The organism is Oceanibaculum indicum P24 (genome assembly GCF_000299935.1).
GTDB classification, from domain to species: domain Bacteria; phylum Pseudomonadota; class Alphaproteobacteria; order Oceanibaculales; family Oceanibaculaceae; genus Oceanibaculum; species Oceanibaculum indicum.
The window spans coordinates 108,064-163,365 of record NZ_AMRL01000006.1; the positions used below are offsets into that span (position 1 = coordinate 108,064).

The 55,302-nt window shown below is 66.0% G+C and carries 54 protein-coding genes and 2 tRNA genes (2 of these 56 cut by a window edge); 29 read left to right on the forward strand and 27 right to left on the reverse strand.

From position 1 onward, the window contains the following. Together gcvPA and gcvPB are read left to right on the forward strand one after the other, a co-directional pair. Positions 1 to 1,141, forward strand: the 3' portion of a protein-coding gene (gene gcvPA / locus P24_RS07035; RefSeq protein WP_008944007.1) for an aminomethyl-transferring glycine dehydrogenase subunit GcvPA. Its footprint begins 200 nt before the window's first position; the window shows 1,141 of its 1,341 coding nt (coding positions 201-1,341); its start codon lies beyond the left edge, outside the window; the stop codon is at positions 1,139 to 1,141. Continuing rightward, the gene (gene gcvPB, locus P24_RS07040) at positions 1,138 to 2,694 is read left to right on the forward strand and encodes an aminomethyl-transferring glycine dehydrogenase subunit GcvPB (protein ID WP_008944008.1); all 1,557 of its coding nucleotides are present in this window, start codon (positions 1,138 to 1,140) and stop codon (positions 2,692 to 2,694) included. Before gcvPA ends, gcvPB begins: the two co-directional genes overlap by 4 nt. Before the next feature lie 214 nt (positions 2,695 to 2,908). Here gcvPB and P24_RS07045 read toward each other — a convergent pair whose 3' ends face one another. The 12 genes from P24_RS07045 to P24_RS07100 form a co-directional block, all read right to left on the reverse strand. Then, a complete protein-coding gene (locus tag P24_RS07045; protein ID WP_008944009.1) occupies positions 2,909 to 4,207 on the reverse strand; it encodes a bifunctional folylpolyglutamate synthase/dihydrofolate synthase in 1,299 nt (432 codons plus the stop codon). A gap of 41 nt (positions 4,208 to 4,248) precedes the next feature. Then, complete coding sequence (gene accD, locus P24_RS07050; protein WP_008944010.1) at positions 4,249 to 5,148, reverse strand: acetyl-CoA carboxylase, carboxyltransferase subunit beta; 900 nt, start codon at positions 5,146 to 5,148, stop codon at positions 4,249 to 4,251. Positions 5,149 to 5,162: 14 nt separating this feature from the next. After that, the gene (trpA, locus tag P24_RS07055) at positions 5,163 to 6,005 is read right to left on the reverse strand and encodes a tryptophan synthase subunit alpha (RefSeq protein ID WP_008944011.1); all 843 of its coding nucleotides are present in this window, start codon (positions 6,003 to 6,005) and stop codon (positions 5,163 to 5,165) included. Between the two features lie 13 nt (positions 6,006 to 6,018). Beyond that, positions 6,019 to 7,242 carry a tryptophan synthase subunit beta gene (gene trpB / locus P24_RS07060; RefSeq protein WP_008944012.1) on the reverse strand — a complete coding sequence of 408 codons (1,224 nt, stop codon included), beginning with the start codon at positions 7,240 to 7,242 and terminating at the stop codon, positions 6,019 to 6,021. Between the two features lie 79 nt (positions 7,243 to 7,321). Continuing rightward, positions 7,322 to 7,966 (reverse strand): phosphoribosylanthranilate isomerase, encoded by a 645-nt coding sequence (locus P24_RS07065; protein WP_008944013.1) that lies wholly within the window; start codon positions 7,964 to 7,966, stop codon positions 7,322 to 7,324. 1 nt (position 7,967) lies between these two features. Further along, a complete protein-coding gene (gene pyrF, locus P24_RS07070) occupies positions 7,968 to 8,699 on the reverse strand; it encodes an orotidine-5'-phosphate decarboxylase (RefSeq protein WP_008944014.1) in 732 nt (243 codons plus the stop codon). A gap of 14 nt (positions 8,700 to 8,713) precedes the next feature. Then, a complete protein-coding gene (gene lhpI / locus P24_RS07075; RefSeq protein ID WP_008944015.1) occupies positions 8,714 to 9,655 on the reverse strand; it encodes a bifunctional Delta(1)-pyrroline-2-carboxylate/Delta(1)-piperideine-2-carboxylate reductase in 942 nt (313 codons plus the stop codon). Positions 9,656 to 9,667: 12 nt separating this feature from the next. After that, positions 9,668 to 10,057 (reverse strand): LapA family protein, encoded by a 390-nt coding sequence (locus P24_RS07080; RefSeq protein WP_008944016.1) that lies wholly within the window; start codon positions 10,055 to 10,057, stop codon positions 9,668 to 9,670. Positions 10,058 to 10,102: 45 nt separating this feature from the next. Then, entirely contained in the window at positions 10,103 to 11,194 is a 1,092-nt protein-coding gene (locus P24_RS07085) for a pentapeptide repeat-containing protein (RefSeq protein ID WP_192813235.1), read from the reverse strand. A 122-nt stretch (positions 11,195 to 11,316) separates the two neighbouring features. Then, a complete protein-coding gene (locus P24_RS07090; RefSeq protein WP_183077983.1) occupies positions 11,317 to 11,787 on the reverse strand; it encodes a PAS domain-containing protein in 471 nt (156 codons plus the stop codon). Positions 11,788 to 11,835: 48 nt separating this feature from the next. Next, positions 11,836 to 13,077: an SAM-dependent methyltransferase gene (locus tag P24_RS07095; protein WP_008944019.1), complete on the reverse strand. Its 1,242-nt coding sequence runs from the start codon at positions 13,075 to 13,077 to the stop codon at positions 11,836 to 11,838. Positions 13,078 to 13,248: 171 nt separating this feature from the next. Beyond that, positions 13,249 to 13,782: a hypothetical protein gene (locus tag P24_RS07100; RefSeq protein ID WP_008944020.1), complete on the reverse strand. Its 534-nt coding sequence runs from the start codon at positions 13,780 to 13,782 to the stop codon at positions 13,249 to 13,251. A 208-nt stretch (positions 13,783 to 13,990) separates the two neighbouring features. Between P24_RS07100 and P24_RS07105 the strand changes: the two genes are divergently transcribed. Then, positions 13,991 to 15,004, forward strand: a complete 1,014-nt coding sequence (locus tag P24_RS07105) for a TAXI family TRAP transporter solute-binding subunit (RefSeq protein ID WP_008944021.1) — start codon at positions 13,991 to 13,993, stop codon at positions 15,002 to 15,004. 98 nt (positions 15,005 to 15,102) lie between these two features. Further along, positions 15,103 to 17,256 (forward strand): TRAP transporter permease, encoded by a 2,154-nt coding sequence (locus P24_RS07110; protein ID WP_008944022.1) that lies wholly within the window; start codon positions 15,103 to 15,105, stop codon positions 17,254 to 17,256. Positions 17,257 to 17,259: 3 nt separating this feature from the next. On the opposite strand, the gene P24_RS07115 is transcribed toward P24_RS07110, so the two are convergent. Further along, entirely contained in the window at positions 17,260 to 18,465 is a 1,206-nt protein-coding gene (locus P24_RS07115) for a DUF1207 domain-containing protein (RefSeq protein WP_192813236.1), read from the reverse strand. A gap of 141 nt (positions 18,466 to 18,606) precedes the next feature. Further along, positions 18,607 to 18,894 carry a glycine zipper domain-containing protein gene (locus P24_RS20665; protein ID WP_008944024.1) on the reverse strand — a complete coding sequence of 96 codons (288 nt, stop codon included), beginning with the start codon at positions 18,892 to 18,894 and terminating at the stop codon, positions 18,607 to 18,609. A gap of 186 nt (positions 18,895 to 19,080) precedes the next feature. Between P24_RS20665 and P24_RS07125 the strand changes: the two genes are divergently transcribed. Beyond that, positions 19,081 to 19,662 carry a hypothetical protein gene (locus P24_RS07125; RefSeq protein WP_008944025.1) on the forward strand — a complete coding sequence of 194 codons (582 nt, stop codon included), beginning with the start codon at positions 19,081 to 19,083 and terminating at the stop codon, positions 19,660 to 19,662. Positions 19,663 to 19,707: 45 nt separating this feature from the next. Here the strand turns inward: P24_RS07125 and P24_RS07130 are convergent. Both P24_RS07130 and P24_RS07135 read right to left on the reverse strand, forming a co-directional pair. After that, positions 19,708 to 19,783, reverse strand: a tRNA-Ala gene (locus P24_RS07130). A 148-nt stretch (positions 19,784 to 19,931) separates the two neighbouring features. Beyond that, positions 19,932 to 20,432, reverse strand: a complete 501-nt coding sequence (locus P24_RS07135) for an FYDLN acid domain-containing protein (protein WP_051013098.1) — start codon at positions 20,430 to 20,432, stop codon at positions 19,932 to 19,934. 222 nt (positions 20,433 to 20,654) lie between these two features. Between P24_RS07135 and aroA the strand changes: the two genes are divergently transcribed. The 4 genes from aroA to ihfB all read left to right on the forward strand — a co-directional run bounded on the left by aroA (position 20,655) and on the right by ihfB (position 25,061). After that, positions 20,655 to 21,998 (forward strand): 3-phosphoshikimate 1-carboxyvinyltransferase, encoded by a 1,344-nt coding sequence (gene aroA, locus P24_RS07140; protein ID WP_008944027.1) that lies wholly within the window; start codon positions 20,655 to 20,657, stop codon positions 21,996 to 21,998. Beyond that, a complete protein-coding gene (gene cmk, locus P24_RS07145; protein WP_008944028.1) occupies positions 21,995 to 22,648 on the forward strand; it encodes a (d)CMP kinase in 654 nt (217 codons plus the stop codon). The genes aroA and cmk overlap by 4 nt, the downstream gene beginning before the upstream one ends. Before the next feature lie 157 nt (positions 22,649 to 22,805). Continuing rightward, on the forward strand, positions 22,806 to 24,539 hold the full coding sequence (gene rpsA / locus P24_RS07150; RefSeq protein ID WP_008944029.1) for a 30S ribosomal protein S1: 1,734 nt from the start codon (positions 22,806 to 22,808) through the stop codon (positions 24,537 to 24,539). A gap of 240 nt (positions 24,540 to 24,779) precedes the next feature. Then, positions 24,780 to 25,061 carry an integration host factor subunit beta gene (ihfB, locus tag P24_RS07155; protein WP_008944030.1) on the forward strand — a complete coding sequence of 94 codons (282 nt, stop codon included), beginning with the start codon at positions 24,780 to 24,782 and terminating at the stop codon, positions 25,059 to 25,061. A 27-nt stretch (positions 25,062 to 25,088) separates the two neighbouring features. Here ihfB and P24_RS07160 read toward each other — a convergent pair whose 3' ends face one another. Further along, on the reverse strand, positions 25,089 to 25,448 hold the full coding sequence (locus P24_RS07160) for a hypothetical protein (protein WP_008944031.1): 360 nt from the start codon (positions 25,446 to 25,448) through the stop codon (positions 25,089 to 25,091). A 175-nt stretch (positions 25,449 to 25,623) separates the two neighbouring features. Here P24_RS07160 and P24_RS07165 point away from each other — a divergent pair, with 175 nt between their 5' ends. The 7 genes from P24_RS07165 (at position 25,624) to P24_RS07195 (ending at position 30,030) form a co-directional block, all read left to right on the forward strand. Beyond that, positions 25,624 to 26,079, forward strand: a complete 456-nt coding sequence (locus P24_RS07165) for a tellurite resistance TerB family protein (protein WP_008944032.1) — start codon at positions 25,624 to 25,626, stop codon at positions 26,077 to 26,079. Positions 26,080 to 26,147: 68 nt separating this feature from the next. Next, positions 26,148 to 26,483 (forward strand): ferredoxin FdxA, encoded by a 336-nt coding sequence (gene fdxA, locus P24_RS07170; protein WP_008944033.1) that lies wholly within the window; start codon positions 26,148 to 26,150, stop codon positions 26,481 to 26,483. A gap of 298 nt (positions 26,484 to 26,781) precedes the next feature. Then, a complete protein-coding gene (locus tag P24_RS07175; protein ID WP_008944034.1) occupies positions 26,782 to 27,279 on the forward strand; it encodes a CarD family transcriptional regulator in 498 nt (165 codons plus the stop codon). A 133-nt stretch (positions 27,280 to 27,412) separates the two neighbouring features. Continuing rightward, entirely contained in the window at positions 27,413 to 28,213 is an 801-nt protein-coding gene (locus P24_RS07180) for a metallophosphoesterase family protein (protein WP_008944035.1), read from the forward strand. A 128-nt stretch (positions 28,214 to 28,341) separates the two neighbouring features. Further along, positions 28,342 to 29,226, forward strand: coding sequence for an RNA polymerase factor sigma-32 (locus tag P24_RS07185; protein ID WP_008944036.1), 885 nt, complete (start codon positions 28,342 to 28,344; stop codon positions 29,224 to 29,226). A 151-nt stretch (positions 29,227 to 29,377) separates the two neighbouring features. Then, entirely contained in the window at positions 29,378 to 29,686 is a 309-nt protein-coding gene (locus P24_RS07190; protein ID WP_008944037.1) for an NIPSNAP family protein, read from the forward strand. Continuing rightward, a complete protein-coding gene (locus tag P24_RS07195) occupies positions 29,683 to 30,030 on the forward strand; it encodes an antibiotic biosynthesis monooxygenase family protein (RefSeq protein WP_008944038.1) in 348 nt (115 codons plus the stop codon). The genes P24_RS07190 and P24_RS07195 overlap by 4 nt, the downstream gene beginning before the upstream one ends. Before the next feature lie 3 nt (positions 30,031 to 30,033). On the opposite strand, the gene P24_RS07200 is transcribed toward P24_RS07195, so the two are convergent. Together P24_RS07200 and P24_RS07205 are read right to left on the reverse strand one after the other, a co-directional pair. After that, positions 30,034 to 31,530, reverse strand: coding sequence for a M48 family metalloprotease (locus P24_RS07200; RefSeq protein ID WP_008944039.1), 1,497 nt, complete (start codon positions 31,528 to 31,530; stop codon positions 30,034 to 30,036). Next, positions 31,527 to 32,312, reverse strand: a complete 786-nt coding sequence (locus tag P24_RS07205; RefSeq protein WP_008944040.1) for a thermonuclease family protein — start codon at positions 32,310 to 32,312, stop codon at positions 31,527 to 31,529. The genes P24_RS07200 and P24_RS07205 overlap by 4 nt, the downstream gene beginning before the upstream one ends. A 138-nt stretch (positions 32,313 to 32,450) precedes the next feature. Between P24_RS07205 and pip the strand changes: the two genes are divergently transcribed. Both pip and P24_RS07215 read left to right on the forward strand, forming a co-directional pair. Continuing rightward, positions 32,451 to 33,425: a prolyl aminopeptidase gene (pip, locus tag P24_RS07210; RefSeq protein ID WP_008944041.1), complete on the forward strand. Its 975-nt coding sequence runs from the start codon at positions 32,451 to 32,453 to the stop codon at positions 33,423 to 33,425. A 242-nt stretch (positions 33,426 to 33,667) separates the two neighbouring features. After that, positions 33,668 to 34,192 (forward strand): acyloxyacyl hydrolase, encoded by a 525-nt coding sequence (locus tag P24_RS07215; RefSeq protein ID WP_008944042.1) that lies wholly within the window; start codon positions 33,668 to 33,670, stop codon positions 34,190 to 34,192. A gap of 23 nt (positions 34,193 to 34,215) precedes the next feature. Here the strand turns inward: P24_RS07215 and asnB are convergent, their stop codons facing one another. Then, positions 34,216 to 36,153: an asparagine synthase (glutamine-hydrolyzing) gene (asnB, locus tag P24_RS07220; RefSeq protein ID WP_008944043.1), complete on the reverse strand. Its 1,938-nt coding sequence runs from the start codon at positions 36,151 to 36,153 to the stop codon at positions 34,216 to 34,218. Continuing rightward, positions 36,153 to 37,289 carry a glycosyltransferase family 4 protein gene (locus P24_RS07225; RefSeq protein WP_008944044.1) on the reverse strand — a complete coding sequence of 379 codons (1,137 nt, stop codon included), beginning with the start codon at positions 37,287 to 37,289 and terminating at the stop codon, positions 36,153 to 36,155. Before P24_RS07225 ends, asnB begins: the two co-directional genes overlap by 1 nt. Positions 37,290 to 37,427: 138 nt before the next feature. Between P24_RS07225 and P24_RS07230 the strand changes: the two genes are divergently transcribed. Both P24_RS07230 and P24_RS07235 read left to right on the forward strand, forming a co-directional pair. Continuing rightward, complete coding sequence (locus tag P24_RS07230; RefSeq protein WP_008944045.1) at positions 37,428 to 38,651, forward strand: O-antigen ligase family protein; 1,224 nt, start codon at positions 37,428 to 37,430, stop codon at positions 38,649 to 38,651. Then, the gene (locus tag P24_RS07235; RefSeq protein ID WP_008944046.1) at positions 38,641 to 39,570 is read left to right on the forward strand and encodes a glycosyltransferase family 2 protein; all 930 of its coding nucleotides are present in this window, start codon (positions 38,641 to 38,643) and stop codon (positions 39,568 to 39,570) included. Before P24_RS07230 ends, P24_RS07235 begins: the two co-directional genes overlap by 11 nt. A gap of 194 nt (positions 39,571 to 39,764) precedes the next feature. On the opposite strand, the gene P24_RS07240 is transcribed toward P24_RS07235, so the two are convergent. Beyond that, positions 39,765 to 40,736 (reverse strand): glycosyltransferase family 9 protein, encoded by a 972-nt coding sequence (locus P24_RS07240; protein ID WP_008944047.1) that lies wholly within the window; start codon positions 40,734 to 40,736, stop codon positions 39,765 to 39,767. 100 nt (positions 40,737 to 40,836) lie between these two features. Here P24_RS07240 and P24_RS07245 point away from each other — a divergent pair, with 100 nt between their 5' ends. The 4 genes from P24_RS07245 to P24_RS07260 all read left to right on the forward strand — a co-directional run bounded on the left by P24_RS07245 (position 40,837) and on the right by P24_RS07260 (position 43,357). Next, complete coding sequence (locus P24_RS07245; RefSeq protein WP_008944048.1) at positions 40,837 to 41,238, forward strand: DUF6165 family protein; 402 nt, start codon at positions 40,837 to 40,839, stop codon at positions 41,236 to 41,238. A 74-nt stretch (positions 41,239 to 41,312) separates the two neighbouring features. Continuing rightward, positions 41,313 to 41,389, forward strand: a tRNA-Arg gene (locus P24_RS07250). Positions 41,390 to 41,423: 34 nt separating this feature from the next. After that, a complete protein-coding gene (locus P24_RS07255) occupies positions 41,424 to 42,053 on the forward strand; it encodes an O-methyltransferase (protein ID WP_008944049.1) in 630 nt (209 codons plus the stop codon). Between the two features lie 92 nt (positions 42,054 to 42,145). Beyond that, positions 42,146 to 43,357 (forward strand): MFS transporter, encoded by a 1,212-nt coding sequence (locus P24_RS07260; RefSeq protein WP_008944050.1) that lies wholly within the window; start codon positions 42,146 to 42,148, stop codon positions 43,355 to 43,357. On the opposite strand, the gene P24_RS19145 is transcribed toward P24_RS07260, so the two are convergent. Continuing rightward, positions 43,347 to 44,612 carry a pentapeptide repeat-containing protein gene (locus P24_RS19145; protein ID WP_008944051.1) on the reverse strand — a complete coding sequence of 422 codons (1,266 nt, stop codon included), beginning with the start codon at positions 44,610 to 44,612 and terminating at the stop codon, positions 43,347 to 43,349. The genes P24_RS07260 and P24_RS19145 overlap by 11 nt on opposite strands. Positions 44,613 to 44,752: 140 nt before the next feature. On the opposite strand from P24_RS19145, the gene P24_RS07270 reads away from it, so the two are divergent. Beyond that, entirely contained in the window at positions 44,753 to 45,532 is a 780-nt protein-coding gene (locus P24_RS07270; RefSeq protein WP_008944052.1) for a rhomboid family intramembrane serine protease, read from the forward strand. 9 nt (positions 45,533 to 45,541) lie between these two features. Here P24_RS07270 and P24_RS07275 read toward each other — a convergent pair whose 3' ends face one another. Continuing rightward, entirely contained in the window at positions 45,542 to 46,771 is a 1,230-nt protein-coding gene (locus tag P24_RS07275; protein WP_008944053.1) for a CaiB/BaiF CoA transferase family protein, read from the reverse strand. 147 nt (positions 46,772 to 46,918) lie between these two features. On the opposite strand from P24_RS07275, the gene P24_RS07280 reads away from it, so the two are divergent. After that, positions 46,919 to 49,537 carry a 2-oxoglutarate dehydrogenase E1 component gene (locus P24_RS07280; protein ID WP_008944054.1) on the forward strand — a complete coding sequence of 873 codons (2,619 nt, stop codon included), beginning with the start codon at positions 46,919 to 46,921 and terminating at the stop codon, positions 49,535 to 49,537. Between the two features lie 5 nt (positions 49,538 to 49,542). On the opposite strand, the gene P24_RS07285 is transcribed toward P24_RS07280, so the two are convergent. Further along, positions 49,543 to 50,775 (reverse strand): CaiB/BaiF CoA transferase family protein, encoded by a 1,233-nt coding sequence (locus tag P24_RS07285; RefSeq protein WP_008944055.1) that lies wholly within the window; start codon positions 50,773 to 50,775, stop codon positions 49,543 to 49,545. Between the two features lie 251 nt (positions 50,776 to 51,026). Between P24_RS07285 and P24_RS07290 the strand changes: the two genes are divergently transcribed. The 3 genes from P24_RS07290 (at position 51,027) to P24_RS07300 (ending at position 54,183) form a co-directional block, all read left to right on the forward strand. After that, positions 51,027 to 52,067, forward strand: coding sequence for a C4-dicarboxylate TRAP transporter substrate-binding protein (locus tag P24_RS07290; RefSeq protein WP_008944056.1), 1,041 nt, complete (start codon positions 51,027 to 51,029; stop codon positions 52,065 to 52,067). 137 nt (positions 52,068 to 52,204) lie between these two features. Beyond that, complete coding sequence (locus P24_RS07295; RefSeq protein ID WP_008944057.1) at positions 52,205 to 52,876, forward strand: TRAP transporter small permease subunit; 672 nt, start codon at positions 52,205 to 52,207, stop codon at positions 52,874 to 52,876. Beyond that, a complete protein-coding gene (locus P24_RS07300; RefSeq protein ID WP_008944058.1) occupies positions 52,873 to 54,183 on the forward strand; it encodes a TRAP transporter large permease in 1,311 nt (436 codons plus the stop codon). Before P24_RS07295 ends, P24_RS07300 begins: the two co-directional genes overlap by 4 nt. A 55-nt stretch (positions 54,184 to 54,238) precedes the next feature. Here P24_RS07300 and P24_RS07305 read toward each other — a convergent pair whose 3' ends face one another. Further along, complete coding sequence (locus P24_RS07305) at positions 54,239 to 54,589, reverse strand: AtuA-related protein (protein WP_008944059.1); 351 nt, start codon at positions 54,587 to 54,589, stop codon at positions 54,239 to 54,241. Then, positions 54,586 to 55,302, reverse strand: the 3' portion of a protein-coding gene (locus tag P24_RS07310; protein ID WP_008944060.1) for an acyclic terpene utilization AtuA family protein. 600 nt of this gene lie beyond the right edge of the window; 717 of the gene's 1,317 nt are visible here — the last part of the coding sequence; its start codon lies off the right edge, out of view; the stop codon is at positions 54,586 to 54,588. Before P24_RS07310 ends, P24_RS07305 begins: the two co-directional genes overlap by 4 nt.

The following is a 55,302-nucleotide window of genomic DNA, read 5'->3' on the forward strand; positions in this document are numbered from 1 at the left end:
CAGCGTGCCGTTCTTCGTCGGTGGCGGGGCGTACAAGCATCATGTGCCCTCCTCGGTGGATCACCTGATCCAGCGCGGCGAGTTCATGACCTCCTACACGCCGTACCAGCCGGAAATCACCCAGGGCACGCTGCAGTACCTGTTCGAGTTCCAGACCCAGGTGGCGCTGATCACCGGCATGGATGTGGCCAACGCCTCCATGTATGACGGCTCGACCGCCGCCGCCGAGGCGGTGGTGATGGCGAACCGCGTGACCCGGCGCAACAAGGCGGTGCTGTCGGGCAATCTGCATCCGATGTACCGCGCGGTCATCGAGACTCACGCCAAGTTGCTGGATTTCGAGGCGGTCACCGGCCAGATCGATCCTAAGGGGGCTGACGATCTGATCGGCAAGATCGACGAAGCCACCTCCTGCGTTGTCGTGCAGAACCCGGATTTCTTCGGCAATCTGACCGACTTCACGAAGCTGGCCGAGGCCTGCCAGGCCAAGGGTGCTTTGCTGATCGTCGCGGTGACCGAGATCGTCTCGCTGGGCGCGGTGAAATCGCCGGGCGAGATGGGCGCGGACATCGTGGTGGCCGAGGGCCAGTCCATCGGCAATGCGCTGAATTTCGGCGGCCCCTATGTCGGCCTGTTCGCCACCAAGGAGAAATATGTCCGGCAGATGCCGGGCCGCCTCGCCGGTCAGACGGTGGACGCCACCGGAAGGCGCGGCTGGGTGCTGACCCTGTCTACCCGCGAGCAGCATATCCGCCGCGAGAAGGCGACCAGCAACATCTGCACGAACTCCGGCCTGTGCGCGCTGGCCTTCACCATCCACATGTCGCTGCTGGGCGAGGCGGGCTTTACCCGGCTGGCCGAGTTGAACCATGCGGCTGCGGTGACGCTGGCTGGCAAGCTGGCCGGCGTGAAGGGCGTGGAGGTGCTGACGGACAGCTTCTTCAACGAATTCACCGTGCGGCTGTCGAAGCCGGCGGCGCAGGTGGTCGAGGCGCTGGCGGCGAAACATATCCTGGCCGGCATCCCGGTCTCCCGCCTGATCCCCGGCCATGACGATCTGCTGGTGATCGCTGCCACCGAAGTGAACACGCAAGCCGATATGGACGCCCTGGCGAAGGGCCTCAGCGAGGTGCTGTCATGAGCGACTGGAGCAAGGCGCTGTCCTCCTTCGAGGGGGCGGCGGAGAACATGCCGACCATGACCGGCAATCTGGGCCTGCAGCTGGAAGAGCCGCTGATCTTCGAGCAGGGCGAGGATGGCCGCACCGGTGTCGATCTGCCGGACGTGCCGAAGGTGGAGAGCAAGCTGGGCGGGCTGGCGCGCAAGGGCGCTATCGGCCTGCCAGGCCTGTCGGAGCCGCAGGTGGTGCGGCACTACACCCGCCTCAGCCAGAAGAACTACGCCATCGATGCTGGGCTCTATCCGCTGGGTTCCTGCACGATGAAGCACAATCCCCGGCTGAATGAGAAGATGGCCCGCCTGCCGGGCTTCTCCGACGTGCATCCGCTGCAGCCGGTCTCTACTGTGCAGGGCGCGCTGGAGCTGATCGACACGCTGGCGCACTGGCTGAAGACGCTGACCGGCATGCCGGCCGTCGCCATGTCGCCGGCCGCCGGCGCGCATGGCGAGCTGTGCGGCATGATGGCGATCCGCGCTGCCATCGAGGCCAAGGGCGAGCGCCGCACCCGCGTGCTGGTGCCGGAATCGGCGCATGGCACCAACCCCGCCACGGCGGCGGCCTGCGGCTATACCGTCGATCCGATCCCCGCCAACGAGCGCGGCCGCGTCGATATCGAGGCCTTCAAGGCGAAGCTGGGGCCGGATGTCGCGGCGGTGATGATCACCAATCCGAACACCTGCGGGCTGTTCGAGAGCGAGATCATCGAAATTGCCGAGCTGATCCATTCGGTCGGCGGCTATTTCTACTGCGACGGCGCCAATTTCAACGCCATCGTCGGGCGCGTGCGCCCGGGCGACCTCGGCGTCGATGCCATGCACATCAACCTGCACAAGACCTTCTCCACCCCGCATGGCGGCGGCGGTCCAGGCGCCGGCCCGGTCGTGCTGTCCGAAGCGTTGGCGAAGTTCGTGCCGGTGCCCTATGTCGTACACGGCAAGGGCGGCTACAGCGTTGTCGAGAGCGAGGGTGCCGCGGAGGACGGCTTCGGCCGGCTGAAGGCCTTCCACGGCCAGATGGGCATGTTCGTGCGCGCGCTCACCTACATGATGAGCCACGGCGCGGACGGGCTGCGCCAGGTCGCCAACGACGCGGTGCTGAACGCCAATTACATCCTGGCCTGCTTGAAGGACGAGATGTCGCCGGCCTTCGATGGCCCCTGCATGCATGAGGCGCTGTTCGACGATACCTTCCTGAAGGGAACCGGCGTCACCACGCTCGACTTCGCCAAGGCGATGATCGACGAGGGCTATCACCCGATGACCATGTATTTCCCGCTGGTCGTCCACGGCGCCCTGCTGATCGAGCCGACCGAGACCGAAAGCAAGGAGGCGATCGATCAGTTCATCGCCGTGCTGGCCGGCCTCGCGAAGAAGGCGAAGCAGGGCGATCAGGCCGAGTGGTTCAAGGCCGCGCCGCGCTTCACCCCGCGCCGCCGGCTGGACGAGACGGCGGCCGCCCGCAAGCCGGTGCTGCGCTGGAAGCCCGAAGAACAGTCGAAGGACGCAGCGGACTGAGGTTCGCGGTTTCGGAAGATAGGGAAAAGGGCGCTCCGAGGGAGCGCCCTTTTTCTTTTGTGCGGATTATTCACCTTCCCGCTGTCATTGCCGGGCTTGACCCGGCAATCCAGGGGCCCCGTTCTGAGACGACACAGGCAGTGCACCGCCCCTGGACCCCCGGGTCAGGCCCGGGGGTGACAAGAGAAAGTTGCAGAGGCCAGCCCGTGAAAACCTACCCATTCTCCGCCAGCACATGGCCGGCGAGGTAGAGCGAGCCGCAGATCAGGATGCGCGCCGGCACGCCATCGGCGCGCAGGATGGCAGCGATGGCCTCCGCGACCGACCCTGCCGGCTCCGCCGCCAGCCCGGCCTGCTGCGCCAGGGCGGCACTCTGTGCGGCGCTCAGCGAATGCGCCTCGCCGGGGATCGCCACCGTCCGCACCGTACCGGCAAGTCCGGCGAAGGCATTGAGGAAATCCAGCGGCGTCTTGGTGTCCAGCATGCCGAAGACCAGATGCAGCGGCTTGTCCGCCCACAGCGCGCGGGCGGTCGCGGCCAGCATTCGGCCGGCATCGGCATTGTGCCCGCCATCCAGCCACAGCTCCCAGCCCGGCGGCAGTGCTTCCACCAGCGGACCGCGCGTCAGGTGCTGTATCCGGGCGGGCCAGCGGGCGGTGCGGAGCCCCTGTGCGATGTCCGCCGCGCTGACCGGCAGCCGGTCCATCGCGGCCTCCACCGTGGCGATGGCGGTGCCGGCATTGTCGATCTGGTGCAGGCCCGTCAGTACCGGCAGCGGCAGGCGGCGGGTGCCGTGCCCGCTGTCATAGACCAGCGCATCGCCTTCCTGCCGCGCCGTCCATTCGGTGCCGCCCCGGCTTGCCGGCGCGCCGATTTTCGTAGCGTAGGCATCCAGCACGCCGGGCACCTCCGCGAAGCGTTGCGGCGCATGGATGGCCGGCACGCCCGGCTTCATGATCGCCGCCTTCTCGCCCGCGATGGCCTGGATCGTGTCGCCCAGATACTGCATGTGATCCATGGAGATCGAGGTGATGACGGTCGCCAGCGGGCGGTCCACCACATTGGTGGCGTCCAGCCGTCCGCCCAGCCCGGTCTCCAGGATCAGCACATCGGCGGGCGTGCGGGAGAAGGCGAGAAAGGCGGCTGCCGTGGTGATCTCGAACAGGGTGATCGGCGCATCGCCATTGGCGCGCTCGCACTCTTCCAGGATGGCGGCGAGCGGCGCATCTTCGATCTCCGCGCCGGCGACATAGAAGCGCTCATTGAAGCGCACCAGATGCGGCGAGCTGTAGGCATGGACCTTGTAGCCCGCCGCCTCGTAGATCGCGCGCAGATAGGCCAGCGTCGAGCCCTTGCCGTTGGTACCGGCGATATGGATGACCGGCGGCAGCGCGCGTTCGGGATGGCCGAGTGCTTCCAGCAGCCGGTGCATCCGGTCCAGCGACAGGTCGATCAGCTTCGGATGCAGCTTCTGCAGCCGCTCCAGGATCGTCTCGGGGGCCGCCGGCGCCAAACCTGTTGCCACCTTGAGTCGCCCTTTCCTGATTGCGGAACTTACCGGCTGGCGCTTGCCTGAGCGGCGGGAGGTGCAATGCGCGGCGTCGGGCGCTTGTTGCGCAGCAGGCCCAGCACGCGGGTCAGCGTATCGCGCATCTCCTTGCGCGGCACCACCATGTCCACCATGCCATGTTCCTGCAGATACTCCGCGCGCTGGAAGCCGACGGGCAGCTGCTCGCGGATGGTCTCGGCGATGACGCGGGCACCGGCGAAGCCGATGACGGCGCCCGGCTCGGCAATGTGGATGTCGCCCAGCATGGCGAAGGAGGCGGTGACGCCGCCGGTCGTCGGGTCGGTCAGCAGCACGATGTAGGGTAGGCCCTTTTCCTTCACCATCTCCACCGCGATGATCGAGCGCGGCATCTGCATCAGCGACAGGATGCCTTCCTGCATGCGCGCCCCGCCGGAGGCCGGGATCGCCAGCAGGGCCGCATCCTCGGCCACGGCCAGCCGGCCGGCGGCGACCAGCGCCTCACCCACGGCGATGCCCATGGAACCGCCCATGAAGCTGAAATCGAAGGCGGCGATGACGGTCTTGTGCCCGCCGATGGTGCCGTGCGCGACGATGATGGCGTCCTGCCGGCCGGTCTTGGCCTGGGCTTCCTTCATGCGGTCGGAATAGCGCTTGCGGTCGCGGAACTTCAGCGGGTCCAGCGGCGGCTTCGGCAGGTCGATGGTCTTGTAGCTGCCCTCGTCGAACAGCATCTTCAGCCGCGTCACCACGTCGAGGCGCATGTGATGGCCGCAATGCGGGCACACACGGGAATTCTCGTCCAGTTCGCGCTGGAAGATCATCTGCCCGCAGCTGGGGCATTTCTCCCACAGATTGTCCGGCACCTCGGTCTTCTGCACCAGGGCGCGGATCTTCGGGCGAACGAAGTTATTCAGCCAATCCATCGGTCATTCCTGCCTTATGCAGCGGTGCGGGCCGCGCGCACGCCGCCCGCCAGTTTCGCGACGAAGCCCAGCGCCGCCTCGGCTAGTCCCGGCTTTGCCTTGCCGGCCTCGTCCAGATGGCCGGCGATGACGTCGACCAGCGCCGTGCCAACAACGGCGGCATCGGCAACGGCGGCTACCGCGCCGGCCTGCTCCGGCGTCCTGATGCCGAAACCAACGGCGACCGGCAGCTCGGTATGGCGCTTCAGCCGGGCGACCGCCTGGGCGACATGCTGGCTGTCCACGGCCTTCGTTCCGGTGACGCCGGTGAAGGAGACGTAATAGACGAAGCCCGATGTGTTGGACAGCACCTTGGGCAGGCGCTTGTCGTCGGTTGTCGGCGTCGCCAGCCGGATGAAGGCGATGCCGGCTTCCAGTGCCGGCAGGCACAGTTCGCTATCTTCCTCCGGCGGCAGATCGACGATGATCAGCCCGTCCACCCCGGCGCTCTTCGCATCCTTCAGGAAGCGCTCCACCCCATAGATATAGATCGGGTTGTAGTAGCCCATCAGGATGATCGGCGTGTCGTTGTCGCCGGACCGGAAGGCGCGCACCGCCTCAATGGTCTTCGCCAGCGTCATGCCGGCCTTCAACGCGCGCAGCGAGGCGGCCTGGATCGACGGGCCGTCGGCCATCGGGTCGGAGAAGGGCATGCCGATCTCGATCAGGTCGGCACCGGCGGCAGGCAGCCCCTTCAGGATCGCCAGCGCGGTTTCCGGATCGGGATCGCCGCCGGTGACGAAGGTGACAAGGCCGCCGCGGCCTTCCGCCTTCAGGGCGGCGAAGCGGCGGGTGATGCGGGACTCGGATGCGCTCATCAGGTCTTGTCCCTTACAGCTTGCCACGGGCTTTGAGGTGCTTCAGCACGGCGGCGAGGTCCTTGTCGCCGCGGCCGCACAGATTCATCACCAGCAGATGGTCCTTCGGCAGGGTCGGCGCCAGCTTGCCGACATAGGCCAGCGCGTGGCTCGGCTCCAGCGCCGGGATGATGCCTTCCATCTGCGCGCACAGCTTGAAGGCGTCCAGCGCCTCCTCGTCGGTCGCGCTGACATAGTTCACCCGGCCCATCTCATGCAGCCAGGAATGTTCCGGCCCGATGCCGGGATAGTCGAGGCCGGCGCTGATCGAGTGGGCGTCGGTGATCTGTCCGTCCTCGTTCTGCAGCAGGTAGGTGCGGTTGCCATGCAGCACGCCCGGACGACCGCCGGTCAGCGAGGCGGCGTGCTTGCCGCTCTCGATACCGTGGCCGGCGGCTTCCACCCCGTACATCTTCACCGACGAATCGTCGAGGAAGGGATGGAACAGGCCGATGGCGTTGGAGCCGCCGCCGATGCAGGCGACCAGACTGTCGGGCAGGCGCCCCTCGGCCTCCATCATCTGTTCGCGCGTCTCATGGCCGATCACCGACTGGAAGTCGCGTACCATGGCGGGGTAGGGGTGCGGGCCGGCGACCGTGCCGATGATGTAGAAATGCGTCTCCGCCTTGGCGACCCAGTAGCGCAGCGCCTCGTTCATCGCGTCCTTCAGCGTCGAGGTGCCCGACGTGACGGGCACCACCTCGGCGCCCAGCAGGCGCATGCGCTCGACGTTCGGCTGCTGGCGCTCGATATCCTCCGCACCCATGAAGACCTTGCACTTCATGCCGAACAGCGCGCAGACCGTGGCGGTGGCGACGCCATGCTGGCCGGCGCCGGTCTCGGCGATGATCTCGGTCTTGCCCATGCGCTTGGCGACCAGCGCCTGGCCCAGGCAGTTGTTGATCTTGTGCGCGCCGGTGTGGTTCAGCTCGTCGCGCTTGAAGTACAGCTTCGCCCCGCCGAAATGCGCGGTCAGCCGCTCCGCGAAATAGAGCGGCGAGGGTCGGCCGACATAATGCTTGAGGTAATAGTCGAACTCCGCCTTGAAGGCGGGGTCGGTCTTCGCCGCCTTGTAGGCCGCCTCGACCTCCAGGATCAGCGGCATCAGCGTCTCGGCGACGAAGCGCCCGCCGAAGATACCGAAATGCCCGGATTCGTCGGGACCGGCACGATAGGTGTTGGGGATGGGACTGGCCATCGTCGCTACGCCATTCGTCTGGGGTTCATGAGACGCCGCATAATGCAGACCTTGCCCCTCCGGCGCAAGGCGGGCGGCATCAAGCCGCCTTCGCCGCCTTCAGGAAGGCCCGGATCAGCGGAATCGACTTGCGGCCCGGCGCGTCCTCAACGCCGGAGGAGACATCGACGCCCGGCGCGCCGCTGGTGCGGATCGCCTCGGCCACATTGTCCGGGGTCAGCCCGCCGGCCAGCAGCCAGGGCTTGCCGAAATGCGCACCGGCCAGTAGCTGCCAGTCGAAGCGGAGCGCGTTGCCGCCGGGCAGCGCGTCCTTCATTTCCTTCGGCGGTTTCGCATCGAACATCAGCATGCCGGCCACCGGCTCGTAGGCGCTGGCCTTCGCCACATCCTCAGCACTGGCGACGGACAGCACCTTCATCACCGGCGTGCCGAAACGGCTGCGGATATCGGCCACGCGCTCTGGCGTCTCGTGCCCGTGCAGTTGCAGCAGGCCGGGGCGCATGGTGGCGACGATGGTTTCCAGCAGCGCATCATCGGCATCGACGGTCAGCGCTACGGTGCGCACGGCAGCCGGCACCGGCTTCGTCAGCTCGGTGGCCTGTTCGGGCGTCACGTTGCGCGGCGAGCGCGGATAGAAGACGAAGCCCAGGAAATCCGCCCCGCCTTCGATGGCGGCGGCGACGCTCTCCGGTGTCGAGAGGCCGCAGATCTTCACCAGCGTCATGTCAGGCGTCCGCGATCTCGGCGGCGATGCGGGCGACGGCCTCGGCGGGGTCGGCAGCACCGGTAATCGGTCGGCCAATGACCAGATAGTCGGCACCGGCGCGGATCGCGTCGGCGGGCGTCATGATGCGCTTCTGATCGCCGGTCTCGCTCCAGGAAGGGCGGATGCCGGGCACGATAAGCTTGAAGTCGCGGCCGCAGGCGGCGCGCACGGCGGTAATCTCGCGGGCCGAACAGACGATGCCGTCGAGGCCGCAATCCTGGGTGAGGCGCGCCAGCCGCACGACCTGGCTGACCGTCGGGCCATACTGGCCGACGGCGGTCAGGTCGGCATCGTCCAGGCTGGTCAGCACGGTGACGGCGATCACCAGCGGCTTCGCGATCCCGGCGGCATGCGCGGCGGAGGCGGCGGCGTCGCGCGCGGCCTCCATCATCGCCCGGCCGCCGCTGGCATGGACATTCAGCATGAAGGGCTGGCAGGTGCCGGTGGCGGCGCGCACCGCACCGGCGACCGTGTTCGGAATATCGTGATATTTCAGGTCGAGGAAGATCGGATGGCCGGCTTCAGCCACCTTGCGCACCCCGGCCGGGCCGTGCGCGTTGACGAACTCCAGTCCCAGCTTCACGCCGCCCAGGCTCGGCCCCAACCGGCCGGCAAGTCCGGCGGCATGGTCGAGGTCTGTGGTGTCGATCGCGCAGAAGACGCGCGAGAGGGCGGCGCTCGTGTCAGTCATGACGCGCTTATAGCCTATGCGCGGCTGTACGCCAATTGCGCTGCGGCAAGGTCTTCCAGTGCCGTGCCGACCGACTTGAAAAAGGTGATCTCCTGCGCTGACTGACGACCTTTCGCGGTACCACGCGTCAGGTCGTACAGGTCGCCCCGGATCGCATCGGGCGTCAGCGCGCCGGACTTCACCGCCAGCACGATGTCGCCGGCCTCCTTGAGGGCGCCCTCACGGGTATCGACGAACACGCTGGCGCGGCGGACCGCCTCGTCGTCGCTCTCGCGCATCTCCGGCGTGAAGGCGCCGACCAGGTCCAGATGCGCGCCCGGCTTCAGCCATGCGCCGTGCACCAGCGGCTGCTTCGACAGGGTGGCGCAGGAAATCAGGTCGGCCCAGCGCGCCACTTCTTCCAGATCGCCGGCCGCGGTTACGGCGCGGCCGGTCTCGGCGGCCATCTTGTCCGCCAGCGCCTGCGACTTCGTCTTGTCGCGCGCCCAGATGGCGATGCGGCGCAGCGAGGGGCGCACGGCCAGATGCGCGCGGATCAGCTGCGGCGCCAGCGCGCCGGCACCGACCATCAGCATCTTTTCCGAATCCTCACGGGCGAGATAGGAGGCGGCCAGCGCCGAGGCGGCGGCAGTGCGCCGCGCGGTCAGGGTCTGGCCATCGATCATCGCCAGTACCTCTCCGGTCTCGCCGGACAGCAGCAGGTACTGGCCCATGATGGCGGGCAGGCCCTTCTCGCCGTTCGACGGGAAGACGGTGACCATCTTGATGCCGATATAGCCGCCGGGCGTCCAGGCCGGCATCAGCAGCAGCGTCGCCTCGGCCTTGCCCGGCACCTCGACACCATGGTGGTGGCGCAGCGGCACGGTGCAGCCCTCGCGGAACATGGCGCGCAGCGCCTCGATCAGGGCGTCGTAGGGAAGCGCCCTGGCGGCGCTGTCGGCGTCGATGATCCGCATGGTCCTGTTGGGTCAGTGTGTGGTTGGCAGGGTGGGGGCGGTGTCCGAGGGCTTGCCGGTAGCGGGCAGGTTGGGCACGCCATCCGGATCGACGGCGAGGCGCTTGTCGCGGCGCAGCCGGTTCAGCTCCTGCTCCTGCTGGTCGGCGACACGGCGCAGGATGCGGATCTGGCGGCGGGTGCGCAGCACCTCGATCCACATGAAGCCGGCCCCGATCAGAAAGCCCAGGAACAGCATGGCGAGGATGGTGACGAACAGCGGCAGCGTCGCCGCATAGGGCAGCGGCCAGAGCGTGATCTCGACGGCTTCCCGGTTGGAGACGGCGAACAGCACCGCCAGCAGCAGGAAGGGCAGCGTGATCAGGGCGGTGAGTATCCGGGCGATGCGCGATTGCTGGGCCATGCCCGCAGTCCACACCGGCAGGCGGCTGCCGTCAAGGCTTCGGCATCAAGATTTGGCGGCGAGGTCGATCCCGAAATCGGGCAGCACGCTCTTCTGCTCGTCGTCGAGCACGGCCTCCGTCAGGTCAGCACCCTCCAGCACGGTGGCACGGCTGCGGCCGGTCGGCCTGCCATCGGCGCCGATCAGCGGGGCCGGCCCCAGCTTCGCCCCCGACAGGTCGGCACTGTGCAGCTTGGCACCGCGCAGGTTGGCGCCGGACAGATTGGCCCGGACCAGGCTGGCCTGGGAGAGGTCGGCGCCGGCCAGATCGGTCAGCACCAGCAGCGCGCCATTCAGCAGCGCGCCGCGCAGATTGGCCGCGCGCAGGCTGGCGCCCGACAGGTTGAAGCCGCGCAGATCGGCATCGGTGAGGTCGGCGCCATCCAGCTCCGCGCGTTCGCCGCGCTGGCCCTGGCTGCTTACCCAGCGGTCGTGGTCGAAGAGCTGGCGGTGCAGCTCAATGTCGAAGCCGTCCAGCGGCGGCGCGAAATTCGCACCTTCCGTATCGGCCCCGTCCAGCACGCCCTCAGTCAGCGTGACGCCGACCAGCCGGGCGCGCTGCAGGTTGGCCCCGTTGAGATGCGCGTTGCTGAGGTTGGCCCCGTTCAGCAGCGCCTCGCGCAGGTTGGCCGCGCCAAGGTCGGCGTCGGTCAGGTCAGTGTTGCGCATGTTGGCGCCGGCCAGGCTGGCATTGCGCAGCACGGTGCCGACCAGCATCGCGCCGGTCAGGTCAGCCTGATCCAGATTGGCGCCCGACAGATCGGCGCCCGAAAGGTTCGTAAGCCGCAGCATCGCGCCCTCGAAGCCTGGCGATGACATGGAGACGGTACCATGCGCGCCGCGCAGATCGGCCCCATTCAGATCGCTGCCCCGGAAGCTGGCGCCCGACAGGTTCGCGTCCACCAGCTTGGCCTTGCGGAGGGACGCCTCATCCAGCGTCGCGGCGGTCAGGTCAGCGCCGGTCAGGTCCGCCCCTTCCAGATTGGCACCGGTCAGGCGGATACCCTGAAGGCCGGCACCGGACAGCTGGCATTTCCGCAGATCCCGGCCGGACAGGTCGAGGCCGAACAGGCTGACATTGCTGAAATCGGCCGGCATGGCATCTTCCGCGCCGGCGAGCCAACGCCGGTGCGCTTCGAGTTCCGCGAAGATATGTTCGCGCGATCTGTAGGAATGCAGTGCCATTGCGATACAATATCACCGAAAGAATTAACCGTCGGTTAACTGCCCTGCGGCGGAAGATGCGCCGGCCGGTCATAGACCCGGTAGAAGCCGATCAGCAACATCCTGACCTCCTCCTGCTCGCCCAGCGGCAGGACAAGGCGATGGTAATAGCCGATCACATAATCATCGGGCTGGAACTTGTGGCATTGATAGACCGGCTTGCGGTCCGCGACGATGCGGTCATAGCTCTCGATGGCGGCGTCACGGAGCTGCGTAATGCCGGGCTCCTCGATATAGCGCCCGGTGAGGTCCGCGCCACGGATGGCGCAGACCTCGGTGCCGTAGAGGCGGAACCGGTAGCGGTTCCGCTCGCCTCTTTCCACATCTATCAGGATCAGGTTCGGCAGCAGGCCTGGAATTTCGACCGGGTCGATGTCAGTGCGGGCCGGCATGAGGCGGTTGCCGCGCTTGCCTTCCCAGTAGTCGTATAATTGCCGCAACCGCTCATGCTGTATGGCCTCCCGCACGACTGCCCCTTCTTTTCTGGCCTGACTTTTCTGGCCGGGGCTGCCGATTCAGGAGATGCGCATCCTCTGCTCCGGTCGCCGGCCGGCTTCGTTTGCCGCCTCGAATTCGTGGATATAGTCGCGCGTAATCGGCAAGGCATCCATCGATTTTGCGAGCTGAATCTGGAAGACCATCAGTTCCTTGCGCCGGAAGCCCAGCTCGCAGGCGGTGAGATAGAAATCCCACATGCGGCAGAAGCGCTCGTCATAGATTTCGCGCACCTTGTCGAGGTTGCCGTAGAAATTGCGGCGCCAGGCCAGCAGCGTCTCGGCATAATGCAGCCGCAGGACCTCGATATCGGTGATCAGCAGGTTGCATTCCTCGATTGGCCCGGTGATCTCCGAGATCGTCGGGATATAGGAGCCGGGGAAGATATATTTGCGCATCCAGGCATTCACCGGGCCCGGCTGGTCGAAGCGCCCGATGGAATGGACGACGGCCACCCCGTCCTCGGCCAGCAGTTCCTTCACCTTGGAGAAGAAGGCGCGGTAATGGTGCTTTCCGACATGCTCCAGCATGCCGACAGAGACGATGCGGTCGTAGGTTCCGGTCTCGTTGCGGTAGTCGCGCAGATGGAAGCCGACCCGGTCCGACAGCCCCTTGTCGCTGGCGCGCTGGTTGGAAACCTTGTGCTGTTCCTCCGACAGGGTGATGCCGGTGACCGACACCTTCGCCGCTTCCGCCAGCGTCAACCCCAGCCCGCCCCAGCCGGACCCGATGTCCAGCACCTTCTGGCCGGGCTGCAGCGAGAGCTTTGCCGCCAGATGCAGCTTCTTGCGGCGCTGCGCTGTTTCCAGATCGTCGGATGGATGGGCGAAATAGGCGCAGGAATATTGCTGGTCACTGTCCAGGAACAGGCTGAACAGCCTTCCATCCAGGTCGTAGTGATGCGCAACCCGCTGCTTTGCCCGCGGGATCGGGTTGTAGTCAGCGAAGCGGGCCAGGAAATTGCGGATGCGCGACAGCCAGCGCAGCACCCCGTCATCATAGGCGAGCCGCAGATTCTGCACGCCGATATCGACGAAGTCGTAGAGCGTGCCTTCCTCAATGACCAGCTTGCCGTCCATATAGGCTTCGCCGACAGCAAGCTGCGGGGCCAGCATCACCTTCCAGTGCATATGCGGGTCGGTGATCCGGATGGTGACCTTTGGCGCGTCCGTGGCCTTGTAGCGGCGGGTGCGTCCCTTGGCGTCGATGATCGTCAGGTCACCGACCTTGATTAGCCTCTCGAAGAGTGTGTTTGCCAGCATCGTTCGTGATCCTCACGTCAGCTTCTGGCTCATCCCTTCTATAAAGCGTAATAGACGCCCTTAAGGTTCCGCAAGTCTGGACAAGGCAACTCTTATGCAAGGCCGGTATTCATTTCCGGCCATGCATGGATGGGGCGGGCAAGTGGTGGTGGAAGTGTCCGCAGCCAGCCACTAATGCTTGGGGATGTCTAGCGGTTCGAAATTCCGCATTGGCGGCGTGCGGCGGACGATTTCCTCCAGCACGGCCTCCACCGCCTTCACGTCACGCTCCAGGCGTGCGTCGGGCTTCCGGTCCGGAGACTTCTCCGCATCGCGTTCCAGCAATTCGCCCAGAAGCTGGCGGTCCTCGTCGCAGCGTTCGTGCCCGCCGAGATAAATCAGGTCGCGGCGCAGCATCAGCCCGTAGAAGGCACGCGCAACCTCCATGGCAGCCCGGCTGACGCGGCGCTCCAGCCCGTCGATATGCTCCACCAGATGGCCGCGTTCGGTTGCCGACATCTGCAAATTGACCAGTTTGCTGCGCGTGAAGGCGGCCAGCACGAGGAAGGATTTCACCTCCTCGAAGAAGCCGCGATAGCGCGTGAAGGAATAGCGCGACACCTGCCGACGGGTGGCGGCGCAGCGGCGCAGCATCGCCTTCGCCTCCTGCTCGAAGGATTGCAGCAGTTCGACCGTCATCTGCTGTTCGGGGCTGGGTTTGGCCATTAGAGCGCTCGCATATTGGGCCATCCGATATATACTGCCCCGACCCGAAACCAACAGGACCCGTTTGACAGGATGGCGGAGCGCTTTAGATAAGGGGAATCGAAACAACCCGCAACTTTATCCGTGCGGCCCGGGCAACTGGGATGATCGGTAAGGCTGTAAGGGCGTTCCCATCCGGAACGGCATAAACAACAGGAGGCAACGTTTCATGAAGATCGGTTTGAAGACCCTGGCTGCGGTCGCGGCACTCGCGACTGTCACGGCTGCCCTGCCCGCTAAGGCGCAGGATGCCCGCTCTTACGTGCTCGCCACCGCGACCACGGGCGGCACCTACTATCCGGTCGGTGTGGCGCTGGCCACGCTGGTGAAGGTGAAGCTGGAGCCGAAGATGAAGATCGGCCTATCGGCAATCAGCTCCGCCGGCTCGGGCGAGAATGTGAAGATGCTGCGCGAAAAGCAGGCCGACTTTGCCATTCTGCAGGGCCTGTTCGGGCTGTATGCGAAGGAAGGCAGCGGTTCCATCGCGCAGGACGGCCCGCAGAAGAACATCCGCTCCATCACCATGCTGTGGCCGAATGTCGAGCATTATGTGCTGGCGGCGTCCGAGGTGAAGACCGGCACGGCGGCCGACCTGATGGGGCTGAAGGGCAAGAAATTCTCGATCGGCGCGCGCAACAGTGGCACCGAGCATTCCAACCGCTTCATCCTGAAGAATCTGGGTATCGACCCGGAGAGCCTTGACCTGGTGTTCCAGGGCTATGGCCCGACCGCCGATTCGCTGCAGAACGGTGCCATCGTCGGCGCCGGCATCCCGGGCGGCCCGCCGGTGTCCGTCATCACCCGCATCGCCGCCCAGATGGGCGACAAGGTGAAGGTGCTGCAGTTCACCGACGAAGAGATCAAGAAGGCGGATGCCGGTACCGGCCTCTACTACAAGTACACGATTCCGGCCGGCACCTACCCGGACCAGGACAAGGCCTGGACGACCATCGCCCAGCCGAACTTCCTGGGTGTGAATGACAGCGTTCCGGAAGCGGATGTCTATGAGATCACCAAGACGATCTATGAGAACCTGCCGTTCCTGAACAACATCCACGCGGCGACCAAGGCGATGTCGCTGGAAGAGGCCATGTCGGGCCTGCCGATGCCGCTGCATCCGGGTGCCGCGCGCTTCTACAAGGAAAAGGGGCTGACCGTTCCGGCGTCGCTGATGGCGAACTGATCCGGTCACACTGCCTTTGATGGTTACCGGCGCGGGGCGAGCGATCGTCCTGCGCCGGGCCATTTCCTGTCCTTGTCCTCCAGCAGCGGATTCCTGCCTTGAGCGAAGCCCGTCCCCAGTCCAGCCAGGCGCCCTCCGCCGACGAAAATGCCGGCGAGGTGCATTCCGCGCCCGAATTGCGGCCCGCCGATTCGCTGCCCGGCAAGGCGGCCTTCTGGGTCGGCATCGCGCTGGCGCTTGTGCATATCTGGATCAATACGCTCGGCACGATCTCCGAACTCTGGGCGTCCGTGCTGCATTTCGGCGGCTTCGGCCTGCTCTGCGCGCTGCTCTATCCGGCCTGGCAGGCAAAGTCCGGCGCTGGCCGTGCCATGGTGCTGGCGCTCGACGTGCTGCTTGGCCTCGCGGCACTATCGCTGTTCGCCTATCTGGTGCTGGGGGAGCCGACCTTCTACGCCCGTAACGGCGCCTTCTTCTGGTATGACTGGGTCTTCACGGCGATTGCGGTGCTGCTGGCGATCGAATTCACCCGGCGCACCACCGGCCTGATCATTCCCATCCTGATCATCCTTGCCTTCACCTATGTGACGCTGTGGGGCAACTGGTTCACCGGGGTGCTGTCCTTCAGCGGGCTCGGCTACGAGACGATGCTGTTCCGCAGCTTCTATTCCGATGACGGGATGTTCGGCGTCATCGCCACCATCTCCTACAGCTTCGTCTTCATGTTCATCCTGTTCGGCGCCTTCCTGGTGCGCTCGGGTGCAGGCGACTTCATCATCGATTTCGCGCGCGCGGTCGCCGGCAAGCTGATCGGCGGGCCCGGCTTCGTCGCTGTCATCGGCTCGGCGCTGATGGGCACGATCTCCGGATCGGCGGTTGCCAACACCGTCTCCACCGGCGTTATAACCATTCCGTTGATGAAGCGCGCCGGCTTTCCCGCAAAGTTCGCCGCCGGCGTCGAGGCGACGGCCTCGACGGGCGGCATGCTGATGCCGCCGATCATGGGGGCGGGCGCCTTCGTGATGGCCAGCTACACGCAGATTTCCTATCTCACCATCGCCGCCGTCTCGCTGCTGCCGGCGCTGCTCTATTTCTTCGGTGTCGCCTGTTTCGTGCGGGTCGAGGCGAAGAAGCAGAACATGACGACGACGGACACCGATGCGCCGCGCATTATGGAGGTGATGAAGCGCGGGGTGACTTTCTTCATCCCCATCGGCCTTTTGATCTACATGCTGATCGACGGCTTCACCCCGACCTATGCCGCCGGCTACGCCATCCTGGCTACCATCGTTGCCTCCTGGTTCACCAAGACCCACCGCATGGGGCCGAAGGAGATCCTGGAGGCGCTGGCCACCGGCTCGCGCAACATGATCATGACGGCGGTGCTGCTGGTCTCCATCGGCATCGTGGTGAACGCGGTGACGCTGACCGGTATCGGCAACACCTTCTCGCTGATGATCAGCAACTGGGCGGGCGGCAATATCCTGATCGCGCTGGTGCTGATCGCGCTCGCCAGCCTGGTGCTGGGCATGGGGCTGCCGGTGACGGCCTCCTACATCGTGCTGGCGACTTTGTCCGCGCCGGCGCTGTCCGACATGATCGTGCAGAGCGAGCTGGTGAATGCCTTCGTCGCCGGCAATGTGCCGGATGCCGCCAAGGCCATCTTCATGCTGGTGGCCCCCGACAAGCTCGACCTGCTGAACGGCCCGATGAGCAAGGATGCCGCCGAGGCTCTGGTCGCCGCCATCCCGCCGGAGATGATGGGCACGGTGAAGGAATCGACGCTGACGCCGGCCATCCTGACCACGGCGCTGCTGTCGGCGCACATGATCATCTACTGGCTGAGCCTCGATTCGAACGTGACGCCGCCGGTCTGCCTGACCGCCTTCGCCGCCGCTGCCATCGCCAAGAGCCCGCCGATGGCCACCGGCTTTACTGCCTGGAAGGTGGCGAAGACGCTGTACATCGTGCCGGTGCTGTTCGCCTATACGCCGTTCCTGAACGGCGACCCCATCCTGGCGCTGGAAATCTTCGGCTTCGCGCTGATCGGCATCTACGCGCTGATCGGCGCCATGGAGGGCTATCTGGAGGCGCCGGTCTCCTGGCCGATGCGTGCCGTGCTGTTCGCCATTGGCGTTACCATCCTGTGGCCCAACGACTGGACGGTGAACTTCATCGGCACCGGGCTGTTCCTGGCCTTTTTCGCCTGGAACCTGCGGTCGGACCGCAGGCTGAAGGCGGCGCAGGCGTAAGGATCAGTAGAAGATGTGCAGGCCGATGCCGGCATAGTCGAGCCGGCGGTCGTAGAACTGCCCGTTCGGATTGCGGCCGCTGTAATATTCCAGCAGCAGCATGACGCGCCGCCCGCCGACCACCGGGTTGGTGAACTCGATGCCGCCGCGCAGCGACAGGTCGGTGGACCAGTCATTCTCCTCGCGATTGTGCAGGTCGGCGGCAAAGACGGGACGGGCCAGCCCGTCGAAGAAGGTGACGTCCGGCGTGATCTCCAGCCCGTACTGCGCCGACCAGGGCTTCAGGTCCGACGGCTCCTTGTGGAACAGGAAGCCGCCGCCGCCATAGACCCGGTAAGTGTCGTCGAACTCGTAGGACAGCAGCAGGTCCACCGCCTCGTAGCTGAGATTGACCCGGTTGTTCTGGTTCACATCCTCGCGCAGCAGATATTCGTCGCCCAGATGCGAGCTCTGGTGATAGAGCCGCGCCATGGCGGAGAAATTGTCGTGGCGGTAGGTCACCGGGATGCCGACCCAGTAATCTGCGTTGATCAGATCCTTCGATTCGGAATCGAGGTCGAACAGCGCGAACACGCCAGCCTGGAAGCCCAGCTCCCAGTTGCCGCCATCGCCGGTCGGGCCGCGCAGCAGGCTGAAGGTCTCGCCGAAGCTCGTCGAGCCGGCATGTGTCACGTCCTCGTCATTGTCGTAATACTGGTAGGAGGCGGAGAAATGCGCCCAGCGCGGGTCGGCCAGCAACGCGTCGAACAGCGGCTTGCCGGGCGGCAGGGCCACCGTCTTTTCCGCCGAGGTTGCGCGCGGCGAGACCGGCGTGCCCTCCGCCGCAGGGCGCGACTGTGCAGCCCCACTGGCAATGGCCGGCGTTGGAGCCTGGGCCTCGCCAGCCCCTGTCCCGCCAGCCTCTGTCACGCGAACCGCGCGCACGCCCTTCAGCTTCTCGATGGCGCGGACGATCTCCGCGCTCGACTTGCCGGCGATGGCTTCACGGCGCAACGTCACCACACCGTCCTGTACGCTTACCGCCTCGGCGGGCAAGGCAAAGTCGCGTTCCAGCACCGCCGAGACATAGCCTGCCAGGAACACATCCTGGCGCGCCGGAAGGTCGGTCTGTGCCGATGCCGGCAGCGAGGGGCCAAGGAGGGCCGCCGCACCAAGCAGGCCGGAGAGGAGGAGGGGGCGGAAGAGCTTGCGGTCGGCGGGTGGATGCATGGAGCGCTCCATCACTAGGATTCAGAGGTCACGCAAGAAGGGCCGGCGCGGGGCCGACCCTTCGCGTCGAAGTCCTGTCCGCCGAGGCAGGGGGGATGGGGGGAGGCGGACGCTTCGACCAAGTGTAAACCTGTGCGGCGGTTAATCCACCTTCACATCGTCATCATCGGTCAGCGCACCGGCCGCGGCACCGCCGGCACCACCGATTACAGCGCCGGTCACCCAGCTGCCGGTCATCAGGCCGATAGCGCCACCGGCCGCGGCACCCATGGCACCGCCGGACAGCGCGCGCTGCTCCTGCTTGTTCATGCTGGAACAGGCCGACAGGGCCACCAGCGCCAGCGCCGCCATGGTGCCGGCAAGGGTCCGCCGCACCGCCGTGCCGCGCGTGGGTTCAGTCTTCTCGGTCCGAATGGGGGTCATGCTCATATCACCCTCCTCCTGTGAACTGGGGCCCACGCGATGGCTCTTCGGATGCGGGGGCGTCAGGAATGAAACGCGATGGTGGCGCGACGGTTCCCGAAAACTTCACACGGTCTGTCACGGGGGGCTCTATCGCGGCGTATCGCAAGCCGCTAAAGTTCCTGCCAAACGCGCAGCGCCAGGGAGGAAATCATGGCCGCCACCGATCCCAACCGCGTCATCCTGACCGGGGAGAATCCCTTCATCCGCCTCAGCCACAAGGATGGCGATGCGAACAGCACGGATGCCAGCTTCTGGCGTCTCTATTTCAGCCCAATGGGGCCGGGGCATGTGCTCTATCTGAAGAGCGAGCTGACCGAGGACCGCTGGGAAATCTATTCCGACAATATCGCGCTGGCGCGCTGGCTGCAGGATACCGTGCAGGGCATGCTGAACGCGGAGCTGAAGGACAAGTCTATCCCGGTGCAGGAGGCGGAGTTCGCGAAGCCGGAGGGCAATCCGCATCATTTCTGGACCGAGCGCGTGCTGAGTGCCGATGGCGAGATCGCGCTGACCTGGTACGAGACCGGCGATCCGCTGCTGATCCATACCCAGCCGAACGAGGTGCCGGGCCGGCAGTATGGCCTGTCCACCATCCTGATGCCGGCGCTGGGCGCCCGGCTGACCCTGAACGGGATGGAGGCCTCGGGCCGGCCCTGGCCGCGCGAGCGTGATGGGCGGCCCTTCAGCACCTGCGCGCTGGCCTTCTCCGAAAGCTGGACGGAGCCGCGCTGAACATAAGGAAAAGGGCCGGAGAAATACTCTCCGGCCCTTTCGAATTGGTGGAGCCAAGCGGGATCGAACCGCTGACCTCTACAATGCCATTGTAGCGCTCTCCCAGCTGAGCTATGGCCCCTCAAGGTGAGCCGGCGGCTGGGGCCGTCCGGCGCAGGCGGAAGTGTTTAAGCCCTTCGTGGCGACAACGCAAGCCTGTGTTTGCGATTTTTTTCGCCCCTCGCAGGCTTGCCCTGCCGGCAGGGGTGGCCCCCCGCCAGAAGACCTGCTCAGCGGTCCCGCGACTCCTCGTCTTCGTCGTCGTCGCTCTCCTCATCGGACTCGTCGAGGCTGTCATCCTCGTCCTCGTCCACGAGCAGCGCTTCGTCCTCATCCTCATCGTCAAGGTCGAGGTCGATATCCTCGTCCTCATCCTCGTCGTCGCTGGCCACCCGCTTCGGGCCGGTCACCACGACATCGTCGAGGGTGTCGTCGGCATCCTCTTCCTCGGCCAGGACGTCGTCATCATCCACATCCTCGACATCCTCGATGTCCTCGATGTCTTCCAGCGCGTCCGTATCCTCGTCCTTCACCGGGCGTGCCTTCGCCTTGGCCTTCGCCGGCACCGGCTTGGCGTCGGCGACGGTGCGGACCTTGCGGCTCTTCAGCGCGGTCTCGAAATCGAAGGTCGTGCCGCACTTCGGGCACACGATCGGATCGCGCTTCAGGTCGTAGAATTTCGCGCCGCAACTATGACAGGTGCGCTTAACGCCCCATTCGGGTTTGACCACGTGCCCCTCCGGTATCGTGAGCAGAAAATTCGGGTGCGACTTGCCACGGCGGGCAAGCCAAGTCAAAGCGAAATTGATGCGGCAGACGCGCGCGTCGTGCAAGTGCAAGATCGTCCATGGCAGGCAGGCAGGCTTGCGGGGTTGGGCGCGCGGGCGGGAATATGCTAGAGACACGCAAAATGTGAGCGCACCCGGCGCGCCGCCCTTTCCAGGAGGTTTCCCTTGCATCCGCTTGCGCATCCGCTCGTTTCCCGCCGTGCCGAAGCGCTTCGCGGCGCCGTTACCGCCCCCGGCGACAAGTCGATCTCGCACCGCGCGCTGATGTTCGGCGGGCTTGCCATCGGCGAGACGGCGATCCACGGCCTGCTGGAAGGCGAGGATGTGCTGAATACGGCGAAGGCGATGCGCGCCTATGGCGCTGCCGTGCGGCGCGATGAGGATGGCGTATGGCGCGTCTCCGGCGTTGGCGTCGGTGGTCTCGCCGAGCCGGAGGACATGCTCGACCTTGGCAATTCCGGAACCGGCGCGCGGCTGCTGATGGGGCTGGCGGCCGGGCACCCGATCACCAGCTTCTTCACCGGCGATGCGTCGCTGCGCCGCCGCCCGATGGCGCGTGTGATGAAGCCGCTGGGCGATATGGGCGCCCGTTTCGTCTCCCGCGAGGGCGGGCGGCTGCCGCTGGCGGTCACCGGCGCGCGCCACCCGCTGCCCCTCGACTACACGCTGCCGGTCGCCTCGGCGCAGGTGAAGTCGGCGATCCTGCTGGCAGGGCTGACCGCGCCGGGCGAGACCATCGTGGTGGAGCCGGAGCCGACCCGCGACCATTCAGAGCGCATGCTGCGCCATTTCGGGGCGACCGTGCGGGTCGAGGACCGCGCGGACGGCACCCGCGCGGTGACGCTGACCGGCCAGCCGGAACTGGCGGCGGCGACCGTCCGTGTGCCGGGCGATCCCTCCTCGGCGGCCTTTCCGGCGGTGGCGGCGTTGCTGGTGCCGGGGTCCGAGGTGCGGATAGCCAATGTCGGCGCGAATCCGCTGCGTTTCGGCCTGTTCGAGACGCTGCTGGAGATGGGGGCCGACATCGCGCTGGAGAACCGGCGCGAGGAAGCCGGCGAGCCGGTGGTCGATCTGCTGGTGCGGGCCGGCGGGCTGAAGGGTGTTGTCGTGCCGCCGCGCCGCGCGCCCAGCATGATCGACGAATATCCGATCCTGGCGATGGCGGCAGCCTGCGCCGAGGGCCCGACGGTGATGGAAGGGCTGGCGGAACTGCGCGTGAAGGAAAGCGACCGGCTGGGCGCGGTTGCGCGCGGCCTGGCTGCCTGCGGTGTCGAGGTTGAGGAAGGGCCGGACCGGCTGGTGGTGCATGGCAAGGGCCGGCCGCCGCTGGGCGGGGCGATGATCGCGGCCAATCTGGACCACCGTATCGCCATGGCCTTCGCCGTGCTGGGCATGGTCAGCGAGAAGCCGGTATCGATCGACGATGGCGAGCCGATCGCCACCAGCTTTCCCGGTTTCGTGCCGATGATGAACAGGCTGGGTGCCGATATCGCGGAAGAGCCGGCATGATCATCGCGGTCGATGGGCCCGCAGCGTCGGGCAAGGGCACCATCGCGCGGCGCATCGCGCGGGAACTGGATTTCGCCTATCTCGATACCGGGCTGCTCTATCGCGGCGTCGGCGTGATGGTGCTGGACCGTGGCGGAAATCCGGAAGATCCGGAGGCCGCGACGCGGGCGGCGGAATCCTTTGACCCGGCATTGATGGCGGACCCGCGCCTGCGCGGCGACGAGGCGGCGGTAGCGGCCTCCAAAGTGGCGGCAATTCCCGGCGTGCGCGCCGCCATGCTGGAGTTCCAGCGCAGCTTCGGGCGCACCCCGCCGGACGGCAGGAAGGGCGCGGTGCTGGATGGGCGCGACATCGGCACGGCGATCTTTCCCGATGCCGATGTGAAGCTGTTCATCACCGCCGCTGTCGAGGTGCGTGCCGAACGCCGGCATAAGGAGTTGCTTGAGCGCGGGAGTCCTTCTATATATGCGCGCGTTCTGCAGGACATGCAGGAGCGGGACCAGCGCGACCGTTCGCGGTCGACAGCCCCGATGGCGATTGCACCTGATGCGGTTGTCATCGACACCTCGGCGCTCGACGTCGAGGCGGCCTTCCAGGCGGCGATGGACCCGATCCGGAAAAAGCAAGACCGGCAGAACCCCGTCCGTTGACCGCCGGCCTGGCCGCCGGCGTAAGACACGGACACCCGTCCTGGGCCTCCGAGAGCGAGGCAGGGCGGTTGCCCGCCGGCACCATCCAGCGGCCCCGGAAATCCCAAACGCATCCGGGGGCGCCGCACGGCAGGGCACATGGAAGGAGACTATCTACATGGCCACACAGACCGCAACGGACACCTCGTCCGCCAAGGAAAGCTTTGCCGCACTGCTTGAGGAGTCGCTCGGCTCCGGTGACGGTCTCGAAGGGACCGTTGTCAAAGGCAGGGTGGTTTCCATCGAGGGCGACTTCGCCCTCATCGACGTCGGCCTGAAGTCCGAAGGCCGCGTCCAGCTGAAGGAATTCGCCACCCCCGGCCAGAAGCCCGAAATCCAGCCGGGTGACACGGTCGAGGTCTATCTCGAGCGGATGGAAGACAAGAACGGCGAGGCGATGCTGAGCCGCGAGAAGGCCCGCCGGGAGGAATCCTGGGTCCTGCTCGAAAAGTCCTTCGAGGACAATCAGAAGGTCACCGGCGTGATCTTCGGCCGCGTGAAGGGTGGCTTCACGGTTGACCTGTCGGGGGCTGTGGCCTTCCTGCCGGGCAGCCAGGTGGACATCCGCCCGGTGCGGGACATCGGCCCGCTGATGGGCACTCCGCAGCCCTTCCAGATCCTGAAGATGGACCGCCGCCGCGGTAACATCGTCGTGTCGCGCCGCGCCGTGCTCGAGGAGAGCCGTGCGGAGGCCCGTTCGGAACTGGTCGCCTCGCTGAAGGAAGGCCAGGTGCTGAACGGTGTCGTGAAGAACATCACCGATTACGGCGCCTTCGTCGATCTGGGCGGCGTCGATGGCCTGCTGCACGTCACCGACATCGCGTGGCGTCGCATCAACCATCCGTCCGAGGCGCTGCAGATCGGCCAGACCGTCAAGGTCCAGGTCATCCGCTTCAACCCGGACACCCAGCGCATCAGCCTCGGCATGAAGCAGCTGGAAGCCGATCCGTGGGAAGGCGTGGACGCCAAGTACCCGGTCTCGGCCCGCTTCAGCGGCCGTGTCACCAACATCACCGACTACGGCGCCTTCGTGGAGCTAGAGCCGGGGATCGAAGGTCTGGTGCACGTCTCCGAGATGAGCTGGACCAAGAAGAACGTCCATCCGGGCAAGATCGTCTCCACCTCGCAGGAAGTGGATGTGGTCGTGCTGGACGTCGATCCGGTCAAGCGCCGCATCTCGCTGGGCCTGAAGCAGACCCTGGCGAACCCGTGGGAAGAGTTTGCGGCCAAGTTCCCGCCGCAGACCGAAGTCGAGGGCGAGGTCAAGAACATCACCGAATTCGGTGTGTTCATCGGCCTGCCGGGCGACATCGACGGCATGGTGCACTTCTCGGACCTGGACTGGCAGCGCCCTGGCGAAGAAGCCGTCAAGGACTACAAGAAGGGCGACATCGTGAAGGCCAAGGTGCTGGAAGTCGATGTCGAGAAGGAGCGTATCTCGCTGGGCATCAAGCAGCTCACCGAGGACAGCTTCGCCAAGGCGACCTCCGCCGCCCCGGCTGCCGGCGGCGTGCGCAAGGGTTCCGTGGTGACCGCGACCGTGACCAAGGTCGAGGACAACGGCATCGAGGTCGAGGTGAATGGGGCCATCGGCTTCATCCGCCGTGCCGACCTGTCGCGTGACCGTTCCGAGCAGCGCCCGGACCGTTTCGCCATCGGCGAGAAGGTCGATGCCAAGATCACCAACGTCGACGCCAAGACCCGGCGCATGACGCTGTCGATCAAGGCCCGCGAGATCGACGAGGACAAGCAGGTGATGGCGGAATTCGGCTCGTCCGATTCCGGCGCCAGCCTGGGCGACATCCTCGGCCCGGCACTCGCGCGCGGCGGCGAGGCGGAAGACAAGAAGTAAGCCTTCCCCTCGGCTGCAACCGATCAGGAACGCCCGGGCCTTCGCGCCCGGGCGTTTCCGTTTGTGGATATATTTGAAAAATCCTTTGATCCGAACGGTTTACTTGACGTGCCCTGGTGAATCTGCCACCGTGCATTAAGGAAAACGGCGGAAATGCGCCTAAAATACCGATGATGACGGTGCCAAAGGCGCTGCTATCGCGGGGGCAAGACGGCAAAACGGCTAACAGGGGACGCTGCGATGACCAAGTCGGAACTGATCGCGCGGTTAGCGGAACAGAACCCGCATCTCTATCAGCGGGATGTCGAGCGTATCGTCTCGACCATCTTCGACGAGATCACCGCCGCCCTGGCGCGCGGCGACCGGGTCGAGCTTCGGGGGTTCGGGGCTTTTTCCGTGAAGAAGCGCGATGCCCGCGTCGGGCGCAACCCGCGCACCGGCGACGCGGTGAAGGTGGATGCCAAGCACATCCCCTTCTTCAAGACCGGCAAGCAGCTGCGCGAGCGCCTGAACGCAGACTGACCAACGCCGATTAACAGTAGGCCGGGTTCAGGCCTTGGGCTTGCGGGCGTAGTAGCGCAGCAGCTTTTCCTTGTGATTGGGCGGCATCATCAGCCAGCGCGCCGCCAGCCCCTTATCGTCGATCCGTGTCACCAGCACGATGCCGTTCAGGCGCAGCATGCCATCGGGCGCCTGGATGTCCCGGATCACGGCCTCTACTTTCGCCTTCTGGTTCACGATCAGCCCGCCGCGATAGGGGTGGATCAGCAACCCGTCCGGCGACCAGTCATGCAGCGGATAGTCGCGGCCGTCGATGCGGACATAGGCATCGCCCTTCGGCCGCAGCCTGACATGGCGTCGGCGGTCACGGCTATGGGTCGCGGTATAGAGGAGGTTCTTCAGCGACATTGGCGGCATTTCGTTAGAGGCGATATGCCGCGATCCTGCGCCCATAAGGTGAAGGATCGGTTAATAAGCATAAAATCCAATCTATTTTCATGTGCTGATTTACCGCATGGCTGGGTGGCAAAGGCGCATTCCGTGAAGGGTTGTTGGCGCGGGGGCGCTGTGCTACGGGAACGCCATGCTGAAGAAGATTAAAGAGCTTTTCGCGCCGAAGGCGGAGGGCGCGAAGGATAGTCCCGTGCGGGATCGCCTGCATATGGCCGCGGCGGCGCTTCTGGTTGAAGCGGCGACGACCGATGCGGAATATGGTGCCGAGGAGCGCGAGACGATCGAGCGGCTGTGCCGCGAGCGGTTTTCGCTGAGCGCGGGCGACGCGGCCGCACTGGTGCGGGAGGCCGAAACGGAGATCGAGAGCAATCACGAACTCTATGGCTTTACCCGCGCGGTGCGGGAGACGATGCCGCCGGAAGAACGGGTGGCCATCGTCGAGATGCTGTGGGAGGTCGTCTATGCGGATGGCCACCTGCACGAATACGAGGCGAACCTGCTGCGGCGCATCTGCGGCCTGATTTATGTGACCGATCAGGACAGCGGTGCCGCGCGCAAGCGGGTGATGGAGAAGCTGGGGCTTTAGGGGCCTGCCGGGCCTGCCATTCCTGGCCGGTTCGAGACTTATCGTGACGTTGGTAGGTGGAGCGGACGATGACCTACGTGGTGACCGAGGCGTGCATCAAGTGCAAGTACATGGATTGCGTGGAAGTGTGTCCGGTGGACTGCTTCTACGAAGGCGAGACCATGCTGGTCATCCATCCGGACGAGTGCATCGACTGCGGCGTGTGCGAGCCGGAATGCCCGCCTGAGGCCATCATCCCGGACACCGAGGGCGAGGCCGATCGCTGGGCCGAACTGAACCGAGACTATGCCGAGAAATGGCCGAACATCACCCGCAAGGGCGAACCGCCGGCCGATGCGGAGGATTATCGCGGCATGCCGGGCAAGTTTGAGAAATTCTTTTCCGACAAGCCAGGCAAGGGCTGAGCCGGCGCTTCGGCCCGAATCTATTTGATTCCGCTTGGATTCTTTGCTGCGCGCCGGTTCGGCGCGGGCTTTGTCGTGCATGATGCCCTGCTGATGCATGGGCGGAATGCGTGAGGAAGCTACCCTTATAAACCAAATTATGTTACGTTTTGTTGGTGGTGAGGGGTGTTTCGCCTGTCACGCTGCCGATTTCCCATCTTCGGCCCCTAAGGGCTGCGCGGATAGCGCCATTTCCGGATGGCGACAGGGCGGCGTCTTCTGTTTTCGGCGAACGGCTAAGAAAGGTCAGTTGGCTAAAATGTCAAAAAAGATCGAGTTCTCCACCGGCGAATTCGTGGTGTATCCGTCGCATGGCGTCGGCCAGATCGTCGGTCGCGAGACCCAGACGATCGCCGGTCACGAATTGCAGGTTTTCGTCATCGATTTCGAGAAGGACCGCATGACCCTGCGTGTGCCTGTCGCGAAGGCCGGTACGTCGGGCCTGCGGCCGCTCAGCAGCAAGAAGCAGATGCAGACCGCGCTGGCCAAGCTGAAGGGCCGCAGCCGCGCACGCCGCACCATGTGGAGCCGCCGCGCCCAGGAATATGAGGCCAAGATCAATTCCGGCGACCCGGCTTCCATCGCCGAAGTGGTGCGCGATCTGCACCGCAACGCCTCGCAGCCGGACCAGTCCTACAGCGAGCGGCAGATGTACCAGGCCGCCCTCGACCGGCTGGCCCGTGAGTTTGCGGCGATCGAGAGCATCGATCCGGAAGCGGCGGCCCAGCGTCTCGAAGAGATGATGAGCGCGGCCTGATCGTAACAGATTGTAAAAAAAGAGAGGTGCCCGGCGGAGTTAATCGCCGCGGCGCCTCTTTTCTTTTTACCGGTTCTGCGTCACCGTCTGCGGCGACGGAACAAAGTAGCTGCCAGGACGATTCCAAGAGAGCATGAGCGATCGCGACAAGTTTGCCGTACTCCGCGGAGGCGGACGGGTCTGGGCCATAGGCGCCATCCATGGCGATGCCGAACGGCTGTCGCGCCTGCATGATGCGCTGGCGGCCCGGCTGGAGCCATCCGACTGCCTCGTCTATCTGGGCAACTTCATGGGGCGCGGCACGCAGATCGTCGAAACCATCGATGAATTGCTGCGTTTCCGCATCGCCTTCCTCGCCCGTCCTTACAGCTTTGTCGAGGACATCGCCTTCCTGCGCGGCAATCAGGAGGAGATGTGGGACAAGCTGCTACAGCTTCAGTTCGCGCCGAACCCGCCTGAAGTGCTGGCATGGATGCTGCGCCAGGGGCTGCAGGGCACCATGACGGCCTATGGCAGTACGGCCGAGGAGGCGCTGGGCATCGCCCGCCAGGGCGCAGTGGCGATCTCACGCTGGACCGGGCAGCTGAGGTCCGCGATGCAATCCCGGCCGGGGCACATGCAGCTCCTCAACGGCCTGAAGCGCGCGGCCTATACCGACGATGGCGGCCTTTTGTTCGTGAATGCCGGTATCGATCCCGAACGACCGCTGACCGCGCAGAGCGACAGCTTCTGGTGGGGCGGCGGCAGTTTCGGGCGGATATCGGCCCCCTATGGCGGCTTCGCCAAGGTGATTCGGGGCTTCGATCCCTCGCATGGCGGCGTCGCTGACACACCCTATACGGCCACCATCGATGCCGGCTGCGGCTATGAGGGCGGACTGGTTGCGGCCTGCTTCGCCCCCGATGGCAGCGTGCTGGACTGGATCGAAAGCTGATCCGATCACTGGCCTGTGATCCATCCCTTTTGTCATTGCGTACTAAGCTATGACAACACGCCAGGAATGGTGGCACCCGATATCCCTCGGGCTCAAGCTGCCCCGGCATCGTCAAGGGATGCTCAGCAATGGCCTATATCGACGACCCGGATACTCAGCGCGCAAACCTGACCTTCATCCGTGCCTCGATGAAGGAACCGCTGCTCAGCCGCGAACATGAACATGATCTCGTCTGCCGCTGGCGTCTCGATAATGACGAAGCCGCGCTGCACGAGCTGATCCGTTCCTACACCCGCCTGGTCATCGGCACCGCCTCCAAATTCCGCAATTACGGCTTGCCGATGGGCGATCTCGTCCAGGAAGGCAATGTCGGCCTGATGCAGGCCGCAGCGCGTTTCGATCCGGAACGCGAGGTCCGCTTCTCGACCTATGCGATCTGGTGGATTCGTTCTGCCATCCAGGACTATATCCTGCGCAACTGGTCGATCGTGCGTACCGGCACCACCGCCGCCCAGAAATCGCTGTTCTTCAACCTGCGCCGGCTGCGCGCGCGCATCAACGATATCGGCGCCACCAGCATGACGCAGGAAGCACGGGAGAAGGTCGCGCGCGAGCTGCAGGTCAGCCTGCGCGAAGTCGAATCGATGGAGATGCGGCTGGGTTCTGCCGACCAGTCGCTGAACGCCACCATCGGTGAGGCTGGCGAGGATAGCTGGCAGGATTTCTTGCCCGACGAACGGCCGAGCCCGGAGCTGACCGTCACCGGCCTGCGCGATGCCGCCAGCCGCTCGCGCTGGCTGGCCGAGGCGCTGTCCGACCTGTCGCCACGCGAACGGGTCATCATCGAGCGCCGCCGCCTCGTTGAAGAGGGGGCTACGCTGGAGGAGCTGGGCCGCGAACTCGGCGTCTCCAAGGAGCGTATCCGCCAGCTGGAAAGCCGCGCGATGAACAAGCTGCGCGTCTCGATGATGCGCAACGTCTCCCAGTACGACGAGCTGTTCGTCGAAGAGTAATTTCCCGGATTTTTCTCCCTCAGTTTTCCTCCCGAGTCTCCCTCAAGGGCGCTGTCATGGCGCCCTTCTTTTTTGCTAAGTCCCGGCCCGAAACATTAGTCGGACGGGCCGCCTATCCTTCCTCCGGTTCCGATGAGGAGGGGAAGCGACCATGACTGTTACCTGCTGCATCCGCTATGTGATCGACCCGTTCCAGCGCGATGCCTTTGCCGCCTATGCGCGCAACTGGCTGCGCATCATCCCCGCCTGCGGGGGCGATCTGCTGGGATATTTCCTGCCGCATGAGGGCACGAATTACGAGGCTCTGGCGCTGATCTCCTTCGCCAGCCTGGCCGATTACGAAACCTACCGTGCCCGGCTGAAGAGCGACCCTGACGGTGCGGCCAATTTCCGGATGGCGCAGGAAAAGCGCTTCATCCTGAAGGAGGAGCGCACCTTCCTGACGCCGGTTGGGCCATGATCGCCGTCATCTTCGAGGTTGAGCCGGTTGCCGGCGGGCGGCAGGCCTATCTCGACATCGCCGCCGATTTGCGGCCGCTGCTGGATGGCATCGACGGGTTCCTGTCCATCGAGCGGTTCGAGAGTCTCGCCCAGCCCGGCAAGATCCTGTCACTGTCCTTCTGGCGCGACGAGGAGGCCATCGCCGAATGGCGGCGGCTGGAACGGCACCGTACGGCACAGGCGACGGGGCGGTCCGGCCTGTTTGCGGATTACCGGCTGCGCGTCGCCCATGTCGTGCGGGATTACGGGCTTACCCGCCGCGCCGAGACGCCGCCCGACCTGAAGGCGGCGCATGGGGGATAGGATTTACTCGGTGACGATCTTCACCAGCGTGCCGGCGGGCGGCACCTGTCCGGCCTGCAGGCCGTTCAGCGTGGCAAAGCGCTCGGCCGCCAGCGGGCCGGGCGGCATTTTTGCCGCAAGGCTGGCCGCGGTATCGCCGGAACGGACCGTGTAAAGCTTCAGCCTTTCGGGCTTCACTGCTGCCGCCTCTGACGCGCTCAGCCGGCGGAAGCTGTAGGTCGTCTCGCGCAAGGCCCGGGAGAGCTGGTCCGTCACCTGGGCGGGCGTGATGAAGGCGAAGCGGTAGAAGCTGCCGTTGCCGCCCGAAATGGCGACCAGCCGCACATCGACGGGCCCCGCATTGCTGTTGGCGCGCGCGGCACCCGTGGCGGCGGGCAGGCTGTTCACCTCGATGGCCTCGATATTGGACAGGCGCAGATTGCCGCCCCAGGCCTGCAGATAGGTGCGCGGCGCCGGGTTGCCCTGGGCCTTGCCCATGTCGAAGCTGATCACCGAATTGTTCGGCCCGGCGGCCTGCACCTTGGTCTGGCCGTTCACCAGGGTGAAGTTCTCCGGCACGGTGAAGCGGAAGCGCAGTTCCGGATGGATGAAGTCCCGGCCGCGCACGACGCCCTGATCCGGGTTGTCGCCATAGAGCATACCATCCAGCTTCCGCAGATATTCGTTGCGGGCGATGCGCGGGTTGGCGACCGCGCCGACATTGGCGGCCTCCCGCGCGGCCTGCACACGGTCCAGCGTGCGCGGATGTGTGGCCATGATGTTGGTCTGATCGACGGTGTCAGGCGATCTGCCGGCAAGCTGCGCCTGCAGCCGGGAATGCCGGTCCAGCTTGGTGAGGAAGCTGGCCATTGCGTCCGGCGCATAGCCGGCGCGGGTCAGATAGCGCACGCCTAGCGTATCGGCCTCGAACTCCTGGCCGCGCGAATAGCTTTGCAGATAGGCCTGCGCGCCATAGCCGGCGGCGTTCGCCAGCTCGTTCGACTTGGTCAGCACGCCCAGCAGGGCAACGCCCAGATTGGCGACGACATTCTGGCTGTAGCGTTCGGCGGAATGGCGCGCGGTCACATGGCCGATCTCATGCGCCATGACGCCGGCAAGTTCCGCCTCGTTCTCCGCCAGCGCCATCAGGCCGCGCGTCACATAGACATAGCCGCCGGGCAGGGCGAAGGCGTTGACGATGGGCGAATCCAGCACGGTGAAGGTGAAATTCAGGTCCGGCATTTCCGACTGGGCGGCCAGTCGCTGCCCCAGCCCGGTGACATAGCTGTTGATGCTGGCATTGTCGTAGGAACCGCCGAACTGCTGGGTGATCCTGGGATGCTGCTCCGCCCCGACCTGGCGCTCCTGCTGCGGCGACATCAGGGCGGCGAACTGCTCCTCACCCGTTGCCGGGTTGGTGGTGCAGGCCGGCAGCAGGGCAGCCGCGCCCAGCAGGCCAAGGGCGGCCAGCAGACGGGACGGACTGGATGCGGTTCTGGCTTGGTGTCGTTGCGGCATCATTTTTCCAGTACCTCGATCTGTTCCGGATGGGTCGCCTCTATCATCGGGCCATTCCATTCCTTCAGCCAGCCCCGGACGCGGACGGTGCGGCCCTGCAGCGTCAGCGGGTCGACATTCACTTCCTCGAACAGGCGGCTGGCATGCCGTTCGATGACGATGGTGAAATCAGAACGGTAATCCGCGGCGAAATTAAGGTAGAGGCGCGCGCCCTTGCGCTCGGACTTCAGGACCCGCCCTTCGACCAGCTGGAAACTGTCGAGATGCGCACCGGCCTCGCGATGGTCGAGAATGCGGTAATAGGGGTGCGCCCAGATGCCCCGGCGCGCCGCCCGGGCCTCGGCTTCCAGCGCCAGCATGTCGGCCACCGCTGCACGGTTATCGGGGAAGGAATAGACCCGTGCCATGCCCCGGCGCAGCATCTCGCCCTGCACCCACAGCTCGTCGCCGGTGCGGAACAGATGTGCCAGCAGCCGCTGGTGCCGGTCCTGCCGCGCGCCGCCATAGGCTAGCACAAGCTCCCGGCCGAGCGCGATCTCGGCCAGTGCCTGCTTCGCCTCCTCGGCCAGTGGCCAGGCCCGGAAGTTGCGCCGACCGAGCGGCAGTTTCGGCGCCTGCAGTCCGACCAGCCGTACCTCTTGCCCATCCTCCAGCACCAGCGTGTCGCCATCGACGATTTCGATGGCGAGCGCCGTCCGGTCGCGCACCAGCTCTGCCGGCTGGGCAGCGGCGGCCGGCAGGGTCAGGAAGGCGGCGAGCAGCAGAAGGCGCAGGCGGAACAGCATGGCTACTACTTAGCAGGGAAGCGGCAAGTCGCAACGCCCAGTTCAACGGCCCAGTGCAACAGGATTGACGCGGGCGCCGCCGCGCCGTTCCATAATTCCCCGGAAAATCCCGCTGCCCGGCATAGAGGAGAAGCCGCCATGCCGACCGACGCCGCCCTGCCGCTCTATCCCGAGATCGAGCCCTATGAGACCGGCATGCTGCCGGTGGGCAGCGGCCATACGCTCTATTGGGAACAATCGGGCAATCCGGAGGGCGTGCCGGTGGTCTTCCTGCATGGCGGGCCGGGGTCGGGTGCCTCCCCGACGCATCGCCGGTTCTTCGATTCCGAAGCCTACCGGATCGTCGTGTTCGACCAGCGCGGGGCGGGCCGCTCCACGCCGCTCGGCAGCCTGACGGACAACACGACCGCGCATCTGATCGCCGATCTGGAGGCACTGCGCCGGCATCTCGGCATTGCCCGCTGGCTGGTGTTCGGTGGCTCCTGGGGATCGACCCTGGCACTGGCCTATGGTGTTGCCCATCCGGCCTCCTGCCTGGGCTTCGTGCTGCGCGGCATCTTCCTGGGGCGGCGCGCGGAGATCGACTGGTTCCTGAATGGCATCCGGACTGTCTTCCCGGAGAACTGGCGCAAATTCGCCGAGTTCCTGCCGGCGGAGGAGCGCGGCAATCTGCTGGCGGGATATTACCGGCGGCTGGTCGATCCCGACCCTGCGGTCCATATGCCGGCGGCCAGGAGCTGGAGCACCTATGAGGGCAGCTGCTCCACCCTGCAGCCCAACCCGTCGCTGGTCGGCAGCTTCGCAGAGGAGCGCCACGCGCTCGGCATGGCGCGGATCGAGGCGCATTATTTCCGCCATGACTGCTTCATCGATGGCGAGGTGCTGCTGCGCCGGGTGGAACTGATCCGGCAGCTTCCGGCGGTCATCGTGCAGGGCCGCTATGACATGGTCTGCCCGGTCGTCACCGCCGATGCGCTGGCCCAGGCCTGGCCGGAAGCCGACTACCGCATCGTCCCCGATGCCGGCCATTCGGCGATGGAGCCGGGCATCGCCGCAGCGCTGGTGGAGGCGACGCGCGGCATGCAGGAAAAGCTTCCGGTGAAAGATGAATAACCTATATGCGTCCGATTTTGCTGTCTTGTCATTGCCGGGCTTGACCCGGCAATCCAGGGGCCACGTTCTGAGATGTTTCAGGCAGAGCACCGCCCCTGGATGCCCGGATCAAGTCCGGGCATGACATAAAAGGAAGACGGGTTGCAAAGCCGCTGAAAGAGGGTTCTCTGCATAGCCCGCGCTTGCACACCGACGCTCAACCCGTATGATCGGCGCGGGGTCTGTTCCAAGGAGGGGATATCGTGAGCAGCAAGAACGGGTTGCGGTCTCTGGTGCTGGCTGCTGCGGGGTTCGCCGCGCTGGCTTTTTCCGGTCAGGCGAAGGCGGAGGAGCCGGCCTTTCTGGCGCTGTCCGGCGGCGCCTACGATGTGAATGACAGCTTCACCGCCGGCGAGTTCCGCGCCGAATACCGTTTCGCGGAAAAGCACAAGTTGTGGGTGTTCACGCCCTTCATCGGCGTCATGGGCACGACCGATTCCGCCGTCTATGGCTATGCCGGCATCGGCATGGATATCTTCTTCGGCCGGCGGCTCGTGCTGACGCCGAACTTCGCGGTCGGTGCCTATCATGATGGCGACGGCAAGGATCTGGGTCATACGGTCGAGTTCCGCTCCGGCCTGGAACTGGCCTATCGCTTCGACAATCGCTCGCGCCTCGGCATCGCCGTGCACCACATCTCCAACGCCAGCCTGGGTGACAGCAATCCCGGGACGGAATCGGTGGTGCTGACCTACGCCATCCCGATGGATTCGCTGATCGGCCAGTAGCTGATCGGACAGTAAAGGCCGTTTCAGAGCGCCCAGCGCTGCCGCCAGGCCTGCAGCATCAGCACCGCCCACAGCTTCGTGCCGTGGTCGCGTGTGCCCTCCTGATGCTCACGCCAGGCGGCGCGGATTGGCGTAGCTTCCAGCAGCCCGTCCGCCGATAGCGCTTCGGCGTCCAGCAGGCTTTCCGCCCAGTCGCGCAGGGGGCCGCGCAGCCACCCGTCCAGCGGCACGGAGAATCCCGCCTTCGGCCGCTCGAACAGGTCGCGCGGGACATGCCGTTCCAGTATCTGTCGCAGCGGCCATTTGCTGCGCCCCTCGCGGTGCAGCAGGGATTTCGGCAGCCGCCAGGCGAGTTCCGCCACCCGGTGGTCGAGCAGCGGCACGCGCACTTCCAGCCCGCAGCCCATGCTGGCGCGGTCCACCTTGGCCAGCACATCGTCCGGCAGGTAGGTCAGCGCATCCATCAGCCGGGCGCGGTGGAAGGGATCGGTTATGCTCGATGCGCTGCCCAGATCCTCCGCCGCCGTGCTACGCCGCACCGACCCTGGCACCAGCCCTTCCGCCGCCGGCCAGTGGGTGACGAGGCGGCGATACATCGCATCCGGCCCGTCCAGCGGCAGGACCGAGGCCAGCTTGCCGACCTTGTCTCCCAGCATCGGCGGGCGGTAGCGATCCGGCAGACTCTCCGCAAGCTTCGCCCAGTTCCCGGCGGACGGCATCTTCAGCAGGGCCGAGGCGATCTTGCGCATCGGGCGCGGGACGGCGGAGACCCGGTCCCAAACCGCTTCGCCGATGCGGTGCCGGTGGTAGCCGCCGAACAGCTCGTCGCCGCCATCGCCGCTGAGCGCCACCGTCACCTGCTGGCGGGCAAGGCGGGAGACCAGCAGCGTCGGAATCTGCGAGGCGTCGGCGAACGGCTCGTCATACAGCTCTGGCAGCTCCGGCACGGTGTTCCGGGCATCGCTTTCCGTCAGGTAGAGCTGCGTATGGTCGGTGCCGAGATGGCGGGCGATGGCGCCGGCCAGCGGTGCCTCGTCCAGATCGCTGTCCTGAAAGCCGATGGTGAAGCTGCGCACCGGCCGGTCGCTGGCCTGCTGCATCAGCGCCGTTACCGTCGCCGAATCGATGCCGCCCGACAGCAGCACACCCAGCGGCACATCGGCCACCATGCGCCGGCTCACCGCGTCGCACAGCAGCGGCTCCAGCAGCGCCAGCGCGGCATCAGCGTCGTCGGGCAGCGGATTGGCGATGCCTGCCGCAGCCACATCGCGCAGATCCCAGTAGCGGGTGATCTGTGGCTCGCCGTCCGTACCGATCTCCAGCAGGCAGCCGGGCGGCAGTTTTTCGATGCGCCGGTAGATGGTGTACGGGGCGGGCACATAGGCGTGGCGCAGATAGGATGCGACACTGTCGCGGTCGATCTCACGGGTCCAGTGCGGGCAGGCGGCCAGCGCCTTCAGCTCGGAGCCGAACAGCACCAACCCGTCACTCTTGCCCCAATAGAGCGGCTTTATGCCCATCCGGTCGCGACCGAGGGTGAGGCGGCGCTCCCTGCGATCCCAGACCGCGAAGGCAAACATGCCGATCAGCCGCTCCACAGTGGCGGCAATACCCCAGCGGGCGAAGCCTTCGAGCATCACCTCCGCATCGCAGTCGCCCCTGAAGGCCACGCCCTCGGCTTTCAGCTCCCGGCGCAGTTCGGGGTAGTTATAGACTTCGCCATTATAGGTCAGCACCAGACGCCCGTCGGCGCTCTCCATCGGCTCGTGCCCGGCGGGCGACAGGTCGATGATGGCGAGCCGCCGGTGGCCGAGCGCGATGCCGGCGGCTTCGTCCTGCCACAGCCCTTCATCATCCGGCCCGCGCCGGGACAGGGCTGCCGTCATCGCCGCGATGCTGCCGGCGCGCTGCTCCGGCGACAGCTCCCTGTCGAGGTCGAGCAGCCCGGTAATGCCGCACATCAGGCGGTCTCCCGCAGGATACGTTCGTAGAGATCGACCGTCTCGCGGCCGATGGCGGCCTCCCCGAACAGCGTCTCGGCGCGCTGCCGGGCGGCGGCACCCAGGCGCTGGCGCCGCGTGGCATCGCCGGCCAGCTCCAGCAGAGCGTCGGCCATCGCGGCGGGGTCGTTCGCGGGTACCAGCAGGCCGGCCTCACCCTGTGGTCCCACCACATCGCGGCAGCCCGGCACATCGGTGGCGATCAGCGGCCGGGCACAGGCAGCCGCTTCCAGCAGGCTCTTCGGCACGCCCTCGCCGCCGCGCGAGGCCAGCAGCCCGATATGGGCGCGCTGCCAGACCGTCCGCACATCGGTGACCGGCCCCAGCCACTCGATGCCGGGCTCGCTGGCCCAGCGGCGCAGCGTCGCTTCGTCGAAGGAGGCAGGATTGGCCGGGTCCGGCCCGCCGGCCAGCAGCAGGCGTATATCGTGGCCGCCGCGCTGTAGCCGGCGCACTGCCTCGACCGCCGTATCGATGCCCTTGATGCGCAGCATGCGAGAGACAAGCGCCACGGTGACCGGCCCGGCCGGTTCCGGCAGCGCCTCGAAATGGCTGAGATCGATGCCCGACCCGCGAATCAGGACGGCACGCCGCGAAGAGGTCAGGCGCAGCTTCAGCGCCAGCGCGCGGTCATCCTCGTTCTGCAGCAGCGTCCAGGCGTTCGGGCGGTTGGTCAGCGGCGGCAACAGGGCGCGCACGCCGCCACGCACCAGTCTGGCCTTCGGGGTCTGCGAGGCACCCAGATAGCCGAAGCCGGTGATCGCATTCACGCTGGCGCGCACGCCGGCCAGCCGGGCGGCCAGCGCGCCGGGGGCGATGGATTTCAGTGCCACATGATGCACGATATCGGGCCGTTCCCGCCGGTAGAGTTTCGTCAGCACACGCACGGTCGCCAGCTGGTGCGCAATGCCGCCCTCGCGGCTCCAGGGCAGCGGGATCAGCCGGAAACCCTCCGCCTCGATCCTCGGGCCGTGCGCGTTCACACGGGTCGCCACCAGCACCTCGAAGCCGGCATCGCGCGCGGCGCGCGCCTGCGGCAGGCGGTGCGACCAGAAATACCAGTCCTCGGTGACGAGAAACAAAAGCCGGCGGGTCAAGGGGACCGTCCTTCCATATCCATCGCCGTGCTTACGGGATGGGCGTGCCGCTTGTAAAGCGCGGCGTCTGCTTGACGGGCCGGGGCGGCGCTGGTCTAGTCGCCAAAACCTTCCCGTCCGCCGGAGCCGGATGCGCCCGTGACGACGCCCCACCGATTCTCGCCCGATGCCTGCCTGACCTGGACCCTGCGCCTGCTGGCGCTGTGGATCCTGGCGATGGGCGCGCTGCTGCCCTGGGCGCCGCGCGCCCTGCAGATCGGCCTGTTCGCGGCGGCATTGCTGACCATCGTGCTGCATTGGGTTGGCCAGCGGCACTTCCCCTGGCCGCGCTACCGGCTGGCGCTGCCGGTCGCGCTGTTCTTCGCCTATGCCGGGCTGACGGCGGCATGGAGCGTGAACCGCGAGGATGCCGCCAGCCAGCTTGTCCAGTTCGCGCTGGTGTTTGGTGTCTCTTTGCCTTTCTTCGCCGCGCTGCTGGCGCTACCGGAAACGGCACTACGCCCGGCGGCGAAGGCGGTGCTGATCGGGCTGGCGCTGGGAGTCGCGTTGTTTCTGGTCGAACTGTTCGCGGACCAGCCGATCTATCGCCTGACGCGCGGCATGGATTTCGCTGAAGTGATCGGCGCCAACGCGATTAACCGCCCGGCGGCGGTCTCGGCGCTGCTGATCTGGCCGCTGGCCTATGGTGTCTGGCGGCTGGGCTGGCGCAAGATCGCGCTGGCCCTGCCGGTGCTGTTCGCCGTGGCCGCGGGCTTTTCTTCCAGCCAGTCGGCGCTGGGCGGCATGCTGGCCGGGCTGCTGTTCTGGCCTCTGGCCGCGATCTCGCTGCGCGGCGCGCGACGCCTGCTGCGCCTCGTCGTCGCCATCGCCTTCCTTGCCATGCCGTTCCTGGCGCAGGCGCTGTTCGCCAGCGGGCTGGGCAGCATGCCGTGGCTGCCCTTCTCCATGGGGCATCGGGTGGCGATCTGGCATCACGTCGCCGGGCTGTCGCTGGAGCGGCCGTTCTTCGGCTGGGGGCTGGAGGCCTCGCGCGTGCTCAGCGACTTCGCCGATATGAAGGCAGGGCCGGTGCAGGGCACCATCGAGCTGCTGCCGCTGCACCCGCACAACGCGCCGCTGCAGATCTGGCTGGAGCTGGGTGGCGTTGGCGCGCTGCTGGCGCTGGCGATGGCCTGGATGCTGTTGCACACCATCGGCAAGCTCGACCGGGCGGCGCAGCTTTTCGCCTATCCGCTGTTCGCCTGCGGCCTGTTTATGAGCGGCACCGCCTATGGCGCCTGGCAGACCTGGTGGATCAGCGGCTTCCTGACGGCGGCGGCCTGTTTCCTGATCCTGTGGCGTGGAGGGTCGGATGAAGGGTGATCCGGTCCCCCTGGTCGAGGTGGTGCTGTCCAGCTATGACGGGGCGGCCTGGCTGGAGGCGCAGATTGCCAGCATCCTCGGCCAGACCCACGGCAATCTCCGGCTCAGCGTGCGCGACGATGGCTCGCGCGACGGCACGCCGGAAATGCTGGCCGCCTGGGCAGAGCGGGAGGAGCGGCTTTCCTTCCGGCAGGGCAGCCGTAATCTGGGGCCGGCGGGCAGCTTCTTCCGCTTGCTGGATGATGTGGGATCGGATGCGGCCTTCGTCGCCTTCGCCGATCAGGACGATGTGTGGGAGGCGGACAAGATCGCCCGCGCGGTCGCGGCGCTGTCCGCCCTGCCCGAGGGCGTGCCCGGCCTCTATTGCGCGCGGGTGGTCATCGTTGACGAAGACTTGCAGCGCCGTGGCCTGTCGCCTCTGCCGGGGCGCGGCCCGAGCCTCGCCAACGCGCTGGTCGAGAACATCGCCATCGGCTGTACAAGTGTGCTGAACCGCGCGGCGCTGGCGCTGCTGCGCGCCGAATGGCCGCAGCCGCCGGTGAAGCATGACTGGTGGTGCTATCAGGTGGTCTCCGCGCTGGGGCAGGTGATCTACGATGCGCGCCCGGCGCTGAAATACCGCCAGCATGGCGGCAACATGACGGGGGCGGGCTATACGCCGCTCGACCGTTTTCTCGGCAAGGTTGGGCGTCAGCTGAACGGCGAGCAGTCGGCGCTGCGCCGGCATCAGGCGGGCGAACTGCTGCGGCTGTTCGGCAGCCGGCTATCGACGCGGGACAGGGCGCTGGTCGCGGATTTCCTGGACAGCGAACAGGGTATTGCCCGCCGGCTGCGCTATGCGGTTTCCGGTGGTGTTCATCGCCAGTACTGGCTGGATGATCTGGCCTGCCGGCTGCTGTATGTCCTTCGCGGTGTGTGAGGTTGTTCTTTCATCCCTATCTCCTATCGTCATTCCCGGCCTTGTGCCGGGAATCCAGCGTTCAGCCTGCTCGATCAACGATCCAGCTAGCGGAAGCCTGGACCCCCCGCAATAAATGCGGGGGTGACGGTTGGAGATGAAAGTGCAGATGCGGTGAGCAACACGACGTTCGCAGCTGCTCTCGGCCATAAAGCTTAGCCGGAGCTGGGTGAGGGGAGATCGTCCATCAGTTCCAGCAATGCCGCTTCCACGCGCTCGACCGGCAGGTCCTTCAGCTGCGGTTCGCGCAGGATGGTCACTTTCGGACCGCGCTGGCCGCTCTGCGTCGGGGTGGAGGCGTGGGAATAGAGCACGACCGACGGGCAGCCGACTACGGCCAGCAGGTGCATCGGGCCGGTATCGTTGCCGACCGCCCCCGCCGCGTTGCGGGCGATGCCGCCCAGCTCGAACAGGGTGGTCTGATCGGTAAGATCGATGGCCTGCGGGCAGGCGGCGGCGATGGCGGCCGTGGTCTCCGCTTCTGACTTCGTGCCGACCAGTACCGGTATGATCCCGCGTGCCACGAGCCGGTTGGCGAGATCGGCATACTGGGCCTCCGGCCAGCGCTTTTCCGGCCGGTGCGGGGCGCAGCCGGGGGCCAGCAGCACATAGCGGTCCGGCAGCGCGAAGCAAGAAACATCCGCCGTGATCCAGCCGGCATCCGGCGGTGGGACCTCGGCAATCCCCATGGTCGCCAGCTGCATCGCATAGCGGTCGGTGCCGTGCGTCGCATTACGGTTCGGGTTCGGGTCGGGGTCGGAACAGCCCCAGGCAGTGCCGGACCAGCGCGGCGGAAAGGGCCGCAGCAGCTGGAAATAGAGGTTGGTCCGGTCGGAACATTGCAGGTCATAGACCAGATCGAAGCGCCCGCCCTTGATCTGCCGGCGGATCGCCAGCAGCGCGCCCGGCCCCTTGTCGCGCGGGTCGGTCCAGACTTCGTCAAACCAGCCGCTGGCCCGTGCCAGCGGGACGAGCGACGGGATGGTCTGCAATACCAGATGGTCGCCCGCATAATGCCGCCGTAGCGCCTGGAAGGCGCCGAGCGCCATGATGAAATCGCCGAACGCGCCATGCTTGATGACGAGGATGCGGCGTGAGGCGGGAGGTGTTGCGGTATGATCGGGCATGCCTGCCGGATATACCGGGCCCGGGCGGATAAGGGAAGGGCGGTTGCGGGAACCGGACGGGGCGACTAGGATGCGCCGCCTTTTCGATGGAGGATGAAGCATGGCGATCCAGGTTCCGGTGTCCTGGGGCGAGCTGATCGACAAGATCGCGATCCTGGAGATCAAGTCCGAGCGTATTGGCGACGCGGCGAAGCTGGCGAATGTGCGCACCGAGCTGACGGCCCTTGCCGATGTGCGCGACGCCAACCTGCCATCGGACAGCAAGGTGCTTGCCGACCTCGCCACCCTCACCGCCGACATCAAGAAGGTGAACGAGGCGCTGTGGGAGATCGAGGACGATATCCGCGACTGCGAGCGGGACAAGGATTTCGGGACGCGCTTCGTGGAGCTTGCGCGCTCGGTCTACAAGACCAACGACAAGCGCGCGGCGCTGAAGCGCGACATCAACATGCTGCTGGGCTCCGCCCTGGTGGAGGAAAAGTCCTACCAGTCCTACGAGTAGGCGATGGGCGCTTAAGCAGCAAAAGCCTTTATCCGCTGGCATTTTGCTGGCAAAAAGGGCCGGGCATCCGGTGCGTCCCCGTAGCTCATCCGGATAGAGCGACGGTTTCCTAAACCGTAGGCAGCAGGTTCGAGTCCTGCCGGGGACACCATTCCTTTCCGTCATACCTTCCGGATATGAACGCGATGACCGACCGTCCCCTGCTCTACAACGCCGCCTATGGCCCGCTGAACCTGGCCGCGCTGCGCAATGCGCCCTGCCAGATGTCACTGGGCGAGCGGCTGTTTCTCTACAGCCTGGTCTATGCATCGCGGCCCGCGCATTACTGCGAGATCGGCACGGCGCAGGGTGGTTCCGCGCTGATTGCCCAGTCGGCTTTGTTCGATGTCGGCAACCACGATTCCCGGATGTCGCTGATCGATATCCGCTTCGATCTCGACAAGCAGGCCTTGCAGATGCTGGAGCGGCGCGCCGTCTTTCACGAGGGCCCGTCCACGCAGATGCTGCCGGAGGCGACCAAGACCGCGCCCATCGATTTCCTGCTGATCGACGGCGACCACACGCATGAAGGCGCGCTGCGCGATATCGAGATGGCGGTCGGGCTGGTGGCACCCGGTGCGCATGTGCTGATCCATGATGCCTATACCCCGCCGATTGCGGCGGCCATTGCCAAGGCGGCCTCGGACCCGGCCTGGATCGATGTCGGGCTGGTGGTGCGCCATGGCAATGACCTGAACGATGCGCCGCTGGAAGACGGCCCCTGGAAGGGCCAGCCCAATATCTGGGGCGGCATGCATCATCTGCGGCGGCGTTAAGGCCCCAATTTCCCGCACAAGAACCGGATAGGCCCGCGTTACGCGCGGGGGCATGACAGGCAGGCGACTTAACCTGCCCATGGAGTGCCCTCATGCCGTTCTCGCCGATTTCCCGACTGGGTCTCGCCACCGGCCTCGCGCATGGCGCGGACCAGCTGGCGCTGGCCGCGCTGCCGCTGGTCGTCACGCTGGGGCTGGGCGGTGGCCCTGGCCTTGTCGGCCTGCTTGTCGCGGTGCAGAGCGCCGCCTGGCTGGTCGTCTCCCTTCCGGCCGGCGCGCTGATCGACCGGTCCGAGAAGCGGCGCTGGATGGTACGGGCGCAACTTCTGGCGGCGGCCTGTCTTGCGGCAGCGGCGGTCGCGGCGTCGCTGCACCAGGTGCCGGCGCTGGGTCTCGCCGTGCTGCTGGGCGCTGCCGGGACGGTGGCCTTCGTGCTGTCCGGCTTTGCCGCCGTGCCGCTGCTGGCCGATCCTGCGGCCCTGCCGCGTGCCAATGCACGGCTGGAACTGGCGCGCGCCGTCGCCACCCTGTCCGCCCCTTTGCTGGCCGGTTTGCTGGCCGACGCCGGGCAGGCGCCGCTGGGCTTCGCGCTGGCGGCGCTTTGCGCTCTACTGTCGGCGATACTCGCCAGCCGGTTGCCGGCGATGCCGCAGGCGGCGGCAGAACGGCCGCCGCTCGGTCAGGCGATCCGCGATGGGGCGGCTTTCGTCTGGCGGCAGCCCTATCTGCGGGCCATCGCGCTGTGCGCCATCGTCTGGAACATGGGGTTCTTCGTGCTGATGGCGGTGTTCGTGCCCTATGCACTGACCCATCTGGGGCTGGATGCGGCGGGCACCGGGATGACGCTCAGCGCCTATGGTGCCGGGTTGCTGCTGGGGGCCCTTGTCGCGCCCCGGCTGGCCGGGCTGCTGCGGATCGGTACGCTGCTGACGCTGGGGCCGGCGCTGTCGGTGCTGGCCGGGCTTGCGCTGCTGGCCGGACCGACGCCCTATGGCATGCTGCCCTTCGCCGCCTTCTTCCTGATCGGCTTCGGTCCGATGATCTGGCAGATCGGCCAGACCAGCCTGCGGCAGGTCGTGACGCCTCCCGGCCTGCTGGGGCGGGTGGGGGCGACGATTCAGGTGGCGGTGTTCGGCGTGCGGCCGCTGGGCGCGCTGCTGGGCGGCTGGATCGGCGCCGGCTGGGGTGCCGAGGCCGCTATACTGCTGGTGCCTGCCGCTTTCGCACTGTCCCTGCTCGCGATCCTGGCGTCGCCGCTGCGCCGGCTGGGCAGCCTGGAGGCGGCAATGCCGGTCAGTGGCTGAACTTGGTGCCGGTGGTGATGGCACGGCCGAGCTTGGTACCGTCGAGGATGGCGCCGCGCAGATCGGCGCCGGTCAGGTTGGCGCCGGTCAGGTCGGCACCGGTCAGGTTCACGCCGCGCAGCACGGCACCACGCAGATCGGCATCGACCAGCTTGGCCTCGGTCAGGTTGCTTGCCATCACCTTGCCGCTGGGCTGCCCGTCCGGCTTGCGCAGGGGCAGCGGCGACAGGTCGGCATCGCGCAGCGCCGCCTCGATCAGCGTGGCCCCGTCGAGGCGCACGCCATACATGGTCGAGCCGCTGAGATCGGCCCTGCTGAGATCGGCTCCCGACAGGTTCGCCAGCAGCAGCTCCGCATTCATGATCTGACTGCCCGACAGATTCACGCCGGAAAGGATCGCGGCGCGCAGGTCGCTGGCCGAGAGGTCGAGGTTAGACAAATCGTTGCGGGCGAAGTCGGCCCGTTCGCCGGCCATGCCGTTGGTGGCGATCCAGATGCTGTGCTGGTCAATCAGGAACTGGATCAGCGAGGGAATCTCGCCGCCGTCCTTTTTCAGGATGGCGCCTTCCAGCTGCGCATTGGTCATCGTCGCGGTGGACAGATCGACATTGCGCAGATTGGCGCCGCTGAGGTCGGCACCGGTGAAATCGGTGCCCTCGACCTTGGCGCCGATCATGATGGCGTTGCGCAGCTTGGCACTGCGGAATTTGGCGCCGTTCAGCTTGGCGCCGGACAGGTTCACCTCGATCATCCGGGCGCGCGAGAAATCGGCATTCTCGGCGGAGCTGACGGCGAGGTTGGCGCCGTTCAGATTGGCGCCGGTCATGCGGGCACGGTCGATGCGCGCGCCACCCAGATCGACCGCCTGATCCTCCTCGACCTCCTTGCCGTCGCGCATCACGACAATCTGGCCGGGGCGAAGATCAGCATCGGTAAAGTCGGCATCGGCCATCTGCGCCTTGCCGAGATTGCAGCCGCGCAGATCCGTCTTCCTGAAATTGGCGTTTCGCAGGTCCGCCATGAAAAAATTGCTGGCGAACAGGTCGGCTTCCGAGAAATCGACGCGTTGCAGGATGGTGTTGGTGAAGCTGCAGCGCTGCAGCACCGCGCCTTTGAGAACGCGGTCGGCAAGGTCCATATTGTCGAGGGCCAGCGCCTTGGTCATCAGGCGCTTGCCCTGCGGCTTGCCGGTAATGAACCGGCTGTGCGCCTCAATGGCACGGGTGATGGCTATGGCGGCGTTCTGCACTGTCATTGGCCGGTTCGTTGGGAAAAGAGAGGCGTTCTGCTTTATCGAATTCGCGTGAGGATGACAGAAATGAGTAAAGGAGTCGTAAACCCGTATGGCTTTTTCGTAAATTTTTAAATTCTGATCGATTCTGACTGAGAACGCGGATGATCCCTATTAACGACGACAACCCGACCGAACGCCCGGCCATCGTGACGGTGGGGCTGATCGCTGTCTGCGTTCTGGTCTATCTCTGGCAGATGACATTGGGGGAGCGTGAAGGGCAGCGTGCCATCTATGCGCTGGGGATGATTCCGGCAGCCCTGCTGGGCGGGCAGCGGCTGCATCCCGACCTTATGCTGGTCGATCCCTGGGTGACGCTGTTCAGCTCCATGTTCCTGCATGGCGGGCTGCTGCATCTGGGCGGCAACATGCTCTATCTCTGGATTTTCGGGAACAATGTGGAGGATGCGCTGGGGCGCGTCCGCTTCATCCTGTTCTACCTCGCCTGCGGTGTGGCGGCGGCGCTGCTGCAGGCGGTCGTCGATCCGGCCTCGGAGATTCCCATGGTCGGGGCCAGCGGTGCCATTTCCGGCGTGCTGGGGGCCTATCTGCTGCTGTTTCCGCGCGCCAATGTGCTGGTGCTGATTCCGCTGGGCTGGTTCACGCAGCTGCGGCCGCTGCCGGCGGTCTTCGTGCTGGGCTTCTACTTCGTGCTACAGCTCATCAGCGCGGCGCTGGATACGGGCGAGGCGGGCGTCGCCTTCTATGCCCATATCGGTGGCTTCGTCGCCGGCATGGTGCTGCTGCCGCTGATGAAGCGTCGCGAGGTGCCCTTATTCTCCCAAAGGCGTCAGCCGCCGCGTCCGGCGGTGCGGCTCAGGCGACGACGGCTGCGTCCCTGGGAACAGAAGCCAGAGAACCGCCGACGCGGCCCCTGGGAGTAACGCCCCAGCCTACCGCCCGAGCGCTTTGGCCAGCCGGGTGATCTCGCCATCGCTGACGCCCAGGATTTCACGCAGCACATCATCCGTGTCGGCGCCCAGTGTCGGCGGCGAACGGTCGCTGCTGGTCGGCCCGCTGGCGAACTTCACCGGGTTACCGACCTGCGGTACTTCCGGTGCGGCCGGGCTGGTGAGCACGCGTTTCAGCCCCCGCGCCTCGACCTGCGGGTCGGCGAAGACCTGGCCGATATCGTTGATCGGCCCGCAGGGCACGGCGTGATTTTCCAGCAGCGACACCCAGTCGGATGTGGTGCGCTGCAGGACGATCTCCGCCACCTGCGGGATCAGCGTCTCGCGGTTCACGATGCGCCCGGCATTGGTCTTGTAGCGCGGGTCGCCGGACAGATGCTCCGCCCCGACCACGGCGCAGAAGCGCTGGAACTGACCGTCATTGCCGACGCCGAGGATCATGTGGCCATCGGCCGTCCTGAACACCTGATAGGGCACGACATTGGGATGCGCGTTGCCCATGCGGCCCGGCGCCACGCCGGACACCAGATAGTTGGTCGCCTGGTTGGCCAGAGTGGCGATCTGCGTGTCGAGCAGCGCCATGTCGATATACTCGCCCGCCCCCGTGCGGTCGCGCTTGATAATCGCGGTCAGGATGGCGGACAGCGAATAGAGGCCGCAGATCTGGTCGGAGATCGCCACGCCGACCTTCATCGGCTCCGCCCCCGGCATGCCGTCGGGCTGGCCGGTGATGCTCATCAGGCCGCTCATCGCCTGCACCAGGAAATCGTAGCCGGCGCGCTTGGCATAGGGGCCGGTCTGCCCGAAGCCGGTGATTGAACACCAGATCAGCTTCGGGTTCACTTGCCGGAGGCTGGCGTAATCCAGCCCGTACTTCGCAAGCCCGCCGACCTTGTAATTCTCCACCACCACATCGCACTCGGCGGCGAGGCGGCGGATCAGCTCCTGCCCTTCCGCCGAGGCCATATCGACGGTGATCGAGCGCTTGCCGCGGTTGCAGGCAAGGTAATAGGCCGACAGGCCGGGATCTTCCTCGGTCGGCTCCACCAAATAGGGCGGGCCCCAGCCGCGCGTGTCGTCGCCAGCACCCGGACGTTCGACCTTGATGACATAGGCCCCCATATCGGCCAGGAACTGGGTCGCCCACGGACCGGCCAGCACGCGGGACAGGTCCAGCACCTTGATGTGGCTTAGCGGCGCTTCATAGGTCATATGTCTTGCATCCTCCCGATACGGTCTTGGCGACCTTTGCGCCGGATTGGTAGCATCGGAAGGTGTCACGATAAATAACAAGTCGCACCGGAACCTCAACGCGATGGTGCGACATTGAGGGAGGCTACCATTCCCGACGATGGTTTCATGGGTGCCGGCGATCCCGGCGCGCTCGACGCGCTCTACCGGCAGTTCCTCGACGATCCGCACAGCGTACCGCGCGACATGGCGCGCCGGCTGGCGCAGCTTTTCGAGGCGGGGGGCGCCGTGGCGCCTTCCTCGGCTGCCGGCAATGGCGGCATGGCACTTTTGGCCGAGGCCTGGCGGCTGCGCGGCCATCTGGCGGCCCGGCTCGATCCGCTGGGCCTGACCGATCCGGCGCCGGTGCCGGAACTCGATCCTGCCAGTTATGGATTGCCGCCGGGTTCGGAGGCCAGCCTGCGCGCCGCCTATGGCGGCTCCATCGGCTGGGAATTCGGCCATATCCATGATGGTGAAAAGCGCGCCTGGTTAAAGGCGCAGGCGGAAGGGGCTGCTGCTTTGCCGTCCGACGCGCAGCGCCTCGCCCTGCTGGGGTTACTGGCGCGCGGCCATGCGCTGGAGGAGACACTGCAGGGCCGCCTGCCGGGCGCCAAGATGTTCGGGCTGGCCGGCGGCGATGGCTTCCTCGCCGTGGTCGAGAGCGTGATTCGCGAGAGCGTGCGCCAGGGCACGGAAGAAGTGCTGATGGGCGGCATGCATCGCGGCCGTTTCACCCTGCTGGCGACGATCCTGGAAAAGCCGCTGGTCGCGCTGGTTGCCGATCTGCTGGGCAAGCCGGCCCTGCCATCGGGCATGGAGGCCTCCAGCGACGTGCCCTACCATCTGGGCTATTCCGGCGAACGGATGATCGAGGGCAAGCGGGTCTGGCTCAGCGCCTCGCCGCACCCCTCGCATCTTCAACTGGTCGGCGTGGTGACGCAGGGGCGGTCGCGCGGCAAGCAGACTTTGCGCGGGGCGGCCGGCAAGCGGCAGGTGTTGCCGCTGCTGCTGCACACCGACGCCAGCTTCGCCGGGCAGGGCATCGTGGCGGAACTGTTCCAGCTCTCCAGGCTGCCGCCCTACGATCTGGGCGGCACGATCCATGTCATCATCAACAACCAGCTCGGCTTCACCACGATGCCGGAGGAGGGGCGCTCGGCGCGCTATTGCACCGACATCGCGAAGCTGGTCGAGGCGCCGGTGCTGCATGTGAATGGCGACGATGTGGAGGCGCTGTTCCGCGCCGCCACCGTGGCCGCGCAATGGCGTGCGCGCTTCGGCTGCGACATTCTGGTCGATATCGTCTGCTACCGCCGGCTTGGCCATAACGAGATTGACGAGCCGCGCTTCACCCAGCCGCAGATGTACAGGGCGATCGACGCCCGTCCACCGCTGGCCGCGCTGTACCGGGAGGAACTGGCCGGGCGCGGGATGGATGTCGCCCCCGCCGATGCGGAAGCCGAGACGCTGCGTCAGGCGATCAAGGATTCCTTCGATGCCGCCAAGGGCTATGAGGTGAACGATCCGGGCTGGTTCCGCGGTGTCTGGCAGGGCTTCCGCAGCGGCAGCCAGGCCGACATGGCTGCGTTCACCGAGACCGGCCTGCCGCTGGACGAACTGCGCGCCATCGGCAAGGCGCTGACCACGGTGCCGGCGGAGTATGCGCTGGACCGCAAGGTGGCACGCTTCCTCGACCAGCGGCGGGAGAGCATAGAGACCGGCGCGGGCATCGACTGGGCGACCGGCGAGGCGATGGGCTTTGCCAGCCTGCTGGCCGAGGGGTTCCCCCTGCGCTTCGGCGGACAGGATTCGATGCGCGGCGCCTTCACCCAGCGTCATCTGTTTGTCCATGATTCGGAGAATCCGCGCCGCCATTGCGTGCTCGATCCGCTGGCGGAACAGGGCGGCGTGGTCTGCGAGGCGTTCAACACGCCGCTCATCGAGCATGCTGTGCTGGCCTATGAGTATGGCCACACGCTGGCCGACCCCAGGCGGATGATCGTCTGGGAGGCGCAGTTCGGCGACTTCCTGAATGTGGCGCAGCCGGTGTTCGACCAGTTCGTGGTGTGCGGCGAGGATCGCTGGCTGCGTTCCTCCGGCCTCGTCCTGCTGTTGCCACACGGGCTGGATGGTGGCGGGCCAGACCATTCCACCGGCCATCCCGACCGGCTGCTGGGTCTGTGCGCGCGGGCCAATATGCAGGTCGCCAACGTCTCAACCCCGGCCAATTTCTTCCACCTGCTGCGCCGGCAGATGAAGCGCGACTTCCGCAAGCCGCTGGTGGTGCTGACGCCGAAGGCGCTGCTGCGCACCAAGGCCTGCGTCTCGACGCTGGAGGAATTCGGGCCGGGCACCGGCTTCCAGTCACTGATCCCCGACGCGGGCGTGAAAAAGCCGGACAGGCTGATCCTGTGCACCGGCAAGATCTATTACGAGCTGGCGGCGGAACGCGCGGCGCGCGGGCTGGAGGGCAAGGTGGCGCTGGTCCGTCTCGAACAGCTCTACCCGCTGCCCGAGGCGGAACTGAAGGCGCTGTTCGCGGCACATCCGAAGGCGGAGCTGGTCTGGTGCCAGGAGGAGCCGGCGAATATGGGCTATTTCACCCATCTCGACCGGCCGCTGGAAAAGCTGGCGGGACGCACCCTGCGCTATGCCGGTCGGCCCGCCGTGCCGACCCCTGCCGTCGGCGTGAAATACTGGCACGAGGCGGAACGCAAGGCAGTGCTGGAGTCGGCGCTGGGTTGAGGGGGCTACTCCGCTCGCCGGACCGCGCCGCTGTCGATCAGCCCGGCGATCTCGGCATCGCTGTAGCCGGCCTCCGCCAGCACGGTGCGGCTGTCCTCGCCGAGGCGCGGTGCGCCCTTGCGGATCGTTGCCGGGCTGTCGGAAAAGCGCATCGGCGGGGCCGGCGTGCGGATGCGGCCCTCGCTCGGGTGGTCATATTCCCGAAAGAAGCCGGTCTCGGCCAGATGGCGGTCGGCCAGCACATCCTCCAGGCTGTTCACCGGCATGGCTGGGATGTCGGCCTGCTCCAGCGCTTCCAGCCAGTCGGCGCTGGTCCGTGACGGCATGATCTCGGCGACCATCTGATACAGCTCGCCGATGACGCGGCTGCGCAGGCCGGCATCGTTCACGCGCGGGTCGTCCAGCATCTCCGGTCGGTCGGCCAGGGTGAAGAAGCCGCGCCATTGCTTCGTGGTGTAGGGCAGCACGGTGATGTACCCGTCCGCCGTGCGGTAGGGCTTTCGGTGCGGCGCCAGCAGTCGCTGATAGCCCATCGGCCCCTCGGCAGGCTCGAACACGGCGCCGGCCAGATGCTCGACCAGCATGAAGGAAGCCAGACTCTCGAACATCGGCACCTCGACCGACTGGCCGCGCCCTGTGCGCACCTTGTGCACGATGGCGGTCAGCAGCGCGATGGCGACATGCAGCCCCGCCGTCTTGTCAGCCAGGATGGCGGGCACGAAGGCCGGCTCCTCGGTCAGCCCCTGCCGGCGGGTCAGGTCGGCTGCCCCGGACATCGCCTGGATGATATCGTCATAGGCCGGCTTGTCGGCATAGGGGCCGCCGCTGCCATAGCCCCAGGCGGAGCAGTGAATGATCTCCGGATTCGCCCGTTTCAGCGTCTCGTAGTCCAGCCTCAGCTTGGTCATCGCCTGCGGGCGCATGGAATGCACGAACACATCCGCCGTTGATACCAGCCGAATCAGGACATCCCGGGCGGCTTGCTGCTTCAGGTCCAGCACGATGCTGCGCTTGTTGCGGTTGGAATTCAGGTACACCGCCCCCATGCCGGGATGGCGGGCCGGGGATGCTGCGCGCATCACGTCGCCTTCCGGCGCCTCGATCTTGATCACATCGGCTCCCATGTCGCCCAGCATCTGCGTGGCATAAGGACCGAACACGACCGAGGTCAGGTCGAGGATGCGGATGCCGGTAAGGGCGCCAGTCTTGGTGTGACCGGTTGCGGCTTGATCGGGCATGGGGTTTCCGTCCGTTTTGTTTTGCCGCTATCCAAGCGCCGGCGCGCCGCAAAGGCAATGGGCCAGGTAACGCTATTGAAATCAGGCGGTTGCGCCGCCGCCAGCAGGGCGTGGTTGTATGCGCGCCGACTTTATTCGGTATTCAATTGCATACATGGTTGTGAAGACGGTTTCGATCTGCAAAAATCCTTTTCAAGTTCGGCTCGTCAATAGGGCCGGTAATGAAGAAAGAAGACCTTGGGAGGTTACGGATGAAAGTTAAGACGCTTGCTGGCGTCGCCACGATGGCGGGCGCCCTCCTCATCACCGGCATGCCGGCTCAGGCACAGACCATCGACGGGCCGTCGGTTTCCTGGAACCTGTCCACCTGGGGCACCAAGCGTGCCTTCACGGCGGGCATGGAATATGTCGCGGCGCAAGTCAGCGAGAAGACCGGCGGCAAGTTCAACATCAAGCTGCACTACGGCGAGGCGCTGTCCAAGGCGCGCGAGAATTTCGACGGCATCAAGATCGGCGCCTTCCAGGCGGCGATGTACTGCAACTTCTACCATCCGGGCAAGAATCCGGCCTCGATGGTGCTGACCATGCCGTTCCTGCCGCTGGGCGACCTCGAAGTCTCCATGCATGTGCGCGAGGCCGTGATGGCGCATCCGGCCTATGTGAAGGACATGGATAACTGGAACGCCATGACCTACATGTCCTCGCTGCTGCCGCAGTATGAGTTCATGGGCCGTGGCAACCCACCGCAGAAGCTGGAGGACTGGAAGGGCCTGCGCGTGCGTGCGGGCGGTGGCCTCGGCACCGCGATGCAGAAGCTGGGCGCGACCCTGACCACCGTTCCGGCGCCGGAAGTCTATACCGGTGTGGAGCGTGGCACGATGGATGCGGCGTCCTTCCCCTATACCTACTCGCACGCGTCCTACAAGCTGCCGGAAGTGTCCGACTGGTTCACCTCGAACATGTCGCCGGGCACCACGGAATGCGGCACGGTGTTCAACAAGGACGCCTATGCTAAGCTTCCCGACCAGTACAAGAAATTGCTGATGGACCTGAAGGCGCCGGCCTACCAGGTGCAGATCAAGGCCTATCACGACATCGACGAGAAGAACCTGCCGGCCTTCCGCGCCAAGCTGAAGGAAGTCGTCTATACCGACGCGCAGCTGGATGAGTTCCGGAAGATTGCCGCGAAGCCGGTGTGGGACGAGTGGGTCGCTGAGAACAAGGACAAGTTCGACGCCCAGGGCCTGCTGGACCTCGTGCTGGCAGAAGCCAAGAAGGCTGCGAAGAAGTAAGACTGGTCAAATGGCCGCGTTCCGCGAAGGGCGCGGCCATTTTTTCTTAATCGTGAGTCCTCTTTGCGCTCCGCCCTCTCTGGCGGAGCGTCCCATATCCGACCCGAAATCGTACCAGCGTAGGTTGGGGAGCTTGCATGGACACCAAGATCAGGCGGCCTGTCACCTGGACTCCGCAGGAGGAGGCCACCGGCGGCCGTTTAATCGACCGGCTCGACGGTTTTTTTCATCCGATCGAGAAATTCGTCGCCTTCCTGTCCGCCCTCTGCATCTTTGCGTTGATGGCGGTCGGCGTGATGCAGATCGTCGGGCGGCAGGTCTTCGGCACGCCGATCTTCGGCTATATCGATGCGGTGGAGATGTCGATCAGCATCTTCGCCTTCCTTGCCATCGCCTATTGCGAGCGGCTGAACGGCCATGTCCGCATGGAGCTGGTGGTCGGCAAGATGCGCGGCCGCCCCCTCTGGACGCTGGAGATTTTCGGCCAGATCGTGGCGCTGTTCGTCGTTGCGATCCTGATCTATTACGGCTGGACGCACGCGCTGCGCGCCTATGAATACGGCGATTCCACCATCGACGCGCAAATCCCCTGGTGGCCGTCCAAGATGCTGGTTGCCTTCGCCTTCCTGACCCTGTGGGTCCGACTCTGGCTGAACCTGATCGGCTATGCCCGGCTGTTCATCAATCCCGACGCGGCGCCCATCGCCGTGCCACTGGTGGCTGACGTGAAGCAGATGGCCGAGGAAGAGGCTGCCGAGGCTGGTGCGCTGGAGCAGGAAAAGCAGAATAAGGGGAGTGCGGCGTCGTGACCGGCCTCGATAACGATACCATCGGCGTCATTGGCGTCGTCTGCATGCTGCTGCTGGTGCTATCCGGCGTGCGCATCTACATCGCTGCGGCGGCGGTCGGCCTGGTCGGGCTGGTGGCGATGATCGGCTGGGATGCCGGTGCCGGCATGATTGGCACCATCCCGCATTCCAAGGCCGTCAGCTACACGCTGTCGGTGCTGCCGATGTTCATCCTGATCGGCTATCTCGCCTTCCATGCCGGCATCACCCAGTCGCTGTTCGACGCGGCGCGGAAATGGTTCGGCTTCCTGCCGGGCGGCCTTGCCGTGGCCTCGGTGTTCGCTACGGCCGGTTTCGCCGCCGTGTCGGGCGCTTCCACCGCGACGGCGGCGGTGTTCTCCCGCGTTGCCATCCCGGAGATGCTGGCGGCGGGCTATTCCCGCCGGCTGGCGGCGGGCGTGGTGGCGGCCGGCGGTACGCTGGCGACGCTGATCCCGCCCAGCGCGATCCTGGTCATCTACGCCATCATCGTCGAGGAATCGGTCGGCCGGCTGTTGCTGGCAGGCTTCATCCCCGGCGTGGTCTCGGCGCTGATCTATGCCCTCATCATCCTGATCTGGGCGAAGCTCGATCCGAAGGTCGGCCCGGCGATCAAGGGCTATACCTGGGGCGACCGAATCAAGGCGCTGCCTGGCACGGCGCCGGTGATCTCCGTCGTGCTGATCATCTTCACCGCCATGTATCTCGGCTGGGCGACGCCGACCGAGGCCGGCGCGCTGGGTGCCTTCGTCGTGTTCATCATGGCGCTGATGCAGGGCATGCGGTACGAGGCGCTGAAGGACTCCCTGCTGGAGACGGCGAAGCTCACCGTCATGATCTTCTCGCTGATCTGGGGCGTGCTGATCTTCGTGCGCTTCCTGGGCTTCGCGGGGCTGCCGGAACATTTCACCCAGTTCATCACCTCGCTGCCGTTCGAGCCCTGGGTGGTGATGCTGTTCATCCTGTTGGGATACGTCATCCTCGGCATGTTCATGGATGCCATCGGTATGCTGCTGCTCACCTTGCCGGTGGTCTATCCGGCGGTGATGGCGCTGGGCTACGACTCGATCTGGTTCGGCATCATCGTGGTGAAGATGGCGGAGGTCTGCCTCGTCACCCCGCCTATCGGGCTGAACTGCTTCGTGGTGTCCGCGGTGCGGCCGGATATTCCGGTGGCCAGTGTGTTCCGTGGCGTCGGCCCCTTCGTGATTGCTGACTTCATCACGGTCGGCGTGTTCCTGATCTGGCCGGAAGTCATCACCTGGCTGCCCAACACGATGCTGAATTGACGACACCGTTCGGCTGAAGAAAAAGGGGCGCCTGGAGCGCCCCTTTTTTTGTGCCTCACCCCTTGGGTGGGGGCGGCGCATCCTCCGGCAGGTCGATCTCCATGCCCAGCAGGAAGGAACTCCAGCTCTTGCCATGGCCGTCGAGGTTGAGGGAGCCATTCACCCCGCCTTCCAGCGCCTGTTCCATGACAAAGTTCAGCGCGTGTAGCTGCGGCACGGCATAGCGCTTCACGCCGCCCTGCACCAGCCCGGCCATGTGCGCGGCCACGGCTTGCGGTGTCAGCTGCGCCTCCAGCACCGGATAATGCGCCGGGTCATAGGCGAAGACCGCGATGTTGGAGGTGTTGTTCTTGTCGCCGGCCCTTGCATGGGCCAGCGCGCGCAGGAAAACCTTTCTGCTGTTCATGGCCGGATCACCTCTGTACGGATCGAGATGGCATCGCGCGGGATATAGGCATCATGGGTGGTGAAGCTGCGCCGCACCTCGCCGCGCACGCCGCCGCCACCTGCCGGTCCGCAGGTATAGAGCGCCTCCACCTCCCACAGCACGCGGTCGGCAATGTCCCGGTCCTCGGTGCGGGCGGTGACATGGACGCGCACATCCGCCGATCCGCTGGGCGCGTTGCGCCGCACCGATTCTGCCGAGGCGTGCAGCGCGGCAACGCCGATCATGTCGATGCGCAATTCGGGAATATCGCGCAGCCGGTGGCGCAATATGTCGGCGGCCAGCCGTCCCCGGTCCGCCGCACCCGGCCCGGCATAGGAGATGCCGGCCTCGGCGATCAGACCGCCATCGAAGGCAACCGTCACCTTCAGCGTGTCTGGCCGCGCTTTGCCGGAGGCACCGGACAGGCCGATACGGTTGCGGCCGTCCTCGCGCAGGGCAACGCCGGAGAAATCCGCCGTCACGTCCGGCGTCAGATAGCGTGCCGGGTCGTGCACCTCGTACAGCACCTGTTCCTTCACCGTGCGCGCATCGACCAGTCCGCCATCGCTGTCCAGCTTGGTGATGATGGCTGTCGCGTCGGCATCCACCTCGGCCAGCGGGAAGCCGACATCCTCGACGCCCGGCACGTCCTTGTAGCCGGGGTCGGCGAAATAACCTCCGGTGACCTGTGC

Excerpts from the sequence above, each read along its gene's own strand:
- gcvPB (WP_008944008.1), top strand. The coding sequence starts at position 1,138 with ATGAGCGACTGGAGCAAGGCGCTGTCCTCCTTCGAGGGGGCGGCGGAG.
- accD (WP_008944010.1), bottom strand. The coding sequence starts at position 5,148 with ATGGATTGGCTGAATAACTTCGTTCGCCCGAAGATCCGCGCCCTGGTG.
- trpA (WP_008944011.1), bottom strand. The coding sequence starts at position 6,005 with ATGAGCGCATCCGAGTCCCGCATCACCCGCCGCTTCGCCGCCCTGAAG.
- trpB (WP_008944012.1), bottom strand. The coding sequence starts at position 7,242 with ATGGCCAGTCCCATCCCCAACACCTATCGTGCCGGTCCCGACGAATCC.
- P24_RS07065 (WP_008944013.1), bottom strand. The coding sequence starts at position 7,966 with ATGACGCTGGTGAAGATCTGCGGCCTCTCGACACCGGAGAGCGTCGCC.
- pyrF (WP_008944014.1), bottom strand. The coding sequence starts at position 8,699 with ATGACTGACACGAGCGCCGCCCTCTCGCGCGTCTTCTGCGCGATCGAC.
- lhpI (WP_008944015.1), bottom strand. The coding sequence starts at position 9,655 with ATGCGGATCATCGACGCCGACAGCGCCGCCAGGGCGCTTCCCTACGAC.
- P24_RS07080 (WP_008944016.1), bottom strand. The coding sequence starts at position 10,057 with ATGGCCCAGCAATCGCGCATCGCCCGGATACTCACCGCCCTGATCACG.
- P24_RS07085 (WP_192813235.1), bottom strand. The coding sequence starts at position 11,194 with ATGCCGGCCGATTTCAGCAATGTCAGCCTGTTCGGCCTCGACCTGTCC.
- P24_RS07095 (WP_008944019.1), bottom strand. The coding sequence starts at position 13,077 with ATGCTGGCAAACACACTCTTCGAGAGGCTAATCAAGGTCGGTGACCTG.
- P24_RS07100 (WP_008944020.1), bottom strand. The coding sequence starts at position 13,782 with ATGGCCAAACCCAGCCCCGAACAGCAGATGACGGTCGAACTGCTGCAA.
- P24_RS07105 (WP_008944021.1), top strand. The coding sequence starts at position 13,991 with ATGAAGATCGGTTTGAAGACCCTGGCTGCGGTCGCGGCACTCGCGACT.
- P24_RS07115 (WP_192813236.1), bottom strand. The coding sequence starts at position 18,465 with ATGCATCCACCCGCCGACCGCAAGCTCTTCCGCCCCCTCCTCCTCTCC.
- P24_RS20665 (WP_008944024.1), bottom strand. The coding sequence starts at position 18,894 with ATGAGCATGACCCCCATTCGGACCGAGAAGACTGAACCCACGCGCGGC.
- P24_RS07125 (WP_008944025.1), top strand. The coding sequence starts at position 19,081 with ATGGCCGCCACCGATCCCAACCGCGTCATCCTGACCGGGGAGAATCCC.
- cmk (WP_008944028.1), top strand. The coding sequence starts at position 21,995 with ATGATCATCGCGGTCGATGGGCCCGCAGCGTCGGGCAAGGGCACCATC.
- rpsA (WP_008944029.1), top strand. The coding sequence starts at position 22,806 with ATGGCCACACAGACCGCAACGGACACCTCGTCCGCCAAGGAAAGCTTT.
- ihfB (WP_008944030.1), top strand. The coding sequence starts at position 24,780 with ATGACCAAGTCGGAACTGATCGCGCGGTTAGCGGAACAGAACCCGCAT.
- P24_RS07160 (WP_008944031.1), bottom strand. The coding sequence starts at position 25,448 with ATGTCGCTGAAGAACCTCCTCTATACCGCGACCCATAGCCGTGACCGC.
- P24_RS07165 (WP_008944032.1), top strand. The coding sequence starts at position 25,624 with ATGCTGAAGAAGATTAAAGAGCTTTTCGCGCCGAAGGCGGAGGGCGCG.
- fdxA (WP_008944033.1), top strand. The coding sequence starts at position 26,148 with ATGACCTACGTGGTGACCGAGGCGTGCATCAAGTGCAAGTACATGGAT.
- P24_RS07175 (WP_008944034.1), top strand. The coding sequence starts at position 26,782 with ATGTCAAAAAAGATCGAGTTCTCCACCGGCGAATTCGTGGTGTATCCG.
- P24_RS07180 (WP_008944035.1), top strand. The coding sequence starts at position 27,413 with ATGAGCGATCGCGACAAGTTTGCCGTACTCCGCGGAGGCGGACGGGTC.
- P24_RS07185 (WP_008944036.1), top strand. The coding sequence starts at position 28,342 with ATGGCCTATATCGACGACCCGGATACTCAGCGCGCAAACCTGACCTTC.
- P24_RS07190 (WP_008944037.1), top strand. The coding sequence starts at position 29,378 with ATGACTGTTACCTGCTGCATCCGCTATGTGATCGACCCGTTCCAGCGC.
- P24_RS07195 (WP_008944038.1), top strand. The coding sequence starts at position 29,683 with ATGATCGCCGTCATCTTCGAGGTTGAGCCGGTTGCCGGCGGGCGGCAG.
- P24_RS07200 (WP_008944039.1), bottom strand. The coding sequence starts at position 31,530 with ATGATGCCGCAACGACACCAAGCCAGAACCGCATCCAGTCCGTCCCGT.
- P24_RS07205 (WP_008944040.1), bottom strand. The coding sequence starts at position 32,312 with ATGCTGTTCCGCCTGCGCCTTCTGCTGCTCGCCGCCTTCCTGACCCTG.
- pip (WP_008944041.1), top strand. The coding sequence starts at position 32,451 with ATGCCGACCGACGCCGCCCTGCCGCTCTATCCCGAGATCGAGCCCTAT.
- asnB (WP_008944043.1), bottom strand. The coding sequence starts at position 36,153 with ATGTGCGGCATTACCGGGCTGCTCGACCTCGACAGGGAGCTGTCGCCG.
- P24_RS07235 (WP_008944046.1), top strand. The coding sequence starts at position 38,641 with ATGAAGGGTGATCCGGTCCCCCTGGTCGAGGTGGTGCTGTCCAGCTAT.
- P24_RS07240 (WP_008944047.1), bottom strand. The coding sequence starts at position 40,736 with ATGCCCGATCATACCGCAACACCTCCCGCCTCACGCCGCATCCTCGTC.
- P24_RS07245 (WP_008944048.1), top strand. The coding sequence starts at position 40,837 with ATGGCGATCCAGGTTCCGGTGTCCTGGGGCGAGCTGATCGACAAGATC.
- P24_RS07255 (WP_008944049.1), top strand. The coding sequence starts at position 41,424 with ATGACCGACCGTCCCCTGCTCTACAACGCCGCCTATGGCCCGCTGAAC.
- P24_RS07260 (WP_008944050.1), top strand. The coding sequence starts at position 42,146 with ATGCCGTTCTCGCCGATTTCCCGACTGGGTCTCGCCACCGGCCTCGCG.
- P24_RS19145 (WP_008944051.1), bottom strand. The coding sequence starts at position 44,612 with ATGACAGTGCAGAACGCCGCCATAGCCATCACCCGTGCCATTGAGGCG.
- P24_RS07270 (WP_008944052.1), top strand. The coding sequence starts at position 44,753 with ATGATCCCTATTAACGACGACAACCCGACCGAACGCCCGGCCATCGTG.
- P24_RS07275 (WP_008944053.1), bottom strand. The coding sequence starts at position 46,771 with ATGACCTATGAAGCGCCGCTAAGCCACATCAAGGTGCTGGACCTGTCC.
- P24_RS07280 (WP_008944054.1), top strand. The coding sequence starts at position 46,919 with ATGGGTGCCGGCGATCCCGGCGCGCTCGACGCGCTCTACCGGCAGTTC.
- P24_RS07285 (WP_008944055.1), bottom strand. The coding sequence starts at position 50,775 with ATGCCCGATCAAGCCGCAACCGGTCACACCAAGACTGGCGCCCTTACC.
- P24_RS07290 (WP_008944056.1), top strand. The coding sequence starts at position 51,027 with ATGAAAGTTAAGACGCTTGCTGGCGTCGCCACGATGGCGGGCGCCCTC.
- P24_RS07295 (WP_008944057.1), top strand. The coding sequence starts at position 52,205 with ATGGACACCAAGATCAGGCGGCCTGTCACCTGGACTCCGCAGGAGGAG.
- P24_RS07305 (WP_008944059.1), bottom strand. The coding sequence starts at position 54,589 with ATGAACAGCAGAAAGGTTTTCCTGCGCGCGCTGGCCCATGCAAGGGCC.